46 protein-coding genes (2 of these 46 cut by a window edge) are annotated in these 57,104 nt (G+C 71.2%); 17 read left to right on the top strand and 29 right to left on the bottom strand.

What is annotated here, in order from left to right; genetic code table 11:
* A protein-coding gene (locus tag K8638_RS23395; RefSeq protein WP_223756817.1) for a hybrid sensor histidine kinase/response regulator crosses the window boundary here: on the bottom strand, positions 1-1,244 show its 5' portion. It extends 676 nt beyond the left edge of the window; 1,244 of the gene's 1,920 nt are visible here — the first part of the coding sequence; it begins with the start codon at positions 1,242-1,244; its stop codon lies beyond the left edge, outside the window.
* A 195-nt stretch (positions 1,245-1,439) separates the two neighbouring features.
* Between K8638_RS23395 and queF the strand changes: the two genes are divergently transcribed.
* A complete protein-coding gene (gene queF, locus K8638_RS23390) occupies positions 1,440-1,802 on the top strand; it encodes a preQ(1) synthase (RefSeq protein WP_223756816.1) in 363 nt (120 codons plus the stop codon).
* Positions 1,803-1,815: 13 nt separating this feature from the next.
* Here the strand turns inward: queF and K8638_RS23385 are convergent, their stop codons facing one another.
* Together K8638_RS23385 and K8638_RS23380 are read right to left on the bottom strand one after the other, a co-directional pair.
* Entirely contained in the window at positions 1,816-2,010 is a 195-nt protein-coding gene (locus K8638_RS23385; RefSeq protein WP_223756815.1) for a hypothetical protein, read from the bottom strand.
* Positions 2,011-2,027: 17 nt separating this feature from the next.
* The gene (locus tag K8638_RS23380) at positions 2,028-3,041 is read right to left on the bottom strand and encodes a serine/threonine-protein kinase (protein WP_370644095.1); all 1,014 of its coding nucleotides are present in this window, start codon (positions 3,039-3,041) and stop codon (positions 2,028-2,030) included.
* Positions 3,042-3,240: 199 nt separating this feature from the next.
* Here K8638_RS23380 and K8638_RS23375 point away from each other — a divergent pair, with 199 nt between their 5' ends.
* The 6 genes from K8638_RS23375 (at position 3,241) to K8638_RS23350 (ending at position 9,478) form a co-directional block, all read left to right on the top strand.
* Positions 3,241-3,447, top strand: a complete 207-nt coding sequence (locus K8638_RS23375) for a hypothetical protein (protein WP_223756813.1) — start codon at positions 3,241-3,243, stop codon at positions 3,445-3,447.
* A gap of 77 nt (positions 3,448-3,524) precedes the next feature.
* The gene (locus K8638_RS23370; RefSeq protein ID WP_223756812.1) at positions 3,525-4,655 is read left to right on the top strand and encodes a phospholipase D-like domain-containing protein; all 1,131 of its coding nucleotides are present in this window, start codon (positions 3,525-3,527) and stop codon (positions 4,653-4,655) included.
* A gap of 267 nt (positions 4,656-4,922) precedes the next feature.
* On the top strand, positions 4,923-5,567 hold the full coding sequence (locus K8638_RS23365) for a hypothetical protein (protein WP_223756811.1): 645 nt from the start codon (positions 4,923-4,925) through the stop codon (positions 5,565-5,567).
* Entirely contained in the window at positions 5,564-6,469 is a 906-nt protein-coding gene (locus K8638_RS23360; protein ID WP_225937511.1) for a DUF3396 domain-containing protein, read from the top strand. The genes K8638_RS23365 and K8638_RS23360 overlap by 4 nt, the downstream gene beginning before the upstream one ends.
* Before the next feature lie 120 nt (positions 6,470-6,589).
* The gene (locus K8638_RS23355) at positions 6,590-8,104 is read left to right on the top strand and encodes a Ppx/GppA phosphatase family protein (protein ID WP_223756809.1); all 1,515 of its coding nucleotides are present in this window, start codon (positions 6,590-6,592) and stop codon (positions 8,102-8,104) included.
* A 153-nt stretch (positions 8,105-8,257) separates the two neighbouring features.
* Complete coding sequence (locus K8638_RS23350) at positions 8,258-9,478, top strand: zinc-dependent alcohol dehydrogenase (RefSeq protein ID WP_223756808.1); 1,221 nt, start codon at positions 8,258-8,260, stop codon at positions 9,476-9,478.
* An 11-nt stretch (positions 9,479-9,489) separates the two neighbouring features.
* On the opposite strand, the gene K8638_RS23345 is transcribed toward K8638_RS23350, so the two are convergent.
* Both K8638_RS23345 and K8638_RS23340 read right to left on the bottom strand, forming a co-directional pair.
* Entirely contained in the window at positions 9,490-10,515 is a 1,026-nt protein-coding gene (locus K8638_RS23345) for an S-adenosylmethionine:tRNA ribosyltransferase-isomerase (protein WP_223756807.1), read from the bottom strand.
* On the bottom strand, positions 10,512-11,240 hold the full coding sequence (locus K8638_RS23340) for an SDR family oxidoreductase (RefSeq protein WP_223756806.1): 729 nt from the start codon (positions 11,238-11,240) through the stop codon (positions 10,512-10,514). Before K8638_RS23340 ends, K8638_RS23345 begins: the two co-directional genes overlap by 4 nt.
* A gap of 85 nt (positions 11,241-11,325) precedes the next feature.
* Between K8638_RS23340 and K8638_RS23335 the strand changes: the two genes are divergently transcribed.
* Entirely contained in the window at positions 11,326-11,883 is a 558-nt protein-coding gene (locus K8638_RS23335; RefSeq protein ID WP_223756805.1) for a helix-turn-helix domain-containing protein, read from the top strand.
* A 4-nt stretch (positions 11,884-11,887) separates the two neighbouring features.
* On the opposite strand, the gene K8638_RS23330 is transcribed toward K8638_RS23335, so the two are convergent.
* Positions 11,888-12,376 carry a 2OG-Fe(II) oxygenase gene (locus tag K8638_RS23330; protein WP_223756804.1) on the bottom strand — a complete coding sequence of 163 codons (489 nt, stop codon included), beginning with the start codon at positions 12,374-12,376 and terminating at the stop codon, positions 11,888-11,890.
* A gap of 198 nt (positions 12,377-12,574) precedes the next feature.
* Here K8638_RS23330 and K8638_RS23325 point away from each other — a divergent pair, with 198 nt between their 5' ends.
* Entirely contained in the window at positions 12,575-13,189 is a 615-nt protein-coding gene (locus tag K8638_RS23325; protein WP_223756803.1) for a DUF4230 domain-containing protein, read from the top strand.
* 67 nt (positions 13,190-13,256) lie between these two features.
* On the opposite strand, the gene K8638_RS23320 is transcribed toward K8638_RS23325, so the two are convergent.
* From K8638_RS23320 to K8638_RS23275, 9 genes are all read right to left on the bottom strand, one after another.
* Complete coding sequence (locus K8638_RS23320; protein ID WP_223756802.1) at positions 13,257-14,522, bottom strand: tetratricopeptide repeat protein; 1,266 nt, start codon at positions 14,520-14,522, stop codon at positions 13,257-13,259.
* A 150-nt stretch (positions 14,523-14,672) separates the two neighbouring features.
* Positions 14,673-15,497: a hypothetical protein gene (locus K8638_RS23315; RefSeq protein ID WP_223756801.1), complete on the bottom strand. Its 825-nt coding sequence runs from the start codon at positions 15,495-15,497 to the stop codon at positions 14,673-14,675.
* Positions 15,494-16,078 (bottom strand): hypothetical protein, encoded by a 585-nt coding sequence (locus K8638_RS23310; RefSeq protein ID WP_223756800.1) that lies wholly within the window; start codon positions 16,076-16,078, stop codon positions 15,494-15,496. Before K8638_RS23310 ends, K8638_RS23315 begins: the two co-directional genes overlap by 4 nt.
* 307 nt (positions 16,079-16,385) lie before the next feature.
* Entirely contained in the window at positions 16,386-23,759 is a 7,374-nt protein-coding gene (locus K8638_RS23305) for a non-ribosomal peptide synthetase (RefSeq protein WP_223756799.1), read from the bottom strand.
* Positions 23,756-25,603: a DHHA1 domain-containing protein gene (locus K8638_RS23300; protein ID WP_223756798.1), complete on the bottom strand. Its 1,848-nt coding sequence runs from the start codon at positions 25,601-25,603 to the stop codon at positions 23,756-23,758. The genes K8638_RS23305 and K8638_RS23300 overlap by 4 nt, the downstream gene beginning before the upstream one ends.
* A 75-nt stretch (positions 25,604-25,678) precedes the next feature.
* Positions 25,679-27,496 carry a GNAT family N-acetyltransferase gene (locus K8638_RS44930; RefSeq protein ID WP_305071184.1) on the bottom strand — a complete coding sequence of 606 codons (1,818 nt, stop codon included), beginning with the start codon at positions 27,494-27,496 and terminating at the stop codon, positions 25,679-25,681.
* A 151-nt stretch (positions 27,497-27,647) separates the two neighbouring features.
* On the bottom strand, positions 27,648-29,009 hold the full coding sequence (locus K8638_RS23285; RefSeq protein ID WP_223756797.1) for a hypothetical protein: 1,362 nt from the start codon (positions 29,007-29,009) through the stop codon (positions 27,648-27,650).
* Positions 29,010-29,063: 54 nt separating this feature from the next.
* Positions 29,064-30,578: a PLP-dependent aminotransferase family protein gene (locus tag K8638_RS23280; protein ID WP_223756796.1), complete on the bottom strand. Its 1,515-nt coding sequence runs from the start codon at positions 30,576-30,578 to the stop codon at positions 29,064-29,066.
* 84 nt (positions 30,579-30,662) lie between these two features.
* A complete protein-coding gene (locus tag K8638_RS23275) occupies positions 30,663-32,735 on the bottom strand; it encodes a response regulator (RefSeq protein ID WP_223756795.1) in 2,073 nt (690 codons plus the stop codon).
* A 135-nt stretch (positions 32,736-32,870) separates the two neighbouring features.
* Here K8638_RS23275 and K8638_RS23270 point away from each other — a divergent pair, with 135 nt between their 5' ends.
* Positions 32,871-33,644: a DUF2270 domain-containing protein gene (locus tag K8638_RS23270; protein ID WP_223756794.1), complete on the top strand. Its 774-nt coding sequence runs from the start codon at positions 32,871-32,873 to the stop codon at positions 33,642-33,644.
* A 159-nt stretch (positions 33,645-33,803) separates the two neighbouring features.
* The gene (locus tag K8638_RS23265; protein ID WP_223756793.1) at positions 33,804-34,808 is read left to right on the top strand and encodes an isocitrate dehydrogenase (NAD(+)); all 1,005 of its coding nucleotides are present in this window, start codon (positions 33,804-33,806) and stop codon (positions 34,806-34,808) included.
* Between the two features lie 65 nt (positions 34,809-34,873).
* Here the strand turns inward: K8638_RS23265 and K8638_RS23260 are convergent, their stop codons facing one another.
* Genes K8638_RS23260 through K8638_RS23250 form a run of 3 tightly spaced genes read right to left on the bottom strand, consistent with a single transcriptional unit; the run spans position 34,874 to position 37,004 of the window.
* The gene (locus K8638_RS23260; protein ID WP_223756792.1) at positions 34,874-35,263 is read right to left on the bottom strand and encodes a translation initiation factor; all 390 of its coding nucleotides are present in this window, start codon (positions 35,261-35,263) and stop codon (positions 34,874-34,876) included.
* 11 nt (positions 35,264-35,274) lie between these two features.
* On the bottom strand, positions 35,275-36,681 hold the full coding sequence (locus K8638_RS23255; RefSeq protein ID WP_223756791.1) for a thioredoxin domain-containing protein: 1,407 nt from the start codon (positions 36,679-36,681) through the stop codon (positions 35,275-35,277).
* Positions 36,678-37,004 carry a cupin domain-containing protein gene (locus K8638_RS23250; RefSeq protein WP_223756790.1) on the bottom strand — a complete coding sequence of 109 codons (327 nt, stop codon included), beginning with the start codon at positions 37,002-37,004 and terminating at the stop codon, positions 36,678-36,680. Before K8638_RS23250 ends, K8638_RS23255 begins: the two co-directional genes overlap by 4 nt.
* Before the next feature lie 38 nt (positions 37,005-37,042).
* On the opposite strand from K8638_RS23250, the gene K8638_RS23245 reads away from it, so the two are divergent.
* Together K8638_RS23245 and K8638_RS23240 are read left to right on the top strand one after the other, a co-directional pair.
* Positions 37,043-38,113 carry an aminomethyltransferase family protein gene (locus tag K8638_RS23245; RefSeq protein ID WP_223756789.1) on the top strand — a complete coding sequence of 357 codons (1,071 nt, stop codon included), beginning with the start codon at positions 37,043-37,045 and terminating at the stop codon, positions 38,111-38,113.
* An 80-nt stretch (positions 38,114-38,193) separates the two neighbouring features.
* A complete protein-coding gene (locus K8638_RS23240) occupies positions 38,194-38,997 on the top strand; it encodes a hypothetical protein (protein WP_223756788.1) in 804 nt (267 codons plus the stop codon).
* A gap of 24 nt (positions 38,998-39,021) precedes the next feature.
* Here the strand turns inward: K8638_RS23240 and chrA are convergent, their stop codons facing one another.
* The 7 genes from chrA to K8638_RS23205 form a co-directional block, all read right to left on the bottom strand.
* Positions 39,022-40,314, bottom strand: coding sequence for a chromate efflux transporter (chrA, locus tag K8638_RS23235; protein WP_223756787.1), 1,293 nt, complete (start codon positions 40,312-40,314; stop codon positions 39,022-39,024).
* Between the two features lie 62 nt (positions 40,315-40,376).
* The gene (hppD, locus tag K8638_RS23230) at positions 40,377-41,540 is read right to left on the bottom strand and encodes a 4-hydroxyphenylpyruvate dioxygenase (protein WP_223756786.1); all 1,164 of its coding nucleotides are present in this window, start codon (positions 41,538-41,540) and stop codon (positions 40,377-40,379) included.
* Between the two features lie 26 nt (positions 41,541-41,566).
* A complete protein-coding gene (gene maiA / locus K8638_RS23225; RefSeq protein ID WP_223756785.1) occupies positions 41,567-42,226 on the bottom strand; it encodes a maleylacetoacetate isomerase in 660 nt (219 codons plus the stop codon).
* Complete coding sequence (locus K8638_RS23220; protein WP_223756784.1) at positions 42,223-43,200, bottom strand: fumarylacetoacetate hydrolase family protein; 978 nt, start codon at positions 43,198-43,200, stop codon at positions 42,223-42,225. The genes maiA and K8638_RS23220 overlap by 4 nt, the downstream gene beginning before the upstream one ends.
* A gap of 119 nt (positions 43,201-43,319) precedes the next feature.
* Positions 43,320-43,904 carry a hypothetical protein gene (locus K8638_RS23215; protein ID WP_223756783.1) on the bottom strand — a complete coding sequence of 195 codons (585 nt, stop codon included), beginning with the start codon at positions 43,902-43,904 and terminating at the stop codon, positions 43,320-43,322.
* Between the two features lie 142 nt (positions 43,905-44,046).
* Positions 44,047-45,156, bottom strand: coding sequence for a saccharopine dehydrogenase family protein (locus tag K8638_RS23210; protein WP_223756782.1), 1,110 nt, complete (start codon positions 45,154-45,156; stop codon positions 44,047-44,049).
* Between the two features lies 1 nt (position 45,157).
* Positions 45,158-45,667, bottom strand: a complete 510-nt coding sequence (locus K8638_RS23205; protein WP_223756781.1) for a hypothetical protein — start codon at positions 45,665-45,667, stop codon at positions 45,158-45,160.
* A 156-nt stretch (positions 45,668-45,823) separates the two neighbouring features.
* On the opposite strand from K8638_RS23205, the gene K8638_RS23200 reads away from it, so the two are divergent.
* Positions 45,824-46,756 (top strand): LysR family transcriptional regulator, encoded by a 933-nt coding sequence (locus K8638_RS23200; RefSeq protein WP_223756780.1) that lies wholly within the window; start codon positions 45,824-45,826, stop codon positions 46,754-46,756.
* A 29-nt stretch (positions 46,757-46,785) separates the two neighbouring features.
* Complete coding sequence (locus K8638_RS23195; RefSeq protein ID WP_223756779.1) at positions 46,786-47,190, top strand: hypothetical protein; 405 nt, start codon at positions 46,786-46,788, stop codon at positions 47,188-47,190.
* Between the two features lie 427 nt (positions 47,191-47,617).
* Here the strand turns inward: K8638_RS23195 and K8638_RS23190 are convergent, their stop codons facing one another.
* Together K8638_RS23190 and K8638_RS23185 are read right to left on the bottom strand one after the other, a co-directional pair.
* Positions 47,618-48,088 (bottom strand): NUDIX hydrolase, encoded by a 471-nt coding sequence (locus tag K8638_RS23190; protein WP_223756778.1) that lies wholly within the window; start codon positions 48,086-48,088, stop codon positions 47,618-47,620.
* Positions 48,085-49,695, bottom strand: a complete 1,611-nt coding sequence (locus tag K8638_RS23185) for a TIGR02269 family lipoprotein (RefSeq protein ID WP_223756777.1) — start codon at positions 49,693-49,695, stop codon at positions 48,085-48,087. The genes K8638_RS23190 and K8638_RS23185 overlap by 4 nt, the downstream gene beginning before the upstream one ends.
* A 473-nt stretch (positions 49,696-50,168) precedes the next feature.
* Between K8638_RS23185 and K8638_RS23180 the strand changes: the two genes are divergently transcribed.
* Positions 50,169-55,136 carry an ATP-binding protein gene (locus K8638_RS23180; protein WP_223756776.1) on the top strand — a complete coding sequence of 1,656 codons (4,968 nt, stop codon included), beginning with the start codon at positions 50,169-50,171 and terminating at the stop codon, positions 55,134-55,136.
* Positions 55,137-55,152: 16 nt separating this feature from the next.
* Here K8638_RS23180 and K8638_RS23175 read toward each other — a convergent pair whose 3' ends face one another.
* Both K8638_RS23175 and K8638_RS23170 read right to left on the bottom strand, forming a co-directional pair.
* On the bottom strand, positions 55,153-56,178 hold the full coding sequence (locus tag K8638_RS23175; protein ID WP_223756775.1) for a class I SAM-dependent methyltransferase: 1,026 nt from the start codon (positions 56,176-56,178) through the stop codon (positions 55,153-55,155).
* Positions 56,179-56,304: 126 nt separating this feature from the next.
* Entirely contained in the window at positions 56,305-56,817 is a 513-nt protein-coding gene (locus K8638_RS23170) for a pilus assembly protein PilB (RefSeq protein WP_223756774.1), read from the bottom strand.
* 226 nt (positions 56,818-57,043) lie between these two features.
* On the opposite strand from K8638_RS23170, the gene K8638_RS23165 reads away from it, so the two are divergent.
* Positions 57,044-57,104 carry the start of a S9 family peptidase gene (locus K8638_RS23165; RefSeq protein WP_223756773.1) on the top strand. The gene runs 1,895 nt beyond the window's last position, so only the first 61 of its 1,956 coding nucleotides appear in the window; it begins with the start codon at positions 57,044-57,046; its stop codon lies off the right edge, out of view.

Below are 57,104 nucleotides of genomic sequence, written 5' to 3'. Positions count from 1 at the left end.
GGCAGCTTCTCCACCTTCACGGTGATGGGCTCGCCCGCGGGGCTGTACTTGTGCGCGTTCTCCAGCAGGTTGACGAGCACCTGCTCCAGCCTGTCCCGGTCTCCCCGCACCCAGACACGGTCGCGCGGCACCTCCACGGAGAAGGGCCGCTCGAAGGCGGCACGGAAGTGGTCCACCACCTCCGCCACCAGCTGCCCCACCTCCAGCGGCGCCAGCTTCAGCTCCAGCCTCCCGGTGTCCAGCCGCGACGCGTCCAGCAGGTCATCCACCAGCCCCACCAGCCGGTCCACCTGCCGCTTGGACTTGAGCACCGTGGCCAGCTCCACCGGCTGGCCCGCGGAGATGCGCCGCTCCATGGTGTAGAGGCCCAGCTTCAGCGGGGTGAGCGGCGTCTTCAGCTCGTGGCTGGCGATGGACATGAAGTCCTCGCGCACCTGGAGCGCCGCCTTCGCCTCGCGCAAGAGCCGCGCGTTCTCCACCGCCACCGCGAGCTGGTTGGCCGCGGCGCTCCACAGCTCCAGCTCGCGCACGGAGAAGGACGTGCCCTGTTCCTTGTAGAGCAGCAGCAGGCCCACCGTCCGGCGCGGCGCGCACAGCGGCACCGCGGCGAAGATGGAGCCCATGGCGTCTCCATAGCCGCGCTGGATGCCGAGCTGCGCCTGGCGCGTGGCCAGGGCCTGGCGGAACGGGTCGTCCTCCGCGTCGAAGGTGTCCTCCGGCGCCTCCCCTCCGGCCAGGTCCGACACCGCCGCGCGGCGCAGCTCCTTGCCCTCCTCGTCGCAGAGGAACACCTCGGCGCGCCGCACCTGCGCGCAGCGCACCAGCGCCACCACCGCGGCGGCGCACACGCTGTCCACCTCCAGCGTCTCACCCACCGCGCGGGCAATCTCCTGCACCGCCTGGGAGAAGGCCCCCTCGTCGTCCACCCCGGAGGGCTCCACCACCAGCCAGGCTCCCGGCTGCTCGTCCGCCCGCGCGGGCCTCACCTGCACGCGCACCTGGCGCAGCGCGCGGGTGATGACGTGGCCCGTGTGGGCGCGCCCCTCGCGGATGGCGCGCTCCACCGCGTCCAGGGTGCGCCCCCGCTCGAGCGCGTCCAGCAGGTCTCCACCTGCGCGAAGCTCCACGCCCGTCTTGCTGGCGAAGCCCTCCTCGCACCACTGGACGCGCAGGTCGGGCCCCACGCGCACCAGGGCCAGCGGGAGGCACGAGAAGGCATCTTCGACGTCGGTGGGAAGCGGCATGTGCTCGGGGCGGGGGGAGAAACCCAGCGTGGATTATGAGCCCCCCGCCGGGCCGACAACCGGCCCTCCCCCCGGATTCCCCGCTGGTGGACGCCAGACGCGTTGAGGGGCCGACAGATGCCCCTGGAGGCGGGCGGCGAGCCGACACGGACGTAAGGGATGACACTCAGCGTCAGTGTGGTAGACGACAGCGTCATGCCTTCGCAGCCGTCCAAGGAACTTCAGACCTTCCCCAACCCGGCACCCGAGCGCGACTACGAGATCGCCTTCGACTGCCCGGAGTTCACCTGCCTGTGCCCCCTGACGGGCCAGCCGGACTTCGCCCGCTTCAAGATCTCCTACGTGCCGGACCAGCTCTGCGTGGAGCTCAAGAGCCTCAAGCTCTACATGTGGGCCTACCGCAACGAGGGGGCCTTCCACGAGAAGGTCACCAACACCATCGCGGACGACATCATCAAGGCCATCCAGCCGCGCAAGCTCACCGTGGTGGGCGACTTCTTCGTGCGCGGCGGCATCGGCACCATCGTCACCGTCACGCACGAGAAGAAGAAGGCCTGAAGCGGCCTTCCGCCTACTCCGTCTTCTGGAGGAGGTCCTCCGCCTTCTGCTGGAGGTCCGCCTCCACCTGGCCGGCCGTCTGCCGCACGTTCTCCAGGCGGTGGGCGGCTGCTTCGGGGCCCGTCTGCGTTGTGGGCCGGTACATGACGTACCAGAGCACCCAGACGACGACGCCCACGCCCAGGATGAAGGTGATGATGCGTCCCATGGAGTCCTCCCCCCGCCTCAGCGGGTGAGCTGCTGCACCAGCGGCGCCCACTGCGCCTGAGTGAGGTAGAGCCCCGTCCCCGCCGCGGTGACCACCGCGGCGAGCGCGGCCAGCACCCACTTGAGCTTCCCGCCGGAGCCGGCGCGCGGCGAGTCGAACACCTCCACCGCGGCGTCCAGCTCCTGCGGACGCAGGAGCTGCTGGGCCTCCGTCTCCGTCAGCCGGTTGCGGTGGCGCAGGAAGGCCACCAGCAGCGCCGCGTGGGACACCTGCACCTCCTGCGCGAGGAAGACGTCCAGCTCGCGCCGCATGGCGGCGGCGTCCGGGAAGCGGTCCTCCGGCTTCACCTCCATGGCGCGCTGGATGATGCGCGCCAGCGGGGCGGGCACGTTGGGGGCCACCTTGGACAGGGGCGTGTACCTGCCGTCGCGAATCTTCGCGAAGACCTCGCCGGCCGTCTTGCCGTGGAAGGGCCGGGCGCCGGAGAGGGCCTCGTAGAGGAGCACGCCCAGCGAGAAGATGTCGGTGCGCCCGTCGAGCGGCGCGCCCGTCACCTGCTCCGGGGACATGTACGAGGGCGTGCCCACGGCCATGCCCTGCTGGGTGAGCGCCTCCAGGCCCACGTCCTTGGCGATGCCGAAGTCCATCAGCTTCACCTCACCGGACTTGGTGAGCATGACGTTGGCCGGCTTGAGGTCGCGGTGGATGATGTGGCGGAAGTGCGCGTGGTCCAGCGCGCTGGCGATGCGCGCGGCGATGACGCCGGTGACGTCCGGAGGCAGCGGCCCCTCGCGGATGAGCGTGTGGAGGGTGGGCCCGTCCACCAGCTCCATCACCATGAAGAGGCTGTCGTTCTTCTCCACCAGGTCATAGAGCGTGACGATGTTCTGGTGGCGGAAGGCGGCCAGCGCGAGCGACTCGCGGCGGAAGCGCGACAGCGTCTCCTTGTCGCGCTGTCCCTCCGGGAGCAGCTCCTTGATGGCGACTTCGCGCTGCAACATTTCATGCAGACCGCGATACACGACGGCCATGCCCCCACGGCCCAGCTCTCCGAGCACGCGGTAGGCACCAATCTTCCGATGACGGGTCAGCTTCTCTGCGGGAGGCACGGGCCGGAGGGTAGCGGAGCGCGCGCACAGCGTCGATGGGATGGCCGTGTGGCCATCCACCGGGCGAGCGGGTCCGAGGGGGGATGACTCCACGGTGGAGTCCGCTACCCTGTGTGGCCCCATGAAGAATCTCCGATTCCTCATCCCCGTCCTCGCCCTGGTCTCACTTCAGGGCTGCATCTACCACCGCGTATACAAGGACTCACCTCCGCCCAAGTCGAAGAAGTCCAGGCTCAGCAGCAAGGAGTGCCATCCGAGCCAGTACTGGGACGGCGATAAGTGCCGTCACAAGGGCAAGGGGAAGGGCGCGCGCAAGCACGACGACTGAGTCCCACGCGGGCGGGACGGCACCGGTGTCACCGGGAGGCTGTCCCGCTTCCGCTCAGGGAGCGGTAGGGTGGGGATGTGCGCCCCGAAGCCCAGCCTTCCCCACCGCTCGCTCCGGCCCTCCCCTCCTCCCGGGAGGCGCCGGAAGAGCGAATCACCCTGCTGGATGGCGGGACGGAGGCGTACCCGCGGATGCTGGAGGCCATCGCCTCCGCGAAACAGCGGGTGCACCTGGAGGTGTACACCTTCGAGCGTGAAGGTGTAGGCGCGCGCTTCGTGGACGCACTCGTGGCAGCGGCGCGGCGGGGTGTGGTGGTGAAGGTGGTGGTGGACGGCTGGGGCAGCATGAATTCCAGCAGTCACCTGACGGAGACGCTGAAGGCCGCCGGTGCGACGGTGCGCGTGTACAACCCGCTCACCTCGCTCTTCACGGGCCGCTCGTGGCGCAACCACCGGAAGATTCTCCTGGTGGATGACGCGGTGGCGTTCCTGGGAGGCATCAACATCGGGGACGCGTACGCCGCGCACGGTAACGAGCCCGGCTGGGCGGACCTGGCGGTGGAGCTTCGGGGCGACATCTGCCGGCAGCTCGGGGCGAAGCTGCACGCGGGGACGTCAGCGCTGACGTCGGGGCCGGTGAGCGTCTTCCTGTCGGGCTTCGGCGGCGGGCACCGGCTGCGCAAGCGGTACATCTCCGCGATTGACGGGGCGACGCGCGAGCTGGTGCTGGCACATGCGTACTTCCTGCCGGACGTGGCCTTCGTGCGGGCGCTGAAGCGGGCGGCCCGGCGAGGCGTGAAGGTGTCCCTGCTGCTGGCCGGGCGCAGCGACGTGGTGTTCGCGCGCGCGGCGACGATGCGGCTGTACCGCGACTTCCTGCGCGCGGGCGTGAGCATCCACGAGTGGACGGCGTCCACGCTGCACGCGAAGGCGGCGGTGATGGATGGGAAGAAGCTGCTGGTGGGCAGCTTCAACCTGGACCCGCTGTCGCTGGTGAATCTGGAGACGCTGGTGGAGGTGGAGGAGCCGGGCGTGGCGGCGCAGTCGGCGCTCTGGCTGGAGAGGCACATGGAGCTGTCGCGGCGCGTGTTCCTGGAGGACTGCGCACGCTCGGGGTTGCAGCAGTGGCTGCTGGACATCCTGGGCCTCGCGGTGGCGCGCTTCGCGGAGCGGTTCGCCAGCTTCATCGGCCGGCGGCGGCGGCGGTGAGGGGGCGGGACCGCGGATTCCCCGTATTCCGGTGGTGCGTGCGAGCTTCCTAGAGTCCCGCTCTCGCGGCGCCGCGGGTCGGCGCGTGTGGGAGGGGACATGCCGCGGTGGATGTTGATTGCTGTGGGTGGGCTGGTGCTCGCCGGGTGCGCGGGGACGCCGGAGCGTGGGAGGACGGGCCGCTACGGACTGGACTCCGCGACGGCTTCGTGCCGGCAGACCCCGGCGCTGTGCGCGCGGATGGCGGGGGAAGAGGCTGTCGTGCCCATGAGCAGGCCGGTGCAGGTGGCGGCCTCGGTGGGCACTGCGGGCAACATGGTGGTGCGGGCGCTGACTGAGGAGCAGCGCGACCACATTCAAGAGATGCTGGAGGCGTGCGCTGATGCGGCACGCTCGGAGGTGATCTTGAGCCTGCTCAACGGGGTGCCTCCAACCGAGGAGAAGTGCAAGGCCGAAGCAAAGGAGGACTCCCAGAAGAAACCCGTGTCATGGGCCAGGAAATTGGGCACGGAGATGCACAAGGTTGCGCACGAGTGCGCCCAGAAGAAATTGAACGAGTTACGCCCTGGAGGGTTCAGCCTGGAGCCGCGGTATCGCTACAACCCGGATACGAGGAAGTGGGAGTTCGTGAGCGAAGAGACGGTACGGTCGCTGCTCAGGCAGGGACGCGGCAATGAACTGAAGGGAACGGTTGCGCCGGACGTCGTCATCCATACAGGTGACCCGCTCCATGTCCTGGCGATCTACGATTTCAAATTTCCCTGTGTGAACCCCACCCAGCTCCCACCCTGGCCGCTGTATCCGCAGGGGCATGCATACGCAGGGCAGGCACAGAACATCGTGTACAAGAACGCGCTCAATCCACGGCACGGTCCCATTCAAATCATTCCCCGGTTGGGGGCCACGCCATGAATGAACACCACCCGGACATTCGTGCCCTCGCGCGGGATGGGTCTCTCTGGATTCGAGATGGACTGAGTGCCTGTTTCTACATGCCTCGTTCTCATTCGGAGCTTGCTCGAAGCGTGCTGCACTCAATCGAGGCCTACCGGCGAGCCGTGGGTCCCCAGGCCCTGAGTTGGTATGCGGGCGCCGATGGGGAGTGGCAACGCTTCGATGAGCGTGTGTGGGAGCATCTCCACCGCGAGATGCTGGAAGGGCCATCTGCCTCGGTTCGACTCATCAGCGCGGCCGGAGAGCAAGAGAGATACCTTGTCGATTATCTCGGGAAATCGCTCGACCCGGCCTCCATCTTCTACAAGCCAGAGGAGGTCTGTGCGGTCTCCTATTGGCTACCCGACGAACTCCTGGAGCGCCATGGTCCCCAGAAGATGCGCGAGCTCATGCTGGAGCTTGCCGCTCCTCTGCCCTTCTCTTCTGGTAACGCGGGGCTCTCGTTCAACTGCCACCTCGACGAGTCGGGTGTCGACCGCGAAGTCCTCAAATACTGCTTCCGTTACCCCGGAATGGATGTGCTCCACCCGAGCATGACATCCCTGCGCATCGGCACGCGTGTCCATGGCCCCTCCTGGCTGACCTTCCTGGGCCAGCCCGTGCTCTGCGAGCTGGGCGGAGTCTCCGGCCTGCGCTCCCGCCTCCACACGCCAGGAACCACCGTGCAGGAGCTGGAGGGTGACCGCGCCGTCGTCACGCTCGGCCCCTGGCCCGAAGCCGGGGACACCGAGCAGGGCAAGGACCTCCCCGCCTACCGGGAGCTGGCGCGCGTGCTGGAGCCGTGGACCTGCTTCGGCGAGAACCTCCTCGGGCTCGACCCGGATGAAGCCCGCCGCTGGGAGCGCCGCTTCCTTGACTGACCCACACACGGGCACGCGGGCGCCCCTCGCAACATTCCTGTCACACGCCCGCCCGCCGGGCAGCCGGGTGCCATTCCCGCTGCGCCGCGTGCCGTCGCACCCTACACTCGGCACCACGCCATGCCCTCCCGTGCCCTACACCCCGTTCTCGCCGCCATCGACGTGGGCACCAATGCCGTGCGCCTGGAGCTGGCCCGGCCGGACGCCGACGGCGCGCTCGAGACGCTGCACCAGGAGCGCGACCCCATCCGCCCGGGCGAGGGCGTCTTCGCCACCGGCGCCATGCCGGAGGAGACCGCCGAGCGCCTGCTCTCCACCCTGCGCCGCTACGCCGCCCTCTGCCGCCGCCACAAGGCCCAGGTGCGCGCCGTGGCCACCAGCGCCCTGCGTGAGGCCCGCAACAGCAACGACATCGTCCGCCGCGTGCGCGAGGAGGCCGGCCTCAACCTGGAGGTCGTCAGCGGCAAGGAGGAGGCCCGCCTCATCTGCCTCGGCGTCCTCCACCGCAAGCCGCCCGGCACGCGCTCGCTGCTCGTCGACATCGGCGGCGGCAGCACCGAGGTGGCCACCGCCGTGGGCGAGAAGCCCGACAACCTCTGGAGCCTCAACCTCGGCGCCGTGCGCCTCACCGAGGTCTTCGACGCCTCCCGCACGGTGACGCCCAAGCAGCTCCGGCTCATGCGCAGCTTCGTCTACGAGTCCCTGCGCAAGATGCTCCCGGAGCGCCCGCCCCACCTGCCCCGCGTGGCGCTCGGCTCGTCCGGCACCATCAACGCCGTGGTGTCCTTCGCCTCCAGCGAGAACAGCGGCAACGCCACCGTGCGCCAGCTCACGAGCACCGTGGACACGCTCGCGGAGATGTCCCCCGAGCGCCGGCGCAAGCGCTTCGACCCCAAGCGCGCGGACATCATCGTCGCCGGCGCCGTCATCCTGGAGGCCGTGGCCCGGCACCTGGGCATCGAGTCCGTCAGCGTCGTCAACCGCGGCCTGCGCGACGGCATCCTCGTGGACCTGCTCTACCGCCAGGACGCGGAGCGCGAGGACCCCAGCCTCGCGGACGCCGCCATCGTCATGGGCCAGCGCTTCTTCTTCGACGAGAAGCACGCGCGCCAGGTCTCCCGCCTCTCCCTCACCCTCTTCGACAGCCTCGCCGCCCTCCACCAGCTCCCGCTGTCGGTCCGCCCCTACCTGGAGGTGGCCGCGCTGCTGCACGACATCGGCCATGCCGTCAGCTACGAGCGCCACCACAAGCACACGTACTACCTCATCCGGAACGCGGACATCCCCGGCCTCGCGGACCGCGAGCGCGAGCTGGTGGCCCGCATCGCCCGCTACCACCGGCGCAGCCCGCCGGACCTGTCGCACTCGGGCATGGACGGGCTCACCCCCACCGAGGCCCGCACCGTGCGCAAGCTGGCCACCCTCCTGCGCGTGGCCAACTCGCTGGACCTCAGCCACCACCAGCCCATCAAGGACTTCAAGGTCACCAACGGCCGCGAGGGCGTGTCCCTGCACCTGCACACCCGCCAGCCCGTGGACCTGGAGTTGTGGAACGTGGAGCATGAGGTGCTGAACTTCCGCCGCGTCTTCGGCAAGCGGCTGTCGTTCCACGTCCACCAGGGCGCCGCCCGCTAGCGCCCGCTCCCCCGGCCGCCTTCCGGAAGAGGAAGCGGCGCGAGCTTTGCCCCCACCCCGGGCGATGCCCAGCCTCCAAGGCGCACGGGTCCGCCCTCACGGCGGGCCTTGTTCGCCTGGCACCAGGGCCCCCGCGGGGGGGAGGAGCGCGCGATGAAGGCTGTCGTTTTCCATGGGATTGGGGACATCCGGCTCGACGAGGTGGAAGAGCCGAACATCGAGAAGCCGACGGACGCCGTCGTCCGGTTGAGCGCGAGCGCCATCTGCGGCACGGACCTGCACATGATTCGCGGCACCATGCCGGGCATGAAGCCGGGCACCATCCTCGGCCATGAGGGCGTGGGCTACGTGGAGTCGCTCGGGGACGACGTGCGCAACTTCAACGTCGGCGACCGGGTCGTCATCTGCTCCACCATCGCCTGCGGCAACTGCGTCTACTGCCGCGCCGGCTACTACGCCCAGTGCAACGACGCGAACCCCAACGGGCCCGAGGCGGGCACCGCCTTCTTCGGCGGCCCGGCGAAGACCGGTCCGTTCAACGGCATGCAGTCGGAGAAGGTGCGGGTCCCCTTCGCGCACGTGGGCATGGTGAAGATTCCCGAGGGCGTCACCGACGAGCAGGCCATCCTCATCTCCGACATCTTCCCCACCGGCTACTTCGGCGCGGAGCTGGCGGAAATCAAACCCGGCGACACCGTGGCGGTGTTCGGCTGCGGGCCGGTGGGCCTGTTCGCCATCGTCAGCGCGAAGCTGCTGGGCGCCGGCCGCGTCTTCGCCATCGACTGCCACGAGGACCGGCTGGACCTGGCGCGCGCGCAGGGCGCCGAGGTCATCAACTTCGACCAGGAGGACCCTGTCGAGACGCTCAAGCGCCTCACCAACGGCATCGGCGTGGACCGCGCCATCGACGCGGTGGGCGTGGACTCCGTGCACGCGCACCACGGCCCCGCGGCGAAGAAGGCCAAGGCGGAGAAGGCCGAGTTCAAGCGCGAGGTGAAGGAGGCCGCCCCCGTCACCAACCCCAAGGGTGACAACTGGGTGCCCGGCGACGCCCCCGCGCAGGTGCTGATGTGGGCCGTGGAGGGACTGGCCAAGGCGGGCACGCTGTCCATCATCGGCGTCTACCCGGACCAGGTGAAGACGTTCCCCATCGGCATGGCGATGAACAAGAACCTCACGCTGAAGATGGGCAACTGCAACCACCGCAAGTACATCCCCCGGCTGCTGGAGCTGGTGCGTACCGGCGTGGTGGACCCCACCGCCATCCTGTCCCACGTGGAGCCCATCGGCAGCGCCGTCGACGCCTACCGCAACTTCGACCTGCGCAAGCCGGGCTGGGTGAAGGTGGAGCTGGAGCCGGCGCAGATTCAGTAGCGGGCCCCGCCTCACGCATCCAGCACGAGGCACGAGTCGCCGAACTCGTGCCCCAGATAGCCGCGCGCCTCCGCGTGCGCGGCCGCCTCGCGCAACAGCGGCAGCGGCGCGAAGGACTGGAGCAGCGCATGGTGGCTGCTGCCCGGCTCGTGCACTCCGGTGAGCAGCCCGTGCACCACGCAGGGGACGTAGCCCGGCCCCAGGAGCAGGTCCGTCGTCTCCTCCCCCGCCACCAGCTTCCCGCCGTACCGTGCCGCGCGGCCCTCCAGGGCCCGTACCACCGTGGTGCCCACCGCCACCACGCGCCCGCCCGCCGCCCGCGTACGCTCCACCGCCTCCACCGTGTGCGCGGGAATGTCCGAGCGCTCCGGCCGGGGCAGCGCCGCGTCCAGCGCCTCGTCCCCCGTGGAGGACAGCCCGGCGGCATGCGTGAGGGACGCCAGCGCCACGCCCCGCCGCCGCAGCTCCAGCAGCAGGCTCCAGGTGAGGGGCAGGCCCGCGGACGGGGCCTCCACGGCCCACGGGCGCGCGCCATACACCGTCTGCACGTGCCACAGCGCCAGCGGCCCCTCGGTGTACGCGTACTGCACCGGACGCCCGCCCCGGTACAGCGCCGCCCACAGCGCCGCGCCGGACTCCTCGAAGGCCACGCGCAGCAGCCGGGGCGAGGGCGGCAGCACCTCCACCACCCGCGTCAGCAGTCCCCCGGCGACGAGGCGCGCGCCCACGGGCAGCACCGGCGGAGGCGGCCGGTCCTCGGTGCGCTTGCGCCAGTCTCCCGTGCCGAAGAGCACCGCCGTCCAGGTGCCGTCCGGCTCGCGCGACAGCAGCCGCAGCTCGATGCGCTCTCCATTCTCCGTCCTCCCGGGCAGGGAGGCGGGCAGCGTGGCGGCGTCATTCACCACCAGCAGGTCACCGGCGCGCAGCAGCGAAGGCAGGTCCGCAACATGGGCATCGGAGAAGCGGCCCGCGCGAGGCTCCACGTGCAGCAGGCGCCCCGTCTCCGGGTGGGCGTTGGGCCAACGCGCGGGATTCATGCGGCCTCCAGCTTCGCCGCCTCCAGGCGGGTGCCGGAGGGCAGCGACTCCGCCCGCCCCTCCATCATTGTGACGAGGCGCGCCGCCACCCCCTCCGGACGCTGGAGCTGGGCGTAGTCCGCGCCCGGCACCGCGTCGCGATACATCCGCGTGTCCATCTCCCCCGGGTCCACGTTGAGGAAGCGCACGCCGGTGCCCTCCAGCTCCGCGGCCCAGATGCGGCCCAGGTGCTCCAGGGCGATTTTCGACACGCTGTAGGCGCCCCAGCGCGGGTAGGCGGACACCGCCGCGTCGGAGCTGATGTTCAGCACCAGCCCCTGGCCCCGCACCGCCATGCTTCCCGCCACCGCCTTGGTGAGCCGGAAGGGGCCCACCACGTTGACCTCCAGCACCCGGCCCAGGTCCTCGCACGCGGTGTCCAGCAGCAGCGGCAGCGGCGTGGGCCCCAGCGTGCTCGCGTTGTTCACCAGCACGTCGATGGGGCCCACCAGCGCGGTGGCCGCGCCCACCAACGGGTAGATGGATTCCTTGTCCCCCACGTCGTACGCCAGGGCATGGACGTCCAGCCCCTCCTCTCGCAGGGCCGCGGCGGCGGCCTCCATTTCTCCTGCGTGGCGCGACACGCCCACCACCCGGGCTCCCCGGCGGGCGAAGGTGGCCATCAGCGCCTGGCCCAGTCCCCGGCTCGCTCCCGTCACCAGCACGGCCTTCCCAACCAGCTTCATGCGTCTCTCCTCCTCTCCAGGAGGGATACACGGGCTTCGCCAAAGCATTGGTGCCCGGGCCAATGGCTTGGCAGATTGCCAATCCATGAACGACGAGGACCTGCCCGACAGGCTGGCACGCAACATCCGGACGCTCCGCGAGACGCGCGGGGCCACCCAGGCGCAGCTCGCGAAGCTCGCGGGGGTGCCTCGCGCCACGTGGGCGCACCTGGAGTCCGGCGCGGCCAACCCCACGCTGTCCGTGCTGCACCGCGTGGCCGCGGCGCTCCAGGTGTCATTGGAGGAACTGGTGGCCAGGCCCCGGGCGAGCGCCCGGCACTACCCTCGCGCCAGCCTGCCCGTCCGCATGCGGGGCGCGGGCATGCTGCGCAAGCTGCTGCCCGACCCGCTGCCCGGCATGGAGTTCGACCGGGTGGAGCTGCCGCCCCAGGTGCGCATCACCGGCGTGCCCCACACGCCCGGCACCCGTGAGTACCTGGCATGCGAGGCCGGCGAACTGCTGCTCGTCGCCAGCGGCGAGCGCTTCCTCCTCCAGCCCGGAGACGTGGTCGTCTTCCGGGGGGACCAGAAGCACTCGTACGAGAACCCGGGGACGAAGACCGCGGTGGGCTACTCCGTCGTCCTGCTGGCGCCTTCCATCTGACGCGTCAGCCCGCGGCCCGCCCGTAGTACCAGGCGGTGAGCGCCAGGCGCGTGGCGTAGGCGGGCAGCACCTCGTGCTCGATGCGCTCGCTCAGGAACACCACGAGCGTGTCCAGCACCGGTGCCACGTCCACGGGCGCCGAGCCTTCCGGGTACAGCCGCAGCACGCCCCCATGCGCCGGCTCCCAGCCCGCGTTGGCGTACCAGACAGCCGTGGCCCGCCGGTTGGACTGGCCGGGAAATGCATCACGGTGGCGGGAGTAGTGGGCCCCTCCGCCCGGGTAGCAGGCGAGCTGCAGGTCGAAGCGCCCCAGCCCCAGATACGCTCCCGTGGACAACGCATCGCCGAGCGTGCGGAAGGACTCCCACAGTTCGCCCAGCGGTGTGTCCGGCTCCGGAAGCACCCACTCGATGAGGTCTCCCCTCACGGAGGAGTCCTGCGTCCGGTCCGCTCCGCGGCGGATGCCCGCCGGCCGCAAGCTGCCAGACGCCATGCGAGCCAATGCCACGTCCCTCACGGCAACGGCTCGCGCCTCGCCCAGGAACGCGGACCGGATGAAGTATCCCCGCGTCCCCAGGCCTTCGACTTCCTGGACCGTCAACTCCACACTGCTCCCTTCACGACACACGACATACACTCACGCGCACCCTGCCCCAGACGCCCACTCCTGGGAAGGAGGTACACTGCCGCCATGGCGTACCTCTCGAGAGCCCTCACCGTCCTCCTGGGTGCCACGCTCGGCGCGCTGGGCGCCTGGCTGCTCCTCCGGCCTCCGCCCACCTCCCTGCCGGACACCCCGTCCGTGGTGCAGCAGATGCGCGAGGTGGCCCGGCTGGAGACGCTCGACGTCGCCCTCTACAAGAAGGTGACCTTCACCCCCGAGCCCCAGGCCACGGATGCGCTGTGGAAGGACGTGCTCAACTGGGCCGCCTACACGATTCAGAACCCGCACGGGCGCGCCATCGTCTTCGCGGACGCGCGACTGGGCTTCGACTTCCAGCGCTTCGGCCCGTCAAACCTCCAGGTGTCCGGCACCCGCGTCTACGTGGTGCTGCCGCCCATCGAGGTGAAGGTGGAGCTGCGCCCGGGCGAGACGGAGGTCATCGACTCCAACCTGGACAGCGCTCAGACGGCGCAGTTGCTGGAGAAGGCCCGCCTGGCCTTCGAGCAGGAAGTGCGCGCCGACTCGCGCCTCCAGCAGCGCGCCCGGGACTCCGCGGAGCGCGCGCTGCGCTCCCTGCTGCTCACCCTGGGCTACCGCGAGGTGCTCTTCGTGGACAGCCTGCCTACGGCCACCGCGGGCTGAGGCTCCGGGGCACGCCCCGGAGTGCCGAGGCCTGGCGCTCTCCCGGAAGACCGGGGCCCCGCGCGGCCTACACGGAGAGAAGCCCCTCAGCGGTGAGGCGGAAGGTGCCGGGAATCCCGTCCGGCGAGGGCACCAGCCGCTCCAGCGCCTCGCGCGCGGAGGCGTCCGACTCACGGCACACGAGCGCCAGCTCGCGCCGGCCCAGCGACACCCGGAGCGGCCCCTCGCCCGCGACCTGCATCAGCGCGCTCCACTGCGCGCGGGTGAGCAGACGCGCACCGTCGTGGCCATCCCCCTCCGCCACCGCCCAGAGTCCGGAGAAGGCCTCGGCCAGCCGCACCTCGCCCTTGTCGATGAGCACGGGCCGCACCGACGCGGGACACGCCTCCAGGTTGCGCCACGCCGCCGCGTCCACGGCCTCCGCCGTCAGCCCCGCCGGGGCGAGCGCGGACTCCGGCAGGTAGCGCACGAAGTCCGCGTCCTCCAGCACGTAGAAGACCTCCAGGCCCGCGGGGCCCGGCCGGTGCAGCGCGCCCACCGCCCGAGTGGCGAAGTCCGCCGGCCGCAGCACCGGACGCAGCCGGGACTCCAGCGCCGGGTCCTCCGTGCCCAGCCCGGAGGAGAGCCCGCCCAGCCGCGCCGCCAGCGCGTCCACGTGCGCGGTGAGGCTCTCCGTGCCTGGGGACTCGCGCCAGGCCACATACAGCGAGCCCACGTCCACGCGGCCCACTCCACCGCTGGCGAGCTTCACCAGCAGGTCCCTTCCCTGCCGCCGGAAGGCGACACGGGCCCGGGCCAGCGCCGCGGTGAGCGCCGTGGTGAACTCCGGGCGCAGCACCTCCTCCCGGGGCGCGGGCGGAGGCGGCAGGTCCGCGGCCTCCAGCTCCTCCTTCAGCAGCCGCGCCTCGGCGTCGAAGGGGTCCCTGGCCAGCGCATCCTTTATATACGCGCGGGCCTTGTCGGCCTCGCCGCGCCGCAGCCCGAGCACGGCGAGCACCTTGAGTACCTCCGGGTCGTCCGGCTCCTGCGCCTGCACCTCGCGCAGCAGCGCCTCCGCGTCGCCGTGCCGCTCCAGTCCCAGCAGCGCCCGCGCCAGGCCCAGGCGCACCGGCACGTCCCGGGGGAAGTCGCGCCGCAGGGACTCCAGCAGCGGCAGGGCTTCGCGCTCGGCGCCCGCGTTGATGAGCGCATGGGCCACCGCCAGCCGCAGCGTGGGGCCCGGGGTACGCCGGGCCTCCTCACGGAGCAGCTCCAGCTCCGCGTCGCCGAGGACTTCACCCGCCTCCACCTTCCGGCGGACGCGCTCCAGTTCGTGAGTGGAACTCACGAGCATTCCCCAGGACGTTCGCCAAAGACGTCGTATTTCCGAGTCATCATGCGCCAAGCGGCGATGCTGCCCCGGTTGCGAACTCCGTCACGAACCGTGAGATGAGACTTAACGCGCCCGACAGTCACGCAAGGTGCTCGCGGCCCAACCACGGAATCAGTTCCGCGGCAATGGCAACGAGCCTTGGTTCCCACCAGAGCTGCCCACAGCAACAATGCGCTGAAGAAATAGTGTGCGCTGAGCTGGGTCATCGACATTGACGACCTGGTCGGCAGCTCGCGAGAGCACCCTGCTCGCCTCTCCCATCGCCGCCGAGTATCCCCCCGTGAGCACGTACGCAATGAACACAGGGGTTTGATGAGGACCGCTCATCTGACGGAAGAGTTCGCGGAACGCCAAGAACTCTTGGCTGATGGCCTGAAGGTCATCCTCAAACTTCGGACGCGTACCAACCACCGGCTCCATCAGCAGCAACTCGTCCTTTCCAGGAACGTAGTGCGAGACACTTGCCGCAGCCTTGGGGTGCGTTCGAGGCAGGGAACTGGGCGCGTACTTCCTCTTCACGAAGTCTGCGACGCTCCACTGCTCGAAGAATCGGTAGCCCACCGTATCCCGATGGGGTCGGTATGGCGGAGTCTCCTTTTGATCCTGCTCACGCAGCGGCTTCTGCGGCAGAAGCTTGGCCTCAAGCCATTCCCGCGCGCTGCCAACACCTGCTGGTACGAGGCGCTCTTCCCCCAGTTGGGCGAGGGCACTTAGCTCTCCAGATGGGAGATCGAACCGAGCTGGCGTGGAGAGAGAGTCGAGGATGAGCTGCATGGTGGACCATGCTTTGCGCCCACCGATGCAGCCAGGGCCGGGAACCCAAGGAGCCCGAGCAAGTTCGACCTGCCCATCGTGCTCGACGAGCGCGCCAATAGTGATCTTCGTCCCAACGAAGGGATCCGGCACGTATTGGACGAGACGGAACTTGGCGCTCACGAGATTGCTCCCACGACCTCGATGTAGCGTTCAACCAACCTGGTCGCCTGCTTCATCCTCTTCGAAAGGGCCGAGAACAGTATGTTGCTTTCTTGCTCACCTACAAGCCTGCAGGCACCGGCTACCTGATGCTGAAGGGCAGGAGACTCCACCAGCTCGACTGCCCGCCTGGCAGCCCGGCGGGCGCCTGGTTCCATCAAGCGCACAGGTAACCCCCGGGCAATATTCGGCTTTTCCGGCACAGCCAGATCTGCTGCTGCGAAGTCTGCAGGGAATCCGACCAACGCCGCCCCTGTGTCGATCGCCCACGCGTCGAGCTCTGGCTCTTCAGCCCCTGGCGTCAGCAAGATGTTCATCTTGTGCCGGTCGTGGTTGTGGATGATCGCATCGAGCGCGAGCATCGCGCCAAAGGCGTCCAGGTTGGTCACGAAGTGGGCGTGGTGTGCCTCCCAGTGAATCGGATGGGGGATGTAGGCACTCAGCCACGCTGCGTCTGCGCGCCCCGGGAACAGAATGGCGGCATCAGGTACAGGTGCACCAAGGTCTCGCCCCAAGAACCAGCCGACGAGCTCAGCGAGCATCTCCTGCCAGCCAAATCTGGTCGAGGCTCTTGCGCACCCATCGTCGGCCCACTCCGTCCACAAAGAAGTCGGCTTGACTCGTATGTGGAACATCGACGGGACCAGCGCTCGTGCCACCGCTGACCACCTCCAGGGATGGTCCCAGTAGTCCTCCGAGCCACGTGTCATCCGGCACGCGCATCCCCCACCCCAAGAGGTAGGGACGTTATCCGAGCTGACACGTACTGCGCGAGCTTTCCGCGGAGCCCAACCCCATGGAGGCCAGCTGCGAGTTGAGTTCGCACCTCGCCAAGCGGCGCCTCCCCCACTACCGCGAGGTGCGCTTCGTGGACAGCCCGCTCACCTCGGGCCGAAGCGGCGGTCCCTCCCCGCAAGGACTCCGCGCGGGGTAGACCTCCAGGACACGGCTCAGCGCGCTGGCCAGCGTCTCCACATGCGGCGCCTGCAGCACGGTGTAGTGGTCGCCCGACACGTCCACCACCTCCACCTGGGAAGCCAGCGCCGCCCAGCCCCGGTCGGGCACGTGGGCCTCCCCCACCTCGGCCTCCGTGCCTCGCAGCAGGACGACCGGAAGCGAGAGGGGACGCAGCACATGCTGATGGAGGGCGCGCGCACAGGACGTGAAGACGCGCTGGAGCGCCTGGAGCCGCGCCAGCCCCACCTCGGGGCCAAAGACACCCGCGCGGCGGCCCCTCTCCAGCAGGTGCTTCAGCAGCGCCGGGCCATCGTCCAACCGCTGGACGTCCTCGGGCTCCACGGGCAGCCCCAGCGTGCGCGCCAGGTTCAGCGCGAACAGCCCATCCAGCGTCTCGGACTCCTCGACACGGGTGCCCTGCGCATACGACGTGGGGCTGGGCTCGATGAGGATGAGCTGCTCCACCACCTCCCCCGCCTCCTGGAGGAGCCGCGCCATCTCGACGGCGATGACCGCGCCCAGCGACCAGCCTCCCAGGCGGTAGGGCCCGTGAGGCCGCGCGGTGCGCAGGGCCTCCACGTAGAGCGCCGCCATGGCCTCGATGGACTCCAGCGGGGGCTGCTCGCCCTCCAGCCCGCGGGCCTGTATGCCGATGAAGGGCTGCTCCGAGCCGAGGTGACGGGCCAGCTCCGCGTAGCCCGACACGGTGCCGCCCACCGCATGGACGCAGAAGAACGGCGGACGCGAGCCCCCGGCCTGGAGCGGCACCAGCAGCTCGCGCACGTCGGGCGCCAGGTCCAGCCGGGACAGCGGCGCTTCCGGATGCGCCACCGCCCACGCCAGCAGGCCGCGCAGCCGCTCGGACATCCGCGCCGCCGTGGTGCGCTCGAACAAATCACTGGCGTACTCCAGCGAGCCGGAGAACCCCTCCTCCGTCTCCCACAGCGCCAGCGTCAGGTCGAACTTCGCCGAGTGCCGCTCCACGTCCTCGAACCGCATGGACAGCCCCGGCCCCATGGGTTGTGCCCACGGCGCGTTCTGCAGCACGAACATGACCTGGAAGAGCGGCGAGCGGTCCGGGCCGCGCTCCGGCTGGACGGCCTCCACCACGCGCTCGAAGGGCACGTCCTGGTGTGCATAGGCCCCGAGCGTCACCTCGCGGACCCGGCCCAGCAGCTCGCGGAAGCTGGGGTTGCCGTGCAGCCGCGTGCGCAGCGCCAGCGTGTTGACGAAGAAGCCGATGAGCCCCTCCAGCTCCGGCAGGCCACGGCCCGCGACGGGCGAGCCCACCAGCACGTCGGGCTGTCCCGACTCGTGGGACAGCAGCGCCACGAAGCCCGCCAGCAGGGCCATGAAGGGCGTCACGCCCGCGCGGTGGCACAGGGCCTTGAGCGCCGTGGACACAGGCTCGCCCAGCTGCACCGGCACGCGGCCGCCTCTCGGAGAGAGCACCTCCGGGCGCGGCCGGTCCGTGGGCAGCTCCAGCAGGGACGGCGCCCCGGTGAGCTGCTGGCGCCACCAGTCGAGCTGGGACTCCACCACCTCGCCCTTCAGCCACTGGCGCTGCCACACCGCGTAGTCCGCGTACTGCGCGGGCAGCGGCGGCAGACGGGGCTCCTCGCCCCGTGAGAAGGCCTCGTAGAGCGCGGACAGCTCGCGGATGAGCACCGCCGAGGACCAACCGTCCGAGATGATGTGGTGCATCGACACCACCAGCAGGTGGTGCTGCTCGCTCAGCCGCAGCAGCAGGGCGCGCACCAGCGGGCCCTTCTCCAGGTTGAAGGGCCGCTGGGCCTCATCGGCCGCCAGCGCGCGCGCCTCGGCCTCGCGCTCCGGCTCGGGCAGCTCCCGCAGGTCCACCAGTCCCATGTCCGGCGGCCCGGCGGGGAGGATGACCTGGGTGGGGCCCTGCGCGTCCTCGCCGAAGACGGTGCGCAGGCTCTCGTGCCGCTCGTGCAGCGCCTGGAAGGCGAGCACCAGCGCGCGCACGTCCAGCGCCCCCTGGAGGCGCAGCGCCGCGAGGATGATGTACGCGGTGCTTCCGGGCTCCAGCCGGTCCAGCAGCCACAGGCGTTGCTGGGCGAAGGACACCGGCAGCGCGCCCGTCGTCCTCGGCACCGGCAGCAGCGGGGGCACCACGGGCGTGGCCTCGCCATCGCCGCGGGCGGCGTCGACCCGCCGGGCCAACGCCTCCAGCGTGGGCGCCTCGAAGAAGGCCTGCATGGGCACTTCCGTCCGCAGCGCCGTGCGCAGCCGGGCCACCACCTGCGTGGCCAGCAGCGAGTGGCCGCCCAGCTCGAAGAAGTGGTCCTTCACGCCCACGCGCTCCAGGCCGAGCACCTGGCGCCACAGCCCCGCCAGCAACTCCTCCGTGGGCGTGCGCGGTGCCTCATAGGGCCGGAGGCTGGTGCGCTCATTGAGGGGCACGGGCAGCGCCTTGCGGTCCACCTTGCCATTCGAGTTGCGCGGCAGGGCCTCCAGCACCACGAAGGCCGAGGGCACCATGTACTCGGGCAGCGTGGCGCGAAGTCCCTCGCGCAGGGCGCTGATTTCGAGCGTCTGTCCCGCCTCGCCCGCCACGTACGCGACGAGGCGCTGACCTCCAGGGCCGTCCTCGCGCGCCACCACCACGGCCTCGCGCACGCCCGGCTGGGCCTGGAGCCGGGCCTCCACCTCGCCCAGCTCGATGCGGAAGCCGCGCACCTTCACCTGGAAGTCGTTGCGGCCCAGGTACTCCAGCTCACCGTCCGGCCGGTAGCGCACCCGGTCTCCCGTCTTGTACATGCGCGAGCCCGGCGGACCGAAGGGGTCCGGGAGGAAGCGCTCCGCCGTCAGCTCCGGGCGATGGAGGTAGCCCCGCGCCAGCCCCGAGCCCGCCAGGTACAGCTCGCCGGGCGCGCCCACGCGCACCGGTTGCAGGTGCTCGTCCAGCACGTAGGCGCGGGTGTTGGAGATGGGGCGGCCGATGAGGGGCGGCTCCCCGGGCTTCACCAACGAGAAGGTGGAGTAGGTGGTGTCCTCCGACGGGCCATAGAGGTCGTAGAGGCGCCGCACGGTGGGCACCTCGTACACCTCTCGCGCCAGGGGCGCCGGGAGCGGCTCTCCGGCGAGGTTGACGGTGCGCACCGAGGCGGGCAGCGCGCCCAGCCGCAGCAACTGGGCCATGGCGGAGGGCACGGTGTTGACGAGGGTCACCTCCGACGCGTGGGGCAGCTCCGCCAGCGCCAGCGCATTGCGGGCGACGATGACGCTGCCGCCACGGCTCAGCGGGGCGAAGACCTCGAACACGGAGAGGTCGAAGTTGAGCGAGGTGCCGGCCAGCACACCGCCCAGCTCCTCCGCGGAGAAGACGCCGTGCGCCCAGGAGAGGAACGCCACGGCGGCGCGGTGCGGAATGGCCACGCCCTTGGGGCGGCCCGTGCTGCCCGACGTGTAGATGAGGTAGGAGATGTTCTCCGGCAGCGCCGCGACCGGAGGCTGTGTCGAGGGCTGAAGCGCCAGGGCCTCCGCGTCCGTGTCCAGGCACACCGGCGTGGCGGCGTGCGGAGGCAGCGCCGCGAGCAGGTGCGAGTGGGCGACGAGCGCGGGCCCCTGCGCGTCCTCGAGCAGGAAGGCCAGGCGCTCCCGCGGGTACGTGGGGTCCAGCGGCACGTAGGCACCACCCGCCTTGAGGATGCCGAGCATCCCCACCACCATGTCCGCCGTGCGCTCCACGCACAGGCCGACGCGCACCTCGGGCCCCACGCCCAGCTCACGCAGGCGCCAGGCGAGCCGGTTGGCGCGCGCCTCCAGCTCCGCGTAGGTGAGGCGCGTGGAGCCCGCCACCACCGCAACGGCCTCGGGAGTCTCGCGGGCCTGGGCCTCCACGAGCTGGTGCAGGCACGTCTCACGGGGGAAGTCCGCGGCCGTGTCATTCCACTCCACCAGCAGGCGGTGCCGCTCCTCGTCCGTGAGCGGCGCCTCGCCTGCCGCTGCCGGGGTCTCCAGGCCCGGGGGCAACGAATCGGCGCGCAGGGAGATGACGGGCAGGCGGCGCCGCTGCTCCGGCGCGGGAATGCGCTCCGGTGCGGGCGCCACGCGGGCCCGGGCCTCATCCACCAGCCTCGCGACCTGCTGGACGGTGGAGTGCTGGAACAGGGCGCGAAGGGGCAGCTCCACACCGAAGCGCGCGCGCAGGCGGGCGAGGACGCGCGTGGCCATCAGCGAGTTGCCGCCCAGCTTGAAGAGGTCATCCCGCGCGCCCACGCGCTCCACGCCGAGCAGCTCGCCGAAGAGCGCGGCCACCTCCACCTCGGTGGGAGTGGCCGGAGCCACATGTCCCTCGCGCGCGCGCTCCAATTCCGGCGCGGGCAGGGCCTTGCGGTCCACCTTGCCGTTGGGGCTGAGCGGAAGCGCGTCCAGCACCACGAGGGCCGAGGGCACCATGTACTCGGGCAGCTTCGCCTGCATCAGCGCCCGCAGTGCCTCGGGGTCCACCGCGCCCGCCTCGCCCCGCCCCGCGACGTAGGCCACCAGCCGCTTGTCCCCGCCCCCGTCCTCGCGCGCCACCACCACCGCCTGCCGCACGGAGGGGTGCTGCTCCAGCACGGCCTCGATTTCACCCAGCTCGATGCGCAGGCCGCGCACCTTCACCTGGAAGTCGGCCCGGCCCAGGTACTCGATGGCGCCATCCGGCAGCCAGCGCGCCACGTCGCCGGTGCGGTACAGCCGCGCGCCCGGCGTGTCGATGAAGGGGTCCGGAATGAAGCGCTCCGCCGTCAGCTCCGGACGGCCCAGGTAGCCGCGCCCCACCTGCACGCCGCCGATGAACAGCTCGCCCGACACGCCGATGGGCACCGGGCGCAGGTTCGCATCCAGCAGGCGAATCTGCGTGTTGGCCACGGGGCGGCCAATGGGCACCGAGCGGCGCGGCTCGCCCGGCACGCACGGGTAATAGGTGACGTCCACCGCGGCCTCGGTGGGGCCGTAGAGGTTGTGCAGCCCCGCGCCGGGCAGCCGCTCGAGGCAGCGCTCGGCCAGGTCCAGCGGCAGGGCCTCGCCGCTGCACACCACGCGCTTCAGCGACGCGCAGCGCTCCAGCCCCGGCTCCTCCAGGAACACCTGGAGCATGGAGGGCACGAAGTGCAGCGTGGTGACGCCCTCCTCCGCGATGAGGCGCGCGAGGTACGCCGGCTCCTGGTGCCCGCCCGGCTTCGCCACCACCAGCCGCGCCCCCACCATCAGCGGCCAGAAGAACTCCCACACGGATACATCGAAGCTGAACGGCGTCTTCTGAAGCACGGTGTCCGCTGGCGTCAGCCCGTACTCCCGCTGCATCCACAGCAGGCGGTTGACCACCGGGCCATGCTCGTTCATCGCCCCCTTGGGGCGGCCGGTGCTGCCCGAGGTGAAGATGACGTACGCGAGGCCGCCGGAGCTGGCCGTGGGAGGAGGAGCGTGCCGCGGCTGGAGGGCCACCACGTCCCAGCCGGAGTCCACGAGCACCACCCGGGCCTCGTGCGGAGGAAGGCGCGGCAGCAACCGCTCCTGTGCGAGCAGCACCGCGGGCCGCGCGTCCTCCAGCATCCACGTCAGGCGCTGCGAGGGGTATGCCGGGTCCAGCGGCACATAGGCGCCACCGGCCTTGAGGGTGGCCAGCAGGGCCACCACCATCTCCAGGGAGCGTTCCAGACACAGGCCGACGCGCACCTCCGGGCCCACGCCCAGCGAGCGCAGGTGCCACGCGAGCTGATTCGCGCGCGCGTCCAGCTCCGCGTACGTGAGGCGCGAGCCCTCGAAGGAAAGCGCCACCGCGTCGGGCGTGCGCCGGACCTGGGCCTCGATGAGGGTGTGGATGCAGGCCTCACGCGGGAGGTCGAAGTGCTCGCCGCTCCACTCGCGCAGGAGCTGGTGGCGCTCCGGGCCGGTCAACAGCGGCAGCTCCGCGAGGCGCCGGTTCGGGTCCTCCACGGCACCGGCCAGCAGCGTCTCCAGGTGGCCCAGGAGGCGCGCCATCGTCGGGGCCTCGAACAGGTCCGTGCTGTACTCCGCGCTGAGCCGCAAGCCCTGGGGCAGCTCGATGGCGTACAGCGTGAGGTCGTGCTTCGTCGTCTTCGTGTCGACGGGCAGCGCGTCCATCACCAGCCCGCGGGCTCGAAGCGGCGGCAGGGGCGAGTTCTGCAGGACGAGCATCACCTGGAACAGCGGCAGGTGGCTGGAGCTGCGCTCCACCTTGAGCGCCTCCACCAGCTTCTCGAAAGGCACGTCCTGGCGCGCATAGGCCTGGAGCGTCGTCTCGTGCACGGCCTCCAGCAACGCGCGGAACGAGGTGTCCCCCGACATCTGGGTGCGCAGGGCCAGGGCGTTGATGAACAGCCCGATGAGTCCTTCCAGGTCGGCGCGGTTGCGGCCCGCGATGAGCGAGCCGACCGTCAGGTCCGTCTGCCCCGTGTAGCGGTACAGGAGCGCCTTGAAGGCGGCCAACAGGACGACGAAGAGCGTCTTCCCCTCGCGCTGGCCCAGGGCCTTGAGCGCCTCGGTGAGCGCCGGGGACAGCATCCGCACCTGCCGCTCTCCGCGCGAGCCGAGCACGGCGGGACGCGGCTTGTCGGCGGGCAGCTCCAGGCGGGCCTTGGGGTCCAACCGGGAGCGCCACCAGGCGAGCTGCTCCTCCAGCACCGGGCCCCGCAGCCATTCGCGCTGCCACGCGGCGTAGTCCGCGTACTGGAGCGGCAGCGGCGCCAGCGGCGAGGGCTGCCCCTCGGCGAAGGCCTGATACACGGCGGCCAGCTCGCGCACGAGCACCCCCAGGGACCAGGCGTCGGTGACGATGTGGTGCGTGTTCACCAGGAGCAGGTGCGCGTCCGGGGCGAGCCGGAGCAGCACGGTGCGCAGCAGGGGCCCCCGCTCCAGGTCGAACGGCCGCCGCGCCTCGGTGGAGATGCGCTCCCAGGCCAGCGCCTCCGGGAGCTCCACCACCTCCAGAGGCACTTCCATGCCGGTGGAGATGCACTGGACGGGGAGCCCCTCCTCCACGGTGAGGGTGGTGCGCAGCGCCTCGTGCCGGTCCACGAGCTGCTGGAGGCCGCGCTCCAGCGCCTCCAGGTGGAGCTCACCGGACAGCCGCACCACCACGGGCATGTTGAAGAGGGCGCTGCCGGGGTTCCACTGCTCCAGGAACCACATCCGCTCCTGGGAGAAGGAGGGAGGCGCCCGCCGGGACCTGCGGGCCTTCTCACGCAGCAGCCGCGCGAGCCGGGCCCGCTTCTCATCGGGAGTCAGCGTCATCTTCCACCTACCTCTCGGGGTTCACCGCCCAGACGGGCCTGGAGGAACTGCCGCGCCGCCTCAAGCGCCGCGTCCACGCCCTCGCGGCGCGTTCCCTCGCCCCAGGCCAGCTCCGGTCCGCCCTCGGCACGTCCCTCCACGACCGGTGTCACCTGGGCCAGGAGCGCCCCCGCGTCCACGCCGCGCGCACACAGCTCCGGCGCCGCCGCGGCGAACATCACCACCTTGCCGCCCTGCGTGCCCGTGAGCACCACCGCGGAGGACGCGGCGGCCTCGCGGACCGCGCTGGCGACGGCGCGAAGCTGCTCCACGGGAGCCTCCCCCAGGTGGCTGACCACGAGCGTGGCGTCCCCCAGCTTCATCGCGCTCGCGATGAGCGAGCGGGCCAGCTCCGCCCGCCGGGCCTTCGTGGCCTCCCTGCTCCGGCCGGGCTTCTCCTCGTTCAGCCGCTGCGTCATGTGCCCGAGCTTCTCGCGAAGCTCCGACAAGCGCGGCGGAAGGGGAGGGGGCCAGTCCTCCAGCTTCTTCGCGAGCGCGGCGAGGCGGCCGGCCCGCTCCCGCCGCTCCAGCCGGGGGATTTCCTCCAGCTCGGCCTCCATCGCCTCCAGGTCCTTGCGCAGGAGCTCCACCGATTCCCCGGGGCTCATGAACGGAGGGACGAAGCGCTGGGGGATGGCGTCGAAGCCCACCACCGCGTCCCCGTCGATACGGCGCAGGTAGCCCCGGGCGGCCGGCAGCAGCGAGCCGTTGGCGAAGCGCTGCAACAACCTCCACCCCGCCTTGCGGTGCGGGAGCAGGTGGTCGGTGTAGACGATGCAGTAGCGGGGAAGCGGCCTGTCACCGCGCAGGCTCTTGAACTCGTCCGCGCCGGCCCCCGTCTCGATGGCCACGCCCCGGTCCACGGCCTCCTTCAGCAGCAGGCTGTTGAGGATGCGGTACAGCCCGACCTCGCGGGGAACGCCGAGGTCATACCCGGCGACGGGCGACCAGAGGACATCTCCCACCACGGAGATGCCGTAGAACACGTCGATTCGCCCGTCCTTCACCAGCGCGCGGAGGTGAATCGGCCCGCCGCGCAGGGCGGCCTCGAAGTACTCGGGGCGGACGTCGGGGTTCGTCCGGTACTTCTCCCGGTTGAGCATCCGGTACAGCTCCGCCAGCCGGGGGGCGCAGCCGGGCACGTCCCGGGCATCCACGAGCTGGTAGCCGGACGTCTCCAGCAACCGCGCATCCCGGCGGCGGTTCTCCCGCACCTTGCGGTGGATTTCCTCCCCGTGGGCGAGCCCCATCCGGGTGTAGGGCGTGTAGAGGGCGGAGTAGCCACACTCCGTCAGCGTGTCGAGCAGCGGCGCGTGCGTGGCGGGGCTCAGCGCCGGGAAGGCGATGGCATGTCCGGGGAAGCGCTCCGTGAGGAAGCGCGTGAGGCGCCGCACCTGGTCGGCGGACAGCAGCGGCGTGGTGTTGCGCAGCGTGGGCCAGTTGTCCACGAAGATGCACTTGTTGATTCGCGAGGCCTTGAGCACCCCACCCAGCCCCTGAAGGACGCGGCTGACCACCCGCCTGGCGACGGGCCCGAAGCCCTCGTTGTCCGCGATGGCCGCGCGCTGGTTGGTGATGTAGCGGGCGAAGAGGGAGAAGGCGCCCGTGTTGCCGTACTCCGCGTCGTTGATGGAGAGGGGCAGGAGCAGCCCGTCCAGCTCGACGAGCCGGAAGGTGGTCCGCTCCGAGAAGAACGCCATGGCGCCCTGCTGGAAGAGGGGGACGAGGAAGTCCCGGGCCCTGCGCCCCGCCTCCGTGTCCGGCCACGGGGCGGAGGTGATGTCGCGCTCGTCGTAGAGGTTCATGGTGCGTGCGGAGTCAGTCGAGGAGGTGGAGGCGCCCGGAGAGCGCCCGTTCAAGGGTGTCCGCGGGCCCGCGCGTCAGGCCGTCCTACCGAGGCGCTCATCGAGGTACCGCCGCGCCGCATCCAGCGCCGCCTGGATGCCGTCGGGGCGCGAGCCCCCGCCCCAGGCCACCTCCGGCGCGCCGCCGCCCTTCCCGTCCACGGCCGGCGCGACATGCGCCATGAGCTGGCCGGCGTCCACGCCGCGCTGGAGCAGCGCCTGCGTCGCCGCGGTGACGAGCACCACCTTCTCTCCACGCATGGCGGTCAGCACCACGGCGGCGCTGCCGGCGTGCTGCTTCAGACAGTCCACCACGTCCTTCAGGTGCCGCGACGAGGCGTCCCCCAGGTGCTGGGCCACCAGGGAGGTGTCTCCCAGCCGCGCCGCGCCCGCGAGCAGGCGCTGGGCCTCCTCCACGGGCGAGGTCTTCTCCTCGGGAGCGCTGGCCTTGCGCCGCTGGCGTTGCTCCAGCGCCTCCAGCCGCCCGCGCAGCTCCACCACCCGCTTCGGGGGCTGCGGCCAGTTGTGGAGCTTCTGCGACAACGGGGTGAGGGCCCGGGCCAGGGCCTCGCCCTCCAGGGCGGAGGCCTCCTCCAGCGCTCGCTCCAGCGAGGCCAGCTCCTGGCGCAGGGACTCCGCCGCCTCGCGAGGGCTGAGGCCGGTGGGCGGCGTGAAGACCTCGGGCATGCGGTCGAAGCCCACCACCCCGTCACCGTCGATGCTCCGCAGGTACGACTTCGACGACGGCAGCAGGGCCTCGTTGGCGAAGCGCTGGAGCAGCCGCCACCCCGCGCGCCGCCACGCGGGCAGGTGGCCGGTATGGACGGCGTTGTAGCGGGGCACCGGCTTGTCGCCGCGCCGGCTCTTGAACTCGTCCGCGCCGGCGCCCAGCTCGACGGTCAGCCCGTGCTCCATCGCCTCCTGCATGAGCTGATACACGAGCCCCCGGTACAGGCCGAGCTCCTGCGGGAGGCTCAGGTCGTACCCGAACCAGGGAGAGAAGACGACGTCGTCATTCACCGTGAAGGCGTAGAACCCGTCGATGCGGCCATCCTTCACCGCCACGCGGAAGCGGAGCGTGCGGTCTCTCAGCGCGTGCTCGAAGAACTTCTCCGTGACTCGCAGGTTCGTCGAGTACTTCTCCTCGTTCAGCGCGCGGTACAGCTCCAGCAGCCGGGGCGCACAGCCCGGCAGGTCGGCGCCGTCCACCAGCTTGTAGCCGGCCGTCTCCAGGAGCCGCGCGTCCCGGCGGTGGTTCTCCCGCACCTGGCGGCTCAGCTCGGCCTTGAAGGGCAGGAGCATCCGCGTGTGGAACGCGTAGATGAAGCCGTAGCCCTCCGCCCGGAGGTTGTTGAGCAGTGGCGAGTGCGTGGCCGGGTTCACCGACGGAAAGACGATGGCGTGCCCGGGGAAGCGCTCGGCCAGGAAGCCCGTGAGCCGCCGCACCTGCTCCGGCGTCAGCATGGCGCCCAGGTTGCGCAGCACCAGCCAGTGGTCCACGTAGACGCACCGGTCGATGCGCGCGGCCTTGAGCATCAGCCCCAGGCTCCGGAGCACGCGGCGGATGGCCCACCCGGACGCGCCGCCCCAGTTCCTCGCGTCCATCATCGCGAGCTGGACGGTGATGTAGCGGGCGAAGTTGGAGAACAGCGGCGAGTTGTCGTACTCCGCGTCGTTGATGGCCACGGGGATGAGCAACCCGTCCATGCCGACGACGCGGTACGTCGTCCGGTCCGACACGAAGGCCGTGCTGCCCTCGCGCAGCAGCGGGCTCAGATAGTCGCGAGCGAACCGCCCCTCCGGTGTCTCAGGCCACGGAATCGCAGAGAGTGCGTGCTCGTCATAGAGAATCATCAAGTCTGAGAATCCAATGATACCTGAGACAAAATCAACGCACCCCCCGGCTCCCTCCCCGAGGGGTAGGCGCACGCGGAGAACACTCTCCGTATGAGGCGCCAGACACCCAGCACTTCCCGGGTGCTGGCGTCCGGCGGGGCGGCCGGCTTCAGCGCTCGCGGACGACGGCCAGCGGCGCCAGCGAGCCGCCCTGGGCCAGGTTCATCATCGGCGTGGGTGAGACACGCACGAAGCAGCCCTCCGCGCGCTCGTCGTTCCACACGTACGGGTTGAGGTCCATGTGGAGCTCTTCGTAACGGATGCCCGTGCCGTCCAGGACGGGGTAGGGCTCCTTCGTCGTGTGGATGCGCTCCTGGATGACCCACGGCTCCGTCAGGGCCTGCTTCAGGGTGGCGTCCCAGGTCTCCGCGTCGGCCACCCAGCCCAGCACCACGCCCGTGCCGCCATAACCGGTGGCCGGCTTGAGGACGAAGCGCTCGCGGTTCGCCGAGACGAAGGGGAGCAGGTCCACTTCCTTCCCGCCGTAGGACGTCGTGCTCTCGCGAACGACCCGGGTCCAGGGGATGTGGCGGGCCAGCGCCTCACGGACGTCCGGCGCGAACAGGTGCGCATTCGTGGGCGTGCTCAGCGCGGCGAAGAGCACCTTGCTGTTCAGCACGCAGAGCTGGAACATCCCGTTCATGAAGTACGCCGCGCCGTCGACGAGCGCCCGCATCACCGGGTGGTCCGGGCCGCAGCCGACAATCAGCCCGCCAAACCCGACGCTGGAGATGAAGGTGACGACGTCCACGCGGAAGTCGCGCACGTAGAGCCGGCCGTCCCGGTACGTCCACTCGTCCTCGGAGGTGACGTGCTGGAAGTGCACCCCCTGCGCGGGGAGGTACTCCTGGAGGAGCTGCTCCTCGTCCACGTCATCCGGGCCGGCGGGGCCGAAGAGGGCGAGCTGCGGCATGCCATCACGGCCCATGCGCGCGTGGTTGGCCTTCAGCGCGTCGATGATGTTGGGGGCGGTGCGCGGCAGGACGACGTCGTAGCGGCGCGAGAAGGCCTCCAGAACGGGCGTGGCGGAGAACGCCTCGCCGAGGAGGTGCATGATGAGGTAGCCGCCGGGGGCGGGGTTGTACTCCATGAAGCGCAGGACGCCGTCCGGGTCGACGAAGCCGTCCAGGCGTCCGACGATGGCCGGCATCCGGCTGTCCCCGTCCACGCGCATCAGGAGCTCTTCCCAGTCCTGGACGCCCAGCTCGCGGCGGAAGGCCTCGTCCCGGCAGGCGTGCCGATACACCGCCTCGATTCCCCGCCTCACCGCGAGGGTGGCGCGCTGGTGTTCCACCAGCTGCTGGGGAGTGATGAAGCGCGGGCGAAGCACGTGATACAGCGAGCGGCTCTTGTAGGTCACCCGCTCCGCGAGCGTGCGCTGGAGGAGCAGCTCATGGGTCCGTCGCAAGACCTCGCCCTGGAGCAACCCGTCGTAGAAGGAGATGGCTTCGGTCAGCTCGTTGCCTGGCATGGCGGGCGAGTATTCCACACCGCCCCCACCCTCGCGCATGCCGCCCGGCCCGCGTCACCGCCGGGGTGCTCCGCTCCCAGCCCGGCCCGCGAGAATGACCTTTCGCAGCCGCCGCACGGCGTCCGGTATCCGCCTGGCGTCCGTGCCTCCGTAGCCAAGGACGAGTCCCTGGCGGGAGTCCCCTGCCAGGTAGCAGGCGGAGAGCGGCATGGCCCAGAGTCCCTCCTTCGCGGCGCGCTCGGAGATGGCCCGGTCCTGAAACCCCTTGGGTAGCGCCGCCACCAGGTGCATGCCCGCCCGGGCGCCGAGCACCTCCACCGTGCCGCCCAGCTCCCGCGTGAGCGCATCCACGAGCACGGTGCGCCGCTCGCGGTAGAGCTGCCGCGTCTTCCGCAGGTGGCGCGCGAAGTGGCCCTCGGTGATGAAGTCCGTCAGCACGGCCTGGAAGAGCGTCGGCGGGAAGATGTCCATCGCGTCGCGCACCCGGGCGAAGCGGGGAACCAGGTCCGCCGGGAGCACCAGGTAGCCCACGCGCAGCGCGGGGAAGAGCACCTTGCTGAAGGTCCCGATGTAGATGACGCGCGCATCCCTATCCAGCCCCTGCAACGCGGAGATGGGAAGGCTCTCGTAGCGGTACTCGCTGTCGTAGTCGTCCTCGAGAATCCACGCGCCGCTGCGCTGTGCCCAGTCCAGGAGCTGGAGCCGGCGTGTCGCGCTCAGCGTCCCCCCGAGCGGATACTGATGCGAGGGCGTCACGTAGGCGGCCCGGGCGTTCGCGCAGCGGGCGATGCCGGCGCTCACGTCCAGCCCCTCCTCGTCCACCGGCACCGGCACCAGCCGGGCACCCGCCATCGTGAGCACGTCCCGCGCTCCGGCGTAGCCCGGCTCCTCCATCCACACGGGGCTGCGCGGGTCGAGCAGCACGCGGGCCGACAACTCCAGGGCCTGCTGCGAGCCACTGACCACCATGATCTGCTCCGGCTCGCACCGGACGGCTCGCGACGTCCGCAGGTACTCCGCGAGCGCCTCGCGGAAGGGCCGGTACCCCATGGGGTCCCCGTAGGCGAGCTGGCTCCGGGTGGGGTTTCGCGAGTGCCGGGCCATCAGGGAGGACCACACCTGGAAGGGGAACGGGTCCAGCGCGGGTGCGCTCAAGCGGAAGGCGCCATGGCCGCCGAGCCAGGGAGCCGCCGTGGGGCTCAACAGCTCCGAGGCCCGCGAGACGACGCGCTTGCCGGGACGCACCTGCGCCGCCGCGCCGCGAGCCATCTCACGCGCATCCGGCGGAGGCCCTTCGTCGGGCAGCGAGTGGGCCACGAACGTTCCCGCGCCCACGCGGCTCTCGAAGTAGCCCTCGGCGAGGAGCTGCTCGAACGCGCCCAGGATGGGGATGCGGGAGATGCCCAGCTCGGAGGCCAGACTGCGCGTGGACGGGAGCCGCTGCCCCGCCCGCAGCCTGCGGTCGACGATGGCCTCGCGGTAGCCCTCGTAGACCTGCCGGTACAGCGGCACCGGCGAGCGACGGTCCACCGCGATGATGGGCAGGATTCCCGAGGGGGCTCGCTTCATGCCCGGAGGATAATGGTCATGGGGAAACCGGCGGAAGCGGTCATCGGGCATGACCACCCGGGAGCGGCCCTCGCGGGCCCCGCCTCAGTGCTGCCACCCGGCGGGGCCGGCCCCCTGCGCGCCCGGCGCCGAGCCTCCCGCCGCGGCCTCTCCCGCGCCTCCCTCGGACTGGCCGAGGAAGTCGTCCAGCGCGCCCACGTCGATGGGCTTGCGGAACACCGCGTCCACCAGCGCCAGGTTGGCGCGGTTCTGCCCGCGCACGTCCATGCCGGTGACGATGGCCAGCAGCGTCTGCGGTGACTTCTTGCGCAGCTCGCGCGCCAGCTCCCACCCGCTCATCTCCGGCATGACGGCATCCAGCAGCGCTGCGTCGAAGCGGCGCCGGTCCCACATCCCCAGCGCCACCTCCGGGCTGTGGGCCACCTGCACGTCGTAGCCCTCCTCGCTCAGCACCTCGGCCATCATCCGCGCGTTGTCCAGGTCGTCGTCCACCACCAGCACGCGCCGCGTCTGCTGGAAGCGCCTGGGCGCCCCCGGCCGCGTCACCTCCGCGCGCGCCACCTCCTCTCGGGACGCTTCCAGAGCCGCGGCTTCATGCACGCGCGGCAGCCGCACCACGAAGGCCGCCCCCACGCCGGTGCTGCTGTTCTCCGCCGTCAGCTCGCCGCCCCAGCGCTCCACCTGTGCGCGCGCCACCGCCAGGTACAGCGAGAGCTGTGGCGCCCCCGAGTCCCGCCGCAGCGGGTCGAAGAGCTGCGTCAGTTCCTCCACCGCGTACGGCGGGCCCTCGTCCTCGATGCGCAGCGTCAGCCACGGCTCGCCTTCCGCGCGGGTGATGACGCGCAGCCGGCCCCCGGACTCCATGCGGTCCCTGGCCGCCAGCAGCAGGTTCACCACCAGCTCGCGGAAGAAGCCCGCGTCCGCCCGCACCTTCCCCGGCCCTCCCAGGTCCAGGTCCACGTGCACCGGGTGCTCGCGCTGCTCCAGCTCGCCGCGCGCCAGCTCCAGCGCCTCGCGCACCATCTGGTCCACCACCACGTCCGTGGGCTGCTCCTGGGTGCGCTGCACGTTGAACTCCTGCAGCCGCGCCACCAGCTCGCCAATCTGCCCCACCGTCCTGTCCAGCGCCTCCAGGTGCTCGGGCTTGAACTCGCGCCGCAGGAGGGTGATGCGCAGCCGCAGCACGTTGAGGAAGTTGTTGAGGGCATGCGCCGCGCCGCTGGCGAGCTGCCCCAGCGCCTGCTGGCGGGTGCGCTGCAACAACCGCCCCTGCAGCCGGCGCAGCTCGCCGTGCGCGCTCTGCAGCGCCTTGGTCTTGTTGGCGGCCTCGGTGCGGTCGGTGAACGTCTGGATGGCGCCGGCCAGCTCGCCCTCCTCCTCCCACACGGGCGTGGCGCTCATCTCCAGCGTGGCCTCCCCCCCGCTGGGCCGCTCCACCACCATCATCACCCCGCGCACCGGCCCCTTCTCCTTGAGCGCGCGCAGGAAGGGCATGTCCGCGACCTTGAAGGGCTCCCCCGTGGGGTGGCGCGCGTTCACCTGGCCCAGCACCGGGCCGAGCGTGTTGGTCCCCCGCGTCCCCACCACCGCGCGCATGGGCAGCCCCATCAGCCGGCTCACCGGCGGGGTGGCGAACGAGACGGTGCCGTCCACCTCCGCCAGCAGGATGCCCACGTCCACCTGGTTGAGCACCGACTCCATCACCGCCGCCTCGCGGAAGCGCACCTCCTCCGTCTTCAGCACCCGCGCGTAGGAGGCCTGCGCGGCCGCGTGCGCCTCCCACACCAGGTCGGCGATGAGCGTCGCCACCTCCGGCTCGATGAAGCCCTCGTTGCGGCGCGCGTAGACGTACAGCAGCACCTCTTCCAGGGACTTGAACTCGCGCGACAGGTCCTCGGCCTCGAAGTTCTGGCTGTAACGGAAGATGCCGTGCGGGCGCACCACCTCCGGCCACAGCCGGACCGCGTCGTCTCCCCGGTCCTTCAACAGCCGGGTCAGCTCGTCGAGCAGCCGGCGCAGCGGCGCGCGCAAATCCCGCCCGGGGACGTCCACGTCATGCGTCTCCGCCCGCAAGCGCTTCGCCCACAGGCGTGCCACGCGCTCGCGCTCTTCGTCGAGCAGGTCGGAGAGAGCCTGGATGGGGTTCACGGCAGCCACGTTCAAGTCCCAAGGTGTACACGCGTGCCCATCATGGCCACCCGGCGCCTGCCTGGCCGCCCGCCCCCTCATCGCGCCCGCCGCGGCGCCCTCGCGTTGCCATCCACCGCCACACGGCCCACCTTGCATGGACGGATGGCAGGCACCGAGCGCAACAAGTACGACCTCCAGGAGCCACCCTGGCTGTCCCAGCAGGCCATGGCACAGCTCTTCCGCGGGGAGATCAGCCGCTCCGACACGTGGCGCACGCGGCTGGACACCACCACCAACTGGGCGCTCACCACCACGGCGGCGGTCATCTCCTTCGGCTTCGCCACGCCGCAGAGCTCGCATGTCACCTTCCTGGTGGGCATCTGGATGGTGGTGTCGTTCCTCCTCATCGAGGCGCGGCGCTACCGCTACTACGACTTGTGGAACCGCCGGGTGCGCCTGCTGGAGGACGGCTGGTGGGCGCCCATGCTCCGGCGGGAGCCCATCGACCCGGACGCGATGCGCGAGCTGGCGGTGGAGATGTCCCGGCCGCAGCTCCAGCTCTCGCTGTTCTCCGCCCTCTCCACGCGGCTCAACCGCGCCTACGGGCCCATCCTGATGGTGCTGATGGTCACCTGGTTCGTGAAGGTCTACAGCCACCCGAAGCCGCCCGAGGACTTCTCCGAGTTCATGGAGCGCGCCCACGTGGCCTGGGTTCCGGGCCCCCTGGTGATGGTCGTGCTGGCCCTGCTCACGCTGACCGCCACCTACCTCTTCATCTCCTCCTTCTTCGTCCGGGCTCCCATGGGGGAATTGCGCCCCCGGCCCCGGGGCCGCCGCGCGGCGCTGTGGGAGTCCTTCTACCGGCCCTATGCCATCCACCGGCGCCGCCGGCCCCGGCGGAGCCCCCCGCGCCCGAGCGCCACCACCGAACACTGAGGGTGTCCCCCGGGCAGCCCCTCGCGGCCGTGCCCTCCCGCCCGGGGAGCGGCCGGGGCGCCTGGGGGCGCCTGGGCTCATGGCCGCCATGCCCGCCGCTGAATGCCGGGTGAATTCGTCCTTTCGGGCCCTGGGGTTTTGTGCTGTGACTCCGCACCCATGGCGAACACCCGAACTGTCACGATCATCAATGGCGATGGCATCGGCCCCGAGGTGATGGGAGCCACCGTGCGCGTCCTCGAGGCGCTCAAGGTGCCCCTGGATTTCGAGCACAAGGACGCCGGCACCGAGGTGGTGGCGAAGTTCGGCACCAACCTCCCCCACGAAACGGTGGAGGCGGTGCTGCGCAACGGCGTGGCCCTCAAGGGCCCCACGGGCACGGTGGTGGGCGGCGGCCTGCCCTCGGCCAACGTGGGCCTGCGCAAGCGGCTGGACCTGTACTCGTCGCTGCGGCCCGTGAAGAGCGTGCCCAACGTGAAGACGCGCTACGAAGGCGTGGACCTCATCGTGGTGCGTGAGAACACGGAGGACCTCTACGCCGGCCTGGAGCACATCATCGTCCCGGGCGTGGTGGAGTCGCTGAAGGTCATCACCGAGAAGGCCTCCACGCGCATCGCCCGCTTCGCCTTCGAGTACGCCAAGAAGAATGGCCGCAAGAAGGTGTCGGCCGTCCACAAGGCCAACATCATGAAGCTGTCGGACGGCCTCTTCCTGGACTGCTGCCGCAAGGTGGGCCGCGAGTACCCGGAGGTCACCTACGAGGAGGTCATCGTCGACAACCTCTGCATGCAGCTCGTGAAGGACCCGACGCGCTTCGACGTGCTGGTGACGGAGAACCTGTACGGCGACATCGTCAGTGATTTGTGCGCGGGCCTGGTGGGCGGCCTGGGACTGGTGCCGGGCGCCAACATCGGCGAGCGCACCGCCGTCTTCGAGGCCGTGCACGGCACCGCCCCGGACATCGCGGGCAAGGGCATCGCCAACCCCACCGCGCTGATGATGTCCGCGGTGATGATGCTGGACTGGCTGGACCTGCGCGAGGCGGCCCGCCGCATGGAGGGCGCCATCCAGAAGGTGTACGGCAACGGCCAGATTCGCACCGGCGACCTGGGCGGCAGCGCCACCACCCGCGAGTTCACCGACGCCATCATCGCCGCGCTGTAGCCTCCAGCGCGGCAGAGGTGGCCACGGGCCCGGGACGCCTTCGCGGCGGCCCGGGCCTTGTCGTTTCAGCCCACCGTCACCTTGCGCACGCCCCGCGCCTCCAGGAGCGCGGGCAGCCGCTCGCGCTGGTCGCCCTGGAGGACGAGCGTGCCGTCCTCCACCACGCCTCCGCAGCCCAGCGCGTTCTTCAGCGCCTTGAGCCACACCTCGCGCTGGGGCGCGGGCAGCTCCAGGTGCTCCACCACCGTCACTTCCTTGCCGCCACGGCCCTTGCGCTCCATGCGCACCACGGCGCGCGCGGGGCCCTTCGGCTCGGGCTTCGCGGCGGGCGGGGCCACGGGCGCGGCGGGGGCCTGGGGCAGCGCCTCACGCTGCGCGGCCAGCGCCGCGAACGGGTTGTTGAACGGCGCCGCCGGGGCCGCGGGCGGCTCACCCTTCTTGTCGCGCTTGCCCATGGCGTCCCTGCTCAGTGGTTGTGGCCGGCGTGGTCGTCATGCCCCATGGGCATGGGACGCGGCGGGGGCAGCATGTCGAAGGCGGGGGCGCTCGGGTTGCCGTCCGCCATCACCAGCGCGTAGAGCAGCGGCGCGGACGGCAGGGCCTGGCGGCCGTTGACCACCACCAGCGGCGTCCCGCTGATCTGGTGCCGCAGGGCGTACGCCGAGTCCTCCTGCAGCTTGGCCGCCGTCGCCGGGCTGGCCATGCACGCGTCGAGTTGCATGCGCGACACCGAGCCGGACGAGGCAATCTCCAGCACCCGCTCCGTGTCCAGGATGGCCTGCGCGGCGAAGAGCTTCTCGCGCAGCTCCCAGTAGTCCTGCGCGCCCTCCAGGCAGATTTGGGCCTTGGCCGCCACGCACCGCACGCTGGGCGCGTCCGGGCCGCGCCGGGGAATCGCCGGGTTGCACGCGCCGTCCAGCGGGAACTGGCGGGCCTCCAGCGACATCTTCCCCTCCGGCACGCGCTTCTTCAGCACCGCCAGCTCCTCCACCAGCGCCTTGCAGTGGGGGCACTTGCTGTCCGTCCACTCGACAATCTTCACCGGCGCGTCCGCCGGCCCGTACAGCTTGCGCGCGGTCGCGAAGGCCGGCTGCGGCGTGCCCCGGCGGTACTGCGCCAGCCCGTCCGAGATGAACTGCTGCTGCTCCCGGTTCAGGCTCCGCAGGAACTCCTCCAGCGACGCGGGCGGAGGCGGCGCCTCCTGGCCGGAGGAGCTCACGGGCGCCGGGGGCAGCAGCGAGGCCACCGTGGGCGCGGACGCCGAGGGCGTGGCGCGCCCGGGCAGGAGCATCGCGACGAAGGCGGCGGCCGTCATTCCCACCGTCCACTTCAGCGTGGCGCCCCACTCGCCGCCCGCCGGCACCACCGGCCCGGGCAGCCCGAGCCCGGCCACGCCCGCGAAGGCCAGCACCAGCACGTAGGTGCCCACACAGGTGGGGCACACCGCGCCCGCGCCCGCGCTCGCGGCGGCGAAGACGGCCACGGACACCACGCCCGCGGCGGCCATCAGCCGCAGGCCGTTGGCCGCCGGACGCACCGGCCGGCCCGAGCGCGCCCACGCCAGGTACAGCGCGGACAGGCCCACCGCGACCAGGCCCCACACGAGGCCCAGTCCGGCCACGGGGATGCCGAGCAGCTCATGGACGCGGCTGGCGAAGGGCGAGTTCCACACCGTCTCACAGTTCACCGTGTCGGACACGCCGCACACGGTGGCGCCGCCACCGCGCAGGGTGACGAGCTGCATCCACTGGAAGATGGCGAGCCCGCTCTCGGCGAGGCCCAGCACCAGCAGCGCCAGCGCGCCACGGGTCGGCACCGGGGAAGGCGGAGGGGCCTTGGCCTGGGGGGCCTTGGAGGAGGACTTCGAACTCATGCGTGCTCCGGGGGCGGGGTCATCAGAACGAGGAGTCGGGCGGAGTCCGGGCCGTCGTTGGCGACGCCGTGCTCGGAACCCGCGGGGGCGAAGATGGAGGCGCCAGGGCCGTGCACTTCCTCCTCGGCGCCGACGCGGAAGCGGCAGCGGCCTTCCAGGACGACGTAGACCTTGTCCGAGGTGGCATGGCGGTGGGGCTTCTGGGCCTGCCCGGGCGCGAGGCAGTAGACGTCGAGGAAGAAGCGCCCGGACTGAAAGACGTTGTGCTTCCGGAGCTTCTCCGGGGAGAAGTCCTGGAAGGACGACAGGTGCTTCACATCCATCGTGGCATTCGCTCCTTCGCCTCTATATAGCGACGGACATGGAACCGCTGTCTCTGCATTTTCTTCACGAGGCGACGGGCGCCCGCTTCATGGACGTGGGCGGCCGGGAAGCCGTGGCCGGGTATGGAGACGGGGAGGGAGAGTACCGGGCGGCCCATGAGGCCGTCGCCCTCCATGACGCCTCCTACCGCGAAATCCTCCGGATAACGGGGGAGGACCGTGCCTCCTTCCTGCACGGCATGGTCACCCAGGAGGTGAAGAACCTGCCCGTCGGTTCGGCGGCCTACGCCGCCATGGTGAACGCCAAGGGGGCCATGGTGGCGGACGCCCGCATCCTCAAGCGGGAGGCGGACCTCCTCCTGGACCTGGAGCCCGGGACCGGCGCCAAGGTGCGGGAGTTCCTGGAGAAATACCTCATCTCCGAGGACGCGGAGCTGCACGACGCGACGGGGGAGCATGCGTTCCTCCGGCTCCTCGGCCCCCGTACGGCGGACGTGCTGACCGCCGCCCTGGGCGCCCCCCATGCGCCCCTGGCCTGGCACGCCACCCGGACGGCCTCGCTCGCCGGGCAGGAGGTCTGCCTGGTGGGGAGCCCCACGGTGGAGCCGCACGGGGTGGACGTGTGGGTGCCACGCGCGGGGCTGGAGCCGGTGTGGCGGGCCCTGACGGAGGCCGGCGCCGCGTTCGGGCTGAAGCCCCTGGGCTTCGAGACGCTGGAGCTGCTGCGCGTGGAGGCCGGGGTGCCCCGGTACGGGCAGGACATGGTGGACACCACCATTCCCCTGGAGGCGAACCTCGCGAGCGCCATCTCCTACAACAAGGGCTGTTACATCGGGCAGGAGGTCATCGCCCGGGCCACGTTCCGCGGGCACATGAACCGCAAGCTGACGGGGCTATTGCTGGGCGACGCGGACGCCGCGCCGGGCACGGAGCTGCGGCGGGGCGAGAAGAAGGTGGGCTGGCTCACCAGCGTGGTGCGCTCGCCGGCGAAGGGGCAGCGCGTGGCGCTGGGCTACGTGCACCGTGACTCGTTGGACGCGGGCACGGAGCTGACGCTGGCGGAAGGCCCGGCCACCGCGAAGGTGGCCCCCCTGCCCTTCACCGCCTGAGGCCCTGGCGCGCGGAGTGTCCGCTCGGGCACAGTAGAGCGCGGTCGCCGGGCTGACTCCGGCGCGAACGGAAGGACTTCATGGCCCCGCGCTCCACGCCCCGCCCGCCGTGGCTGCTCGCCACGCTGGCACTGCTCACGCTGACCGGCTGCTTCGACGTCGTGCAGGAGCTGTGGCTCAACCCGGACGGCTCCGCTCGCGTGGTGGTCGACCTGGGCATCCCCACGTCCCTGGGCGCACTGGCGAAGGCCATCGGCGGCAAGGAGCTGCTGGAGCAGGTCGGGGAGCAGCGCGAGCAGTTGCAGGCGGCGGTGGCCAATGACCCGAACGTCGTGGAGCTCGTGCTCCGGCAGTACGAGGATGGCGACCAGTTCCACCTCGTCCAGGAGCTGACGGTGAAGGATGCCTCGAAGCTCCCGGAGCTGTTCCGGAAGGTCAGTGAGAGCACGGGCAGCCAGCAGCAGGGCTCGGGCACCTGGGACTTCCGCATCGAGCGCGATGGCGGCGACTACGTCTTCACGCAGCGCTTCGTTCCGGACAAGGCGCCCACCGCCGAGGACGGTGATGACGCGGCCGCGCAGGTGGGGCAGGTGCTCGCGAAGGAGATGGTGAAGGCCCTCCTCGCGAAGAACTCCATCACCGTCCGCGTGCACGGGCCGAGCATCGGCGAGACGAACGGCACGGTGAACGAGAAGAAGGACACGGTGGAGTGGAAGGTCAGCCTCGCGGAGCTGGTGGACGGCCCCGCGGAGGGCCGCGAGTTCCGCGCGGTGGTGCACTCGGGCGAGCCCCTGTGGCTGTGGCCGGTGGTCATCGGCGTGCCGCTGGCGGTGCTGGGGCTGGCCATCTCCGCCGCCCGGAAGCGGCGCTCGTTCGGCGGGTGACCTCCGCACACGGGAGGCCTTCACTCAACGCAAGCTGAAGCCGCCCGCCAGCAGCAGACCCACCGCGCCTCCGCCCAGCACCAGCCAGACGGAGTTGACGCGGAAGCGGATGAGCAGCACCGCGGACACGACGGCGAGCCCCACCGTCCACACGTCCACCAGCGCCGCGCGCCCGAGCTGCCATGTCACCACGGCCATCAGCGCCAGCGACGCCACGTTGACGCCGTCCAGGAAGGCACCCGCCGACCAGGAGCGGCGGATGCGGGGCACGAGGGGCCCGCTCAGCGCGACGAAGAAGAAGGCGGGCAGGAAGATGCCCACCGTGGCCACCACCGCGCCGGACGCGCCGCCCAGCACGTAGCCGATGAAGGTGGCCGTGGTGAAGACGGGCCCCGGCGTCACCTGCCCCACGGCCACCGCGTCCAGGAGCTGCGCCTCCGTGAGCCAGCCGTAGCGCTCCACCAGGTCCGAGCGCAGGAAGGCCAGCAGCACGTAGCCGCTGCCGTACAGCACCGAGCCCACCTTCAGGAAGAAGAGGAAGAGGCCGTGCAGGGTGAAGGGCACGGCGGTGGCAACGGCGCCCGTCACGGGGAGCGGCCACAGGGGAAGCACGGCCGCCCTGGTGGAGGTGGAGCCCGTCCTGTCGGGTGAAGCACGCTCCGAGCCCTGCTCTGGAGGCGCCCCCCGCGCGGGCTCCGAGCCACGCCCCGAAGGCGGCCCGGGCGGCGGTCCACGCAGCCGGCGCTCCCCCGCGCGCCACAACAGCACCGCGAGCCCGGCCAGCAGGAGCAGCAGCAGCTCATGGACGCCCAGGAAGGACGCCACCACCGCGGCCACGCCCACGATGGCGGCGAGCGGCGTCTTCACCACGCTGCGCAGCAGGCCCCAGAGCGCCTGGAGCACCACGGCGATGATGACGGCCTTCACGCCGTAGAGCAGCGCGTCCACCCGGGGCAGGCTCCCGAAGCGCGCGTACGCCCAGCCGATGGTGCCGACGATGAGGAACGCCGGGAGGATGAAGCACGTCCCCGCCACCACCAGCCCGGGCCAGCCGCCCCGCTTGTGGCCGATGTGGATGGCCAGCTCCGTGGAGTTGGGCCCGGGAATGAGGTTCACGGCGCCGAGCAGGTCCACGAACTCGTCGCGCGTGAGCCACTTCCGGCGCCGCACCACCTCGTCCTCCATCATCGCGATGTGGGCCGCGGGGCCACCGAAGGCGGTGGTGCCCAGCCGGAGGAAGAGGAGCGCCAGCTCCTTCAGCGCGGTGGCGCGGTCCGGAGCAACGGTGGTGACGTCATGAGCGGACGGCGGCGACATGAGCGGCACCCTATCCCGCGAGCCGGGGACAGGGTGCAACGACTCGACGACGGGAGCGCGCGCTAGATTCGCCCCTCGGCCTGCTGCTGGCGCTCGATGCTCTCGAACAGGGCGCGGAAGTTGCCGCCGCCGAAGCCCTGGTCGCCCTTGCGTTGGATGATTTCGTAGAAGAACGGGCCCGCCGACGGCTCCTTGTAGAGGCTGGCCGCGTCCTTCATGAAAATCTGGAGCAGGTAGCTGTGCTCCTTGTCCCCGTCGATGAGGATTTCCAGCTCGCGCAGCGTCTGGATGTCCTCGTCGATCTTCTTGATGCCCAGCTGCTGGATGCGCTCGGGCAGCGCGTCGTAGTACGTGCCCGGCGTGGGCATGAACTCGATGCCCGCGCTCCGGCGCATGTCCTTCACCGCGCTCAGGATGTCCTTCACCGTGAGCGCCAGGTGCTGCACGCCGTCGCCCCGGTGGTCCTCGTTGAAGAGGTTGATCTGCGACGCCTTGAAGAACGGCCGGTAGGGCTCGTTGTTGGCGAACTTCACGCCGCTCCTCGGGTCCCACATCACCTCGGACTTCAGGCCGCTGCCGTGCGCCCGCTTCTCCTTCGCGGCCACGTCGTCCGTGTGGAACTCGATGTGCCAGAACTTCTCGAAGCCCATGACGTGCTCCATCCACAGGAGCATGGGCCGCATCGTCTGGAAGTTGGACGTGACGTGGTCCACCCGGCCGAAGCCGTACTTGTTCTTCCCGCCCTTCGGCGTCGGGTGGCGGACGTAGCCCGGGTACAGGTCGCTGTAGCCCTCGCGCTGGATGAAGCGGAAGGTGGTGTCACCGAAGGGCGTGGTGATGGAGAACATCGCCAGCTTCCCGCCGCGGGCATCCGTGAAGCGCTGGATGTCGGTGATGAAGGTGGCCCCCCGCTGGTCCAGCAGGCGGAAGGCCTTCTCCGCGTCCTCCACCTCGAAGTTGAGGGTGCCCACCCCGTCCGGGTGCTTGCGCAGCCAGCGCCACGCGCGGCCACCCTCGCCCACCGGCTGGCTCACCATCAGCACGATGTCGCCCGCCTGGAACACCGCCGACTTCTGCCGGCCCTGCGCGTCCAGCTCCGGCGACGACACGCCCAGCTCCGCGAAGTCCAGCCCCTTCGTGTAGAAGTTCCGGCTGCGCTCCAGGTCGTGCACGTACCAGTGCACGCTCTCCAGCGTCTTGATGCCCAGCGACTCCAGCCTGGCCATGTCGTGCCTCCGTGAGCCTGCGAGTGTCAGGCCGGCGCCGCGTCGGGCTGCCGGTCCGGGTGTGCCGCCTGGAAGGCGGGCAGCTCGTTGCACGCCGCCTCGATGCGCAGCAGCGTGGGATACGGCGTCAGGTCTACCGCGAAACGCCGGGCCCCGTAGAGCTGGGGCACGAGGCAGATGTCCGCCAGCGACACCTCGTCCCCCACACAATAACGGCCGGCCAGGGGCTTCACCGCCGCTTCCAACGCCTCCAGTCCCCGGACATTCCAGTGCGCGCCCCAGGCCTTGTCGTCCGCCTTCAGCTCACCCTTGATGCGTTGCAGCACGGCCAGGTTCTGCAAGGGCTGGATGCCCGAGTTCACCATCTCCGCCAGCATGCGCGTCTTGGCCTGGAGGTAGAGGTCCTTCGGCAGGAAGGCGGGGGACGGGAAGCGCGCCTCCAGGTACTCCAGGATGGGGAGCGACTGGGACAGCCGGCGCGCGGTGCCATCGTCCTCGGTCCACTCCAGCGTGGGCACGGTGCGCATGGGGTTGAGCGCCCGGTACGCCTCCGTGTTCTGCTGCCCGCCGTCCTGGAGCAGGTGCACCGGCACGTACTCGAACTTCAGGCCCTTGAGGTGCAGTCCCAGGCGCACCCGCCACGAGGCGGACGAGCGCCAATAGTTATGGAGCCTCAGCGCCTTCATACCTTCCTCACCGTCTGGGAGATGCGGCCGAAGACGCTGTTGCCTTCCGCGTCCAGCATCTCGATGTCGATGGTGTCGCCGGGCTTCATGAAGGGCGTCTTCGGCTTGCCCTCCTCAATCGTCTCGATCATCCGGCGCTCGGCGAGGCAGGAGATGCCCCGGGCGCGGTCCTCGTTGGACACGGTGCCGCTGCCGAGGATGGTGCCCGCGGTGTAGCTGCGCGTCTTGCAGAGGTGCTGGACGAGGTCGAAGAAGGAGAAGTGCATCTCCGGGCCGGCGTCGGTGTCACCCACCTGCACGCCGTTGAGCACGGACTGCAGGCGCAGGTGGATGCGGCCCTCGCGCCAGGCCGGGCCCAGCTCGTCCGGCGTCACCGCGAAGGGGCTGAAGGCGGTGGCGGGCTTGCTCTGGAAGAAGCCGAAGCCCTTGGCCAGCTCGTCGGGGATGAGGTTGCGCAGGGACACGTCGTTGGCCAGCATCAGCAGCTTGACGTGCTTCTCCGCGTCCGCGGCCTTCGTGCCCTGGGGCGTGTCGCCGAGGATGACGCAGACCTCGCTCTCGAAGTCCAGGCCCCACGCCTCGTCGGCCAGGGGGATGTCGGCGGTGGGCGCGAGGAAGTCGCCGGAGCCGCCCTGGTACACCAGCGGGTCGGTCTTCAGCGTGGGCGGCGGCTCCGCGTTGCGGGCCTTGCGCACCAGGATGACGTGGTTGAGGTAGGCACTGCCGTCAATCCACTCGTAGGCGCGTGGCAGCGGAGCATGGAGGGCGCGAACGTCGAGCGGGCGGCTCTGCACCGTGCCCGCCTCGAGCTGCGCGGCCAGGGCGCGGAGCTGCGGCTCCTTCGTGTCCCAGTCGTCCAGCGCGGCCTGCAGCGTCAGGGCCACGTTGGTGGCCAGTGCGTAGGCCGAGTTGTCCCGCTTGACGACGATGAGCCGGCCGTCACGGGTTCCGTCCTTGAGCGTCGCGAGCTTCAATTCCGGGCTCCCCGGCGGCCCATTGGGGGAACGGCGGGCCGCCATTCGTGGCCCGGCTTTTCCGCCGGGGAACCGGGGGTGTCAAGCGTGACGATGCGCCCGCCACCCCGAGCAGAGGATTACGGGCAGGAGGTACGTGGCGTCAGGCTCGTGGAGAAGTTCGCGCCGGAGTTGCTGTCCCACTCTCCATTGGCTGTCGCGGCCACCTCGATGTTCCACAGGTTCTGGTTGCCGTATGGGTCCCAGCCGTAGAAGAAGACGTGGCTCTCCGTGGCGGTGGGCTGCTCGCACACCCACACGCCCTCCTGGCCGCCCGCGGCGAAGTGCGCGTTGCACAGCGGCGTGTTCATGTAGCGCATGCACTTGGTGCAGTTGCGCGGGCCCGCGTTCAGGAAGATGTACGCGTCGTTGTTGGAGCCCGCGCTGGCCGGCACCGTCACGTAGTTGCCATTGAGCTTCACGAAGATGCTGATCTGGTCGTCCCGGTACTTGCCGCGCAGGTAGCCCCGGTAGGACACCGTCAGCGTGGCGTAGCGGCCCGGCAGCTTCGTGGTCTCGCGGATGATTTCGAAGGGCCCCGCCGTCTTCGTGTCGAACAGGTGGCAGATGGCGTAGTCGGGCGGGTAGTCGGAGGCCTCGGCCCGGGTGGCGGGCAGGAGCAGCGCGAGCGAGAGCGCGACGGCGAACGTCTTCAGGAGCATCATGGGGAGTGTTGTCCTCGTGGTGTGGCCCGGCGACTGGCTGGGAAGCACCGCGGCTCTCCGGGCGGGCACCGCGGCGCTCTTGGCCCCCGCGCCCTCGTAGCACGTGGCCTCGGCGAAAGTCGCCGCTGCGCCTGCCCGGTGTTCAGCGTGGCGACGAAGGAGGCCACAGGCGGGTCCCGGGCGACCGGGCTTCGATGCGCCGCAGCAATTTCTCCGGCTCCGTGAAGCGCTCCAGGTGCAGGACACCGCCGGGCCGGTTGCCGGCGAGCAGCTCGCGGACCACCTCGGCCGCGACCTCGCCCGTGAGCACCGCCTCCTGCCGCCCATGGAGCGAAGCCTCACACACTCCGCGTCGTCCTCCCGGAAGCATGCCCTCCGCCCGGGCAAGGACCGCGCAGACGTCCGAGCCGGAGTGGACGCGGCCCGCGAGGCCGAGGAGCGCGCCGCGCAGCCGGGGCGCGCGCAGCCACCGTGCCGCGCCGAGTCGAACGGCGAGCGCCACCAGCGAGGTGAGCCATGGCGGCTCGAAGCCCAGCCACGTCGACACGGTGGGAAGGGACAGCGTCCGCGCCAGCGTGCGCTGGTCGGGGAAGTTGAACCGCCAGGCCCCGCGAGCCCGCGCCTCGCCCGGGAAGCGGACGTCGGCGCGCTCCCGGAAGCCGTGGACCCGCTGGAGCCGGCCCTCGCGGTAGACGTCGAAGTCCACCGCCAGGTTGTCCAGGGTCCACTCCAGGGCCGCCACGCCGTGCACGTCCGCGGCGCCCATCAGCAGGAAGAGGTCCAGCCGCTCCACGGCCTCCATCCGTGACGCGGCCCAGGCGCCCAGCAGGTTCGTCAGTCCCGGCGCCACGCCCACGCCGAGCACGGCGGTGCCGCCGGCGGCCCGCGCCAGGGCGTCGAACCGCTCGAGCGCGTCCAGCGACTCCTGCTTCGCCGTCACGTCCACGTAGTCCACGCCGGCCTGGAGGCAGCGCTCCGCGAAGCCCGTTCTCCGCGGGTCCACGCACATCACCACCGCGGCGGTGTCCGCGAGGAGCGGGCCCGCGTCCTCCGCGTCCGCGTCGAAGCGCAGCCCGCGCGCTCCGTGCCCCAGCGAGGTGGCGAACGACTCGGCCCGTGATTGGCTCCGTCCCGCGACCACCACGCGCCCGGGAAGCGTGGGCGCCAGCGCGCGGGCCACCGCCTGCCCGACCTGTCCATAGCCACCCACGATGACGACATTCCCCTCGCGCCGGGGCTGAACGACTCGCATGTCACAGCACCTCCGGAAGGCCCGCGCCCGTCAGGCGCTGGCGCCGCCCACGGAAGGCGTGGACGAGGAAGACGGCGGCGAGCACCGCCGGCACCACCTGGAGCACCCCGGTGAGCTCGAAGAGGAAGTCGTTCGGCAGCTCGTAGGTGGGGGGCGGGAACAGCCGTCCCAGCAGCTCCGGGGACGCGCCTCCGAAATAGAAGACGTTCTTGAGGACGTGGTTGTAGGCGCCCTCGAACACGCCAATCATCCCCACGGGCACGCCGAGCGTGGTCAGCGCGAAGACGGCGAGCGCCACCCCACCCGTCCAGCCCCCGGGTCTCGCGCGGAGCACCGCCAACGCACCGAGCAGCACCACGGCTGTGACGGCGGCGATGGCCACCATGTGCAACCGCCAGGGCGTCCGGTAGATGAAGGCGCCATACGCATGGTGCACGCTCGTCAGCAGCAGCACGGCGAGCGACGCCACCGCCGAGCGGGCCACGGGGCTCAGGGTCTTCGACCATCTCACGGCATCCATTTCGCATTCCTCCCAGGACACATGGGCGCGGGCCGATGGGCCTCGCGCGTCCTGGGACGGATGTGCAGCGCGCTCCGGTAGAGTGCGAGCGAAGCCTGGACACATCACCTGTGCGTCCCGCGCATCAATGCCGTGCCCGCGACAGCCATGCACTCGCTCTCCAACATCGACGCCTTCGTCCGAGCCGTGGAGGACGGCGGCTTCACGCGCGCGGCGCGGAAGCTCGACATCACCGCCTCCGCCGTCAGCCGGCGCATCGCCCGGCTGGAAGAGGAGCTGGGCGTGCGCCTCTTCCATCGGACGACGCGGGCGCTCCGGCTCACCGACGACGGCCGTGAGTTCTATGCCCGCTGCCAGCGCGTCCTCGCGGAGCTGAACGAGGCGAAGGAGGCCCTGTCCCGCTCGCGGAGCCGGCCCACGGGGCGGCTGCGCGTGGAGACGCCCCAGGTCATCGGTCAGCTCGTGCTCACCCCCGCCCTGCCGCGCTTCCTCGCGGCGTACCCGGGCCTCGAGCTGCACCTGACGCTGCGGGACGAGGTGGTGGACCCCATCACCGAGGGCGCCGACGTGCTCATCCGCATGGGCCCGCTGGCGGACTCGCGGCTGGTGGCGCGCAAGCTGACGGTGGCGCGGCTGGTGGCCGTCGCCGCCCCCGCCTACCTGGAGCGCCACGGCACCCCGAGGACGCCCGCGGACCTGGCCCGGCACCAGTGCCTGGGCTTCCTGCGCCAGGGCGTGACGGGGGAGTGGCACTTCAAGGACGCGCAGGGCCCCATCCGACTTACACCGCGCGGCGCCTTCCACGTCAGCCAGGGAGCCACGCTGCGGGACGCCGCGGTGATGGGGCTCGGCATCGCCTGGCTGATGGACTTCATGGTGGCGCGCGAGCTGGCCTCCGGCGCGCTCGTCACGGTGCTCGACGCGTACGCCTGCGAGGAGCGCCCCATCCACGCGCTCCACCCCGCCAGCCGGCACCTGCCGTCCCGCGTCCGCGTCTTCCTCGACTTCATCCAGACGCTGTTTCCCTCCGGCGCCGGGCCCCTGCCACGGGGGCAGACACATCCGGCGATGAAGGTTTGACATGGAGTGACCGCAATACACTCACTCCCATGCCGAGGAGGACACATGCCCACGACGCCGCCCTGCGCGACGCGCTGTGCGAGTGCTTGGCCCGGGAGGAGCGCGCGGCGGGCCACGCTTACGGGCGCAAGGAGCTGGCGGCGGAGCTGGAGCGCCTCATCCGCGACGCCAGCGCCTACCGCGACGAGGTGGACGTGGACGACGAGGACCTCTTCCCGGACGGGCTGGAGGCTCACGAGACGGTGGCCGGGCAGCTCAAGCTGGGTGAGCGCGTGCACGGCCTGTTCACCACGGGCTTCACCAGGGACGGCCCCCTTCCCCATCTGCCTGGAGATGCTCGACCGCGACCAGAAGCCGGGCGTGGAGCGCGAAGATGCGTCCACGAACCCGGACACCGCACGCATCTGGAACGTGGTGAACGTGCGAGCCGTTGACCGCTCCGCCTCTCTCCTCTACCCCGGAGTGGGAGGCCTCCACGCGCCACCTCGCGCTGCGCGCGGAGTCCTCCTCGCGGGTCGCGCACCGCGTGCAAGTCAGTCCCGGCAAGGCGACGGTGCTGCTGTTCGACGCGCCGCTGTCGCGCGTGAAGGACTCGCACATCCAGCAACTCACCGCGGAGGTGGAGCGGCTGCGCGGTGAGCGGTGCCAGCCCGGTGGGCTCACGGGGGCGCTCATCGCCGGGCACATGGGAAAAGACGGCGTGCCGGCGCTGGAGATGTCCATGCAGGCCAAGGCGCGCCCGCGCAACGCACTGCGCGCGCGCTCCGTTCAACAACAGGGTGCTGAACGTAGACCTGCATGCGCTCCGTTTGCCTCTGACGGTGGCGGGGCCCTGGGGAAGGTGTTGAAGCGCCTCGTCCGTCAGGCCTCCTCATCGGGCAGCAGCGTGCGCAGGAGCTCATCGTCGGGACCGAGCGGACGCCAGCCGGGAGGCGGGGGCTTTGCGCGGAGCGAGGCCCTGGCCTGCTCGACGCGCTTCTCATGCGTAATGGGGGTATGGGAAGACCAGGCACTGAGCGCGTCGGCGACCTTGAACCGGTTTGCGTCGTCCAGCACGACGGGCCAGCCATCCGGGAGACACCTCCACAGCTCGCGCACGAGCTGCCCGCGCACCAGCCGGGTGAGGTGGCGGCCCCGCTCCGCCTCTTCCACCATGGCCTTGAAGACCTGCACCCCAGCGACATCGTCCTTGCCCAGTTCCTCCGCCAGCTCCACCAGCGAGGCGGTCGGGCGGGCCTCGGCGAAGGCGGTGACGGAGTCGTAGCCGCGCTCGCGGACCCGCTCATACAGACGCACCACCCAGTTGCCCCGCCACGCTCGGCCGTCGGTCATCTCCCTCTCCAGGGAACGAAGTTGAGAGGGATATCGTATTCCTGCATGTGCATCGTGATGAGCTTCAGTATTTCGTCCCGGGTCAGCATCCGGCCCGCTTCGATTTCGGCATCGCGCAACCTTCGCATGATCATCCGGTTCCACTCATCGGGCCAGGTGCGCCCCAGGCGCCAGTTGCCTCCACCGTGGATGGCCTGATGGTGCGCCTTCTCCAGCTCGACGCAGAACTGGTCGATGTCCATCTCCCCGGTGAAGCCGCGCTCCTCGAACCATTTCCGGTGCTCCCGCGGCAGCACGTGGTGCCTCGGCCGTCCGCCCATGCCCGCGCCCCACCGGCCCGTCTCGCGCAGGGCCTCCACTTCCGGCCCCTCTCCCAGCGCCTCGAGCACTCCGGGCGACAACTCCCCGGGCGCCTGCGCCATCCACACCGACCCGGCCACCACCGGCACCACCACCGCTCCGGACTGGCTCGCCGGCACGGCGACGCGCTCCACCACCAGCACCCCACGCCCCGACAAGGACAGCACCGGCACCTCCGCCCCCGCCAGCGCGCCACTCACCGCCCGCGTGGTGGCCGAGGCCGTACCCCACATCACGAGCAGGTGCGTCGACAGCCGGGCCACCGTCTTCATCTGCTCGCCCGCCGTCATGTACCGGAAGCGCTCCCAGTACGCGGGCGAGGAGGCAATCAGGGCCACCACCCCCGCCGGCAGGTGGCGCAGCGCCGCCAGGTGGTCCGCCGGCCGCGTGAGGAACTGGCCCAGCGCATGGTACAGCTCGACGAACGCCTCCTCCGCCCCGTCCAGCGTGCGGCCGGGGACATCCGCGTCGTCGTACACCTCGGCCAGCACGGCCCCCTCCACCGGCCGCATTCGCGCGTCCACCGGCCGGAAGACGCCGCCGCGGCCGGAGTAGAAGCGCCCCAGCTCGAAGGCATGGGCGCGGAAGGCGCCGTCCCTCCATTCCACCGGGGCCACCTTCTGCTGCGTGCGTCCGGTGCGCACCCACGCCAGGTACCCGTCCGGCCTCAGCACCGCGATGCTGGTGAAGCGCTCCACCCGGCGCAGCAGCTCCTCGCGCGACACATCGCCGCCTTCCAACACCTCGCGCAGCAGGTGCGCCGCCGCCATGCGCGGTGGGAAGTGGCCCAGCGTCATCGGCTTCTGGAGCAGCAGTGCCAGCGCCCGGGACGCCTCCTCCCGCGTGAAGGGGTTGACGCGAGGGGGCAGTTCCTCCGTCGCTTCCAGCCCCGCGTGCACCAGCAGCTTCTCGAAGGCGTCCACCTCCAGCAGGCCCGCCTCGACCACGAATGGGCCCAGGTCGTCCACACTCACCGCCGTGCCCACGCTCATGCGAAGGGCGCGCCGGTGGCGCAGCCGCACCCGCGGGCCCGCCTCCGGCTCCTCTCCCCTTGAAGCGCGCGGTGACGGCGCTCTCGCATCGCCCGCGTCGCGCGGCGGCGCCACCGTGGCGCACCCGGTGGCCAGCCACGCCGCGGCCACCAGGGCCAGCCACTTCCCCAGCGACCCGGTGCCCAGCCCCCATCCCCGGGCTCGCCGAGGCGAAGTCCCCGGGCCGCCGTCGCACTCCCAACGCGGAATCCCCATCGTGCCCGTCTCCTGGTGGCGCCCCCAGAGCGCGGGGACACAACCAGGAAATACACGAACAGCCTGACAGAGACGCAGAGCCGAAGAAGGGTGGACGTGCCCGCGCCGCCGTCACGCGCTCCCGGCGCGTGGACGTCACCGTGGTGGGGCCGTTCTCCTCCAGTTCACCGAGCCCCTTGCCCCGTGACGCGCCAGAAGGCCGGCCGCTCCCTCCGCCGCCTGCCCGGGTGAAGCGCCGGTGCGCGCCTTCCACCGGGACGCCGAGCCTGCCCGCCCGTCCTCCGGCCCACCGGCGCCGGACGTGGCGGGAGGTTGGGAAGCGCGGCATGTGTAGCTGTTGAAGTCCAAGCGGCGCACGGGGACCGTGCGCCTGTCTCCCCCTTGGCACCGCCCATTCCGGCACCCAAGGTTGTTGGAGGGACGCACGGCCGACCGGATCGCAGGGGCGATTCGATTGGGGGCAAGGGCATTGAATGGCTGAGGGCTTCCAATACGCCGGCGCCGTTCCCGGAGAACCACAACCTGGGAGGCGGCTCGGCAACCGATTCGAGCTGGTCCAGCGCCTGAAGACGGGCCGTGGCATCTCCACCTGGAGTGGCAATGACCTGCGGACCGGCGAGCGGGTGGTCGTCAAGGTGACGTCCGCCACGGCGCTCGCTCCGGCGGCCCGGCACAGGCTGGAGCACGAGGCTTCCGTCCTCTCCCGGATGGACAGCCCCTTCGTCGTCCGCGTCCGTCACCTGGGCCTCTCCGGCGACCTGCTCTACCTCGTGACGCCCTGGCTTGAGGGCGAGACGCTGGAGGAGCGCCTGTCCACGAGGCCCCTCCACGTGCCGGAGGCCATCACCCTCGGCCGCTGTGTCCTGGCCGCGCTGGCGGAGGTGCACCGCCATGGCGTCCTCCACCGCGACGTGAAGCCCTCCAACCTCCTCGTCTCCGGCGAGCCGCTCTCCCGCGCCACGCTGGTGGACTTCGGCCTGTCTCGAAGCGAGCGGCTGGACCCTTCCCTGCGTGATTTGCCCGTGGGCACCGCGCGCTACCTGTCACCGGAGCAGGCCGGGCTGCTCAACCGGCCCGTGGAGGCCACGTCGGACCTGTACTCGGTGGGCGTCGTCCTCTTCGAGGCGCTCTCCGGCCGGCCCGCCTTCGACGGCGCCTCCGTGGGTGAGGTGCTGCGCCAGCACCTGGCGGCGCGTCCCCGGCTGCGCACGGTGGGCGTGGAGGTGCCTCGCGCGCTGGAGGAGCTCATCGCCCGCCTCCTGCAGACGGACCCGCAGGACCGCTACCAGTCCGCGGAGTCCGCGCTGGCGGACCTGCGCGACCTCGAGGACGCGATGGCGCACGGGCAGGCGGAGCCGGAGCTCGTCACCGGCGCGCATGACCAGCGCCGCAGCCTCGCGGAGCCCTCCTTCGTCGGCCGCCAGGAGGAGGTGGCCACGCTGGAGCGCGAGCTGGAGCGCACCCGCACGGACCCGGGCCGGCTGGTGGTGGTGGAGGGCGAGTCCGGCGGCGGCAAGAGCCGGCTGCTGGAGGAGTTCTCCGCCCGCGCCATCCAGCACCGCACCTGGGTGCTGCACGGACAGGCGCTGGACCAGGCCGCGCAGCGCCCCTTCCAGCTCTTCGCCGAGGTGGCCGCGGGCATCACCACCGCCATGAAGGAGCGGCCGGCGCTGGCGGAGCTGCTGCGCGAGCGGCTCGCGGGCCAGGAGGCCGGCCTGTGCACGGTGCTGCCGCAACTGGAGCCCGCGCTCTGCCCCATGCCGCAGGCGGGCGCGCAGGGGCTGGGGCCGGAGTCGCTGGGCGAGAGCCGCAGCATCTGGGCCCTCACGGCCCTGCTGGGCGCGCTGGGCACGGAGGACGAGCCCGCGGTGGTGGTGCTGGACGACTGCCAGTGGGCGGACGAGCTGACGCTGCGCGCGCTGGAGGGCTGGTCGCTCGCGCGCCGCCAGGCCCGGGGCCGGGTGCTCGTCGTCGTCTCCTTCCGCAGCGAGGACATCGGCCCCACGCACGTGCTGCGGCGGCTGGCCCCCACCGCGCACCTGCGCCTGTCCGCCTTCGGCGCCGCGGACGTGGTGCGGCTGGCGGAGTCCATGGCGGGCGCCCTGCCGCCCGAGGCCACCGACCTGGTGACGCGCCTGTCGGAGGGAAACCCCTTCATGGCCAGCGCCGTGCTGCACGGCCTCGTGGAGGACGGCGTGCTGGTGCCAGGCACTTCCGGCTGGGAGGTGCAGCCCGAGGCCATGGCGCACGCGCGCTCCTCGCGCCAGGCGGCCACCTTCCTCGTGCGGCGCCTGCGGCTGCTGCCCCCGGACGCGCTACGCCTCCTGTCGGTGGGCGCGGTGCTGGGCAAGTCCTTCGAGCTGGGGCGCATGGCGGCTCTGGCCGGCACCACCCCGGCGGAGGTGGTCAACGCGCTGGACGAGCCGCGCCGCCGGCACATGCTGTGGGCGGAGGGCACGCGCTACACCTTCGTCCACGACAAGCTGCGCGAGGTGCTGCTGGACATGCTGACGCCGCAGGAGCGGCGCGAGCTGCACCGGCTGGCCGCGAGGACCGCCGCGAAGAGCCTGCCGCAGGACCCCTTCGAGCTGGCGTACCACTTCGACGCCGCGGGTGAGTACTCCCAGGCGCTGCCCTACGCGATGCTGGCCGCGGAGCAGGCCCGCCAGCGCTTCGCCCTGGAGACGGCGGAGCTGAACTACCGCATCGCCGAGCGCGGCACGCCGGGCGCGGACGCGGGCACCCGCTTCCGTATCGCCGCCGGCCTGGGCAACGTCCTCATGCTGCGCGGCCGCTACGAGGAGGCCCGGCAGCAGCTGGAGCGCGCGCAGTCGCTCGCACGGGACAAGACGGAGCAGGCGCGCATCCTCGGGCAACTGGGAGAGCTGGCCTTCAAGCGGGGGGACTTCGGCCAGGCCAACACGTACCTGGAGCAGAGCCTCAAGCTGCTGGGGCGCTGGGTGCCCCCGCGCGGCCTGCTCACCGGCGTCAGCTCGCTGTGGGAAATCCTGTCGCAGGCGGGCCACACCCTGGCGCCGCGCGTGTTCCTCGCGCGCCGTCCGCTGGAGCGCGGCGAGAAGGACATGCTGGCCGTCCAGCTCTACAGCCGGCTGGCCTACGGCTACTGGTACCGCCGCGGGCGCATGGCCGTGCTGTGGGCGCACCTGCGTGACTTGAACCTGGCGGAGCGCTACCCGCCCACGCCGGAGCTGGCCCAGGCGTACTCGGCGCACTCGCCGGCGCTCACCACCCTGCCCTGGTTCAGCCGCGCGTACGCGTACGCGGAGAAGTCCCTGGCCCTGCGCCGGGAGCAGGGCGACGTGTGGGGCCAGGGCCAGTCGCTGCACTTCTACGGGCTGGCCTTCTACGCCTCCTCGCGCTTCCAGGAGTGCATCGACAAGTGCCGCGAGGCGGTGCGCCTGCTGGAGCGCACCGGCGACCCGTGGGAGGTGAACAACGCCACCTTCCAGATTGCCATGTCCCTCTACCGGCTGGGCCGGCTCAAGGAGGCGCTGGAGACCAGCCAGCGGCTGCACGCGGCGGCGCTCGCGCTGGGAGACCGGTACGCGGTGCGCCTGGGCCTGGAGGCCTGGGCCAAGGCCGCGGGAGGCCGCATCCCCGGCTCGCTGCTGGAGGGCGAGCTGACGAACCCGGACCAGCCGGACCCTCAGAGCCACGCGGGCGTCCTCCAGGCGGAGGCCATCCGCCTGCTCTACCTGGGAGACGCGGCGGGCGCGGTGGAGGTGCTGGAGCGCGCCCAGCGCATCGCGGACGAGGCCCACCTGCGGCAGGAGTACGTGGCCCCCATCGTCCCCTGGCTGGCCACCGCGCTGCGCCAGCTCGCGGAGGGCACGTCCCACCTGCATCCCGCCCGCCGCGAGGCGCTGCTGGAGCGCGCCGACGAGGTGGCGAAGCAGGCCCACCACACGGCGCGCACCTACCACAACAACCTCCCCCACGCGCTGCGGGAGCGCGGATTGCTCGCCGCCATGCGCGGCCACCCGCGGCGCGCGCGCCGCTTCCTGGAGCAGTCCCTGCGCGTGGCGGAGGCGCAACGGATGCGGCACGAGCGCGCGCTGACGCTGCGGGCGCGCGGAGAGCTGGGACGGGCGCTGGACTGGCCCGGCGCCGTGGAGGACCTGGCGGAGGCCACCCGCGAGCTGGAGGACATGGAGGAGGGCCTCGCCCCCCGGGAGGCCGCGCGGGAGAACGGCGGCGTGGGCACGCTGTCCCTGGTGGACCGCTTCCCGCGCGTGCTGGACGCGGGACGCCGGCTGGCCTCCGCCCTGTCACGGGAGGCCGTCTTCGAGGCCGCGCGCGAGTCCATGATGGAGCTGCTGCGCGCCGAGCACTGCGTGGTGCTGGACCCGCGGGGCCTGCTGCCCGACGAGGAGGTGGCGGCCCAGGGCATCAGCCGCACCGCGCTGGCCCGCGCGCTGGAGACGGGCCGCATCGCCGTCATGGGCCAGGGGCTGCCCGGCGGCGTCAGCGAGAGCATGGAGTTGCTCGGCGTGCGCTCGCTCCTGTGCGCGCCCATCCAGGTGCGGGGCAAGACGGTGGCGTGCGTGGTGGCCAGCCACCGGCAGGTGGGCGCGCTGTTCGGCGAGGACGAGGAGCGGCTGGCGGAGTTCGTCACCGTGCTGGCCGGCGCCGCGCTGGAGAACGCGGAGAACTTCGCCCGCATCGCCGCCCTCTCCGAGGAGCAGGGCCGCCTGTACCGCGCCGAACAGGAGGCGGTGCGCCGCCGTGACGACTTCCTCTCCATCGCCGCGCACGAGCTGAAGACGCCGCTCACCTCCCTGCAGCTCCACATCCAGGGGCTCCAGTCCCAGGTGCGCGCCGGCGCGCAGAAGCCCCTGGCCCCGGAGAAGCTCACCACCAAGCTGGAGTCCGCCTACTCCCAGACGCAGCGGCTGGGGCGGCTGGTGAACGACCTGCTCGACATCTCGCGCATCGCCCAGGGCCAGCTCCAAATCAAGCTGGAGGACGTGGACCTGGTGCCGCTGGTGCGCGGGCAGCTCGAGCGCAGCCGGGAGGCGCTCGCCCGCGCCGAGTGCCCCGTCCGGTTCAACACCTCCTCGCCCTCCATGGTGGGGCGCTGGGACGCGATGCGGCTGGAGCAGGTGGTGGGCAACCTGGTGGCCAACGCCATGAAGTACGGCGCGGGCAAGCCCATTGACATCGTCCTGGAGGAGACCCACGGACACGCCCGGCTGAAGGTGAGAGACCAGGGCATCGGCATCGCGGAGGAGGACCGCGAGCGCATCTTCGAGCGCTTCGAGCGCGCCGTGTCCGTGCGGCACTACGGCGGCTTCGGGCTCGGCCTGTGGATTGTCCGCGAAATCGTGCAGGCCCTGGGCGGCACCATCGTCGTGGACAGCACCCCGGGCCAGGGCTCCACCTTCACCGTCACCCTGCCCTTCTCGGGGCCCGTGCACTGACGGGCCCTCGCGGGCCTCAGCGGCGCGTCAGCTCCAGGTAGATGACGTTGTCCTGGGTGTCCCGGTACAGGCGGATGCCGGCGAGCTGCTCCATGGGCACCTCGCCCAGCAGGGCGCGCATGTCGTCCTCCTCGCGGTAGATGAGCCACCAGTCCATGAAGGCCTCCATGTAGCCCGTCTCGGGAGGGTACCGGGCGAAGTTGGCCACCAGCATCTTCCCGCCGGAGCGCAGCATGCCGAACAGGAGCCCGGTGAGGCGCGTGGCCACCGCGTCCGACAGGTAGTCGTAGAGGCCCGCCGAGTAGACGAAGTCCATGTCCTGGAAGGTCGTCTTGCCGGACAGCAGCGCTCGCACCGAGCCGCAGACGGGCTTCACCACGCCGTGGGGGTTGTGGTGCGAAATCTCCGCGAGGCTCAGCGGGTCCTGGTCGAAGGCGATGAGCTCGCCGACGCGCTGCTCCGCCACCGCACGCGACGTCTCCGCCTCGCGCAGGTGGCCACACGCCACGGAGAGGATGCGCGCGCCCTCCGGGACACGCTCGGCCGTCTCGTCGATGGTCCGCGCCAGCAGCTCGCGCCGCTCGCGCACGCTGAGCGAGCTGGGCTGCTGGTGCATGTACCGGTAGATTTCACGCCCCGCGTGCAGCTCGTCCGCGGCCCGGTCCATATAGAGGTAGTCGATGAGGACCGCATCCCCCGCGTACCCGCGCGGGCGCTCCCAGGCCCGGCGCGTGAAGGGGCACTGGTGCAGGAAGGGCCGGAGCGGATGCTTCTTCGCCGTCTCCTTGCAGAACTTCCGCCACACCTCCGGGCTCCACCGCCGCCGCAGCGTGAGGAGCCCCAGGTGCAGCGAGTGCATGTTCTGCCACAGCACCTCGTCCGGACCCTCCACCATCCGCGCGTAGACGTTGTCGAGCCACCTCTGCGCCTCCGCCAACGCGTCCTCGAATGGGGGAGCCTGCTCGGTGATGACCAGCCGGTTGCGCTCGCCTGGAGGGGCGGTGGGGGCACCGCGGGTGAGAGGGGTCTGGGATTCTTGCATCGCCAACACAACGCGGAAGGGGCTGGCTTTCACTTCCCCCGAAAACACGCTCGAACCTTCTCGTGGCCCATGCGGCCGGACGGGCGCGGCCCTGGCGGCTCCCTCACGGGCAAGCGATGGAGTGGCTCAACCCTCGCCGCCCCGGGTGATTTCCAGACGGATGCCGTCGTCAGGTGGGAGCTCGATGGGCTCCAGCTCCCGCGTGCCGGACACGCAGTGCCGCCGCAGCGTGCGTTCGATGTCCTCCAGCAGTGCGAGGACCGGGCGCACGGTGAGGTGGGTGATGAACGCCAGCTCATCCAACAGGGGCAGGTTCTCCGGCTGGTGGGTGGCCACGTAGAGCATCCCCCGGGCGCCATGCCACTCGACACGCAGCGGACACACCCTCAGGCGGGCCAGCACCTCGGGGGCCACGCTCTTCACCATCGCGGCCGGCACCTTCGCCATCTCCTCGCCCCGGACGAAGGGCACCCGGAGCTGGCTCGACAGCGCTCGCTGCACCTGCCCCGGCTCGAGCAGCCGCAGCTGGACCAGCGCCTCGCCCAGCTTGCAGTTCCACCGCGACTGGTACGCGAGCGCCGTGGCCACCTGGGCCTCCGTCAACAATCCCTGGCGGACCAGCAGCTCACCCAACCTCACCCGCCGCACGCGCCACCCCCGCGACCAGTCCGTGCGTCGTGGGGAATGCGGACCGCGTGCCACCCCGTGGCCCAGTGCTTTCGCACGGTTGCAAGGGGCTTTCACCACCAGGTGGAAACGTTTTCCCCCTGAGGGCTTTCGAAATGACGGGAGTGTTGGAATCTCGCCTTGGGCGGGTCATTGCGCCAGATTCCCCGCACTTCTCCACACGCGGTCCGGAGGTCCGATGCCGTCCTGGCTCCCCCTGTCCCGAGCGCTCGCCGCCATGGCTCTCGTCCCCACCCTCG

Source organism: Myxococcus sp. RHSTA-1-4, assembly GCF_020037125.1.
In the GTDB taxonomy this organism is placed as follows: Bacteria; Myxococcota; Myxococcia; order Myxococcales; family Myxococcaceae; genus Myxococcus.
Note: the sequence above shows the minus strand (reverse complement) of the source record. Positions and strands in the feature narration are given on the sequence as shown.

Excerpts from the sequence above, each read along its gene's own strand:
- queF (WP_223756816.1), top strand. The coding sequence starts at position 1,440 with ATGCCTTCGCAGCCGTCCAAGGAACTTCAGACCTTCCCCAACCCGGCA.
- K8638_RS23385 (WP_223756815.1), bottom strand. The coding sequence starts at position 2,010 with ATGGGACGCATCATCACCTTCATCCTGGGCGTGGGCGTCGTCGTCTGG.
- K8638_RS23380 (WP_370644095.1), bottom strand. The coding sequence starts at position 3,041 with ATGGCCGTCGTGTATCGCGGTCTGCATGAAATGTTGCAGCGCGAAGTC.
- K8638_RS23375 (WP_223756813.1), top strand. The coding sequence starts at position 3,241 with ATGAAGAATCTCCGATTCCTCATCCCCGTCCTCGCCCTGGTCTCACTT.
- K8638_RS23365 (WP_223756811.1), top strand. The coding sequence starts at position 4,923 with ATGAGCAGGCCGGTGCAGGTGGCGGCCTCGGTGGGCACTGCGGGCAAC.
- K8638_RS23360 (WP_225937511.1), top strand. The coding sequence starts at position 5,564 with ATGAATGAACACCACCCGGACATTCGTGCCCTCGCGCGGGATGGGTCT.
- K8638_RS23355 (WP_223756809.1), top strand. The coding sequence starts at position 6,590 with ATGCCCTCCCGTGCCCTACACCCCGTTCTCGCCGCCATCGACGTGGGC.
- K8638_RS23350 (WP_223756808.1), top strand. The coding sequence starts at position 8,258 with ATGAAGGCTGTCGTTTTCCATGGGATTGGGGACATCCGGCTCGACGAG.
- K8638_RS23345 (WP_223756807.1), bottom strand. The coding sequence starts at position 10,515 with ATGAATCCCGCGCGTTGGCCCAACGCCCACCCGGAGACGGGGCGCCTG.
- K8638_RS23340 (WP_223756806.1), bottom strand. The coding sequence starts at position 11,240 with ATGAAGCTGGTTGGGAAGGCCGTGCTGGTGACGGGAGCGAGCCGGGGA.
- K8638_RS23335 (WP_223756805.1), top strand. The coding sequence starts at position 11,326 with ATGAACGACGAGGACCTGCCCGACAGGCTGGCACGCAACATCCGGACG.
- K8638_RS23330 (WP_223756804.1), bottom strand. The coding sequence starts at position 12,376 with ATGGCGTCTGGCAGCTTGCGGCCGGCGGGCATCCGCCGCGGAGCGGAC.
- K8638_RS23325 (WP_223756803.1), top strand. The coding sequence starts at position 12,575 with ATGGCGTACCTCTCGAGAGCCCTCACCGTCCTCCTGGGTGCCACGCTC.
- K8638_RS23320 (WP_223756802.1), bottom strand. The coding sequence starts at position 14,522 with ATGCTCGTGAGTTCCACTCACGAACTGGAGCGCGTCCGCCGGAAGGTG.
- K8638_RS23310 (WP_223756800.1), bottom strand. The coding sequence starts at position 16,078 with ATGCTCGCTGAGCTCGTCGGCTGGTTCTTGGGGCGAGACCTTGGTGCA.
- K8638_RS23305 (WP_223756799.1), bottom strand. The coding sequence starts at position 23,759 with ATGACGCTGACTCCCGATGAGAAGCGGGCCCGGCTCGCGCGGCTGCTG.
- K8638_RS23300 (WP_223756798.1), bottom strand. The coding sequence starts at position 25,603 with ATGAACCTCTACGACGAGCGCGACATCACCTCCGCCCCGTGGCCGGAC.
- K8638_RS44930 (WP_305071184.1), bottom strand. The coding sequence starts at position 27,496 with ATGATTCTCTATGACGAGCACGCACTCTCTGCGATTCCGTGGCCTGAG.
- K8638_RS23285 (WP_223756797.1), bottom strand. The coding sequence starts at position 29,009 with ATGCCAGGCAACGAGCTGACCGAAGCCATCTCCTTCTACGACGGGTTG.
- K8638_RS23280 (WP_223756796.1), bottom strand. The coding sequence starts at position 30,578 with ATGAAGCGAGCCCCCTCGGGAATCCTGCCCATCATCGCGGTGGACCGT.
- K8638_RS23270 (WP_223756794.1), top strand. The coding sequence starts at position 32,871 with ATGGCAGGCACCGAGCGCAACAAGTACGACCTCCAGGAGCCACCCTGG.
- K8638_RS23265 (WP_223756793.1), top strand. The coding sequence starts at position 33,804 with ATGGCGAACACCCGAACTGTCACGATCATCAATGGCGATGGCATCGGC.
- K8638_RS23260 (WP_223756792.1), bottom strand. The coding sequence starts at position 35,263 with ATGGGCAAGCGCGACAAGAAGGGTGAGCCGCCCGCGGCCCCGGCGGCG.
- K8638_RS23255 (WP_223756791.1), bottom strand. The coding sequence starts at position 36,681 with ATGAGTTCGAAGTCCTCCTCCAAGGCCCCCCAGGCCAAGGCCCCTCCG.
- K8638_RS23250 (WP_223756790.1), bottom strand. The coding sequence starts at position 37,004 with ATGGATGTGAAGCACCTGTCGTCCTTCCAGGACTTCTCCCCGGAGAAG.
- K8638_RS23245 (WP_223756789.1), top strand. The coding sequence starts at position 37,043 with ATGGAACCGCTGTCTCTGCATTTTCTTCACGAGGCGACGGGCGCCCGC.
- K8638_RS23240 (WP_223756788.1), top strand. The coding sequence starts at position 38,194 with ATGGCCCCGCGCTCCACGCCCCGCCCGCCGTGGCTGCTCGCCACGCTG.
- chrA (WP_223756787.1), bottom strand. The coding sequence starts at position 40,314 with ATGTCGCCGCCGTCCGCTCATGACGTCACCACCGTTGCTCCGGACCGC.
- hppD (WP_223756786.1), bottom strand. The coding sequence starts at position 41,540 with ATGGCCAGGCTGGAGTCGCTGGGCATCAAGACGCTGGAGAGCGTGCAC.
- maiA (WP_223756785.1), bottom strand. The coding sequence starts at position 42,226 with ATGAAGGCGCTGAGGCTCCATAACTATTGGCGCTCGTCCGCCTCGTGG.
- K8638_RS23215 (WP_223756783.1), bottom strand. The coding sequence starts at position 43,904 with ATGATGCTCCTGAAGACGTTCGCCGTCGCGCTCTCGCTCGCGCTGCTC.
- K8638_RS23210 (WP_223756782.1), bottom strand. The coding sequence starts at position 45,156 with ATGCGAGTCGTTCAGCCCCGGCGCGAGGGGAATGTCGTCATCGTGGGT.
- K8638_RS23200 (WP_223756780.1), top strand. The coding sequence starts at position 45,824 with ATGCACTCGCTCTCCAACATCGACGCCTTCGTCCGAGCCGTGGAGGAC.
- K8638_RS23195 (WP_223756779.1), top strand. The coding sequence starts at position 46,786 with ATGCCGAGGAGGACACATGCCCACGACGCCGCCCTGCGCGACGCGCTG.
- K8638_RS23190 (WP_223756778.1), bottom strand. The coding sequence starts at position 48,088 with ATGACCGACGGCCGAGCGTGGCGGGGCAACTGGGTGGTGCGTCTGTAT.
- K8638_RS23185 (WP_223756777.1), bottom strand. The coding sequence starts at position 49,695 with ATGGGGATTCCGCGTTGGGAGTGCGACGGCGGCCCGGGGACTTCGCCT.
- K8638_RS23180 (WP_223756776.1), top strand. The coding sequence starts at position 50,169 with ATGGCTGAGGGCTTCCAATACGCCGGCGCCGTTCCCGGAGAACCACAA.
- K8638_RS23175 (WP_223756775.1), bottom strand. The coding sequence starts at position 56,178 with ATGCAAGAATCCCAGACCCCTCTCACCCGCGGTGCCCCCACCGCCCCT.